This window comes from Curtobacterium sp. MCLR17_007 (genome assembly GCF_003234655.2).
GTDB lineage: Bacteria > Actinomycetota > Actinomycetes > Actinomycetales > Microbacteriaceae > Curtobacterium.
The window spans coordinates 1-55,915 of record NZ_CP126271.1; the positions used below are offsets into that span (position 1 = coordinate 1).

Annotated in this window: 50 protein-coding genes and 3 tRNA genes (1 of these 53 cut by a window edge); 31 read left to right on the top strand and 22 right to left on the bottom strand. The window is 70.4% G+C overall.

Features of this window, described 5'->3' with window-relative positions; translation table 11 throughout:
- The 10 genes from dnaA (at nucleotide 1) to DEJ13_RS00050 (ending at nucleotide 11,378) form a co-directional block, all read left to right on the top strand.
- Nucleotides 1-1,455, top strand: coding sequence for a chromosomal replication initiator protein DnaA (gene dnaA, locus DEJ13_RS00005; protein ID WP_111106121.1), 1,455 nt, complete (start codon nucleotides 1-3; stop codon nucleotides 1,453-1,455).
- Nucleotides 1,456-1,927: 472 nt separating this feature from the next.
- On the top strand, nucleotides 1,928-3,085 hold the full coding sequence (gene dnaN / locus DEJ13_RS00010; RefSeq protein WP_111106122.1) for a DNA polymerase III subunit beta: 1,158 nt from the start codon (nucleotides 1,928-1,930) through the stop codon (nucleotides 3,083-3,085).
- A gap of 70 nt (nucleotides 3,086-3,155) precedes the next feature.
- Nucleotides 3,156-4,040: a phosphogluconate dehydrogenase (NAD(+)-dependent, decarboxylating) gene (gnd, locus tag DEJ13_RS00015; RefSeq protein ID WP_111106123.1), complete on the top strand. Its 885-nt coding sequence runs from the start codon at nucleotides 3,156-3,158 to the stop codon at nucleotides 4,038-4,040.
- Between the two features lie 27 nt (nucleotides 4,041-4,067).
- Nucleotides 4,068-5,309 carry a DNA replication/repair protein RecF gene (recF, locus tag DEJ13_RS00020; protein ID WP_111106124.1) on the top strand — a complete coding sequence of 414 codons (1,242 nt, stop codon included), beginning with the start codon at nucleotides 4,068-4,070 and terminating at the stop codon, nucleotides 5,307-5,309.
- The gene (locus tag DEJ13_RS00025; RefSeq protein WP_056120990.1) at nucleotides 5,309-5,809 is read left to right on the top strand and encodes a DciA family protein; all 501 of its coding nucleotides are present in this window, start codon (nucleotides 5,309-5,311) and stop codon (nucleotides 5,807-5,809) included. Before recF ends, DEJ13_RS00025 begins: the two co-directional genes overlap by 1 nt.
- A 133-nt stretch (nucleotides 5,810-5,942) precedes the next feature.
- Entirely contained in the window at nucleotides 5,943-7,925 is a 1,983-nt protein-coding gene (gyrB, locus tag DEJ13_RS00030; protein ID WP_056120989.1) for a DNA topoisomerase (ATP-hydrolyzing) subunit B, read from the top strand.
- A 116-nt stretch (nucleotides 7,926-8,041) separates the two neighbouring features.
- Nucleotides 8,042-10,711: a DNA gyrase subunit A gene (gene gyrA / locus DEJ13_RS00035; protein WP_111106125.1), complete on the top strand. Its 2,670-nt coding sequence runs from the start codon at nucleotides 8,042-8,044 to the stop codon at nucleotides 10,709-10,711.
- Nucleotides 10,704-11,111 carry a DUF3566 domain-containing protein gene (locus tag DEJ13_RS00040; RefSeq protein ID WP_056120986.1) on the top strand — a complete coding sequence of 136 codons (408 nt, stop codon included), beginning with the start codon at nucleotides 10,704-10,706 and terminating at the stop codon, nucleotides 11,109-11,111. The genes gyrA and DEJ13_RS00040 overlap by 8 nt, the downstream gene beginning before the upstream one ends.
- A gap of 76 nt (nucleotides 11,112-11,187) precedes the next feature.
- Nucleotides 11,188-11,264: transfer RNA gene (locus DEJ13_RS00045), tRNA-Ile, on the top strand.
- Between the two features lie 41 nt (nucleotides 11,265-11,305).
- Nucleotides 11,306-11,378, top strand: a tRNA-Ala gene (locus tag DEJ13_RS00050).
- A gap of 445 nt (nucleotides 11,379-11,823) precedes the next feature.
- On the opposite strand, the gene DEJ13_RS00055 is transcribed toward DEJ13_RS00050, so the two are convergent.
- Nucleotides 11,824-12,402 carry a hypothetical protein gene (locus DEJ13_RS00055; RefSeq protein WP_056120984.1) on the bottom strand — a complete coding sequence of 193 codons (579 nt, stop codon included), beginning with the start codon at nucleotides 12,400-12,402 and terminating at the stop codon, nucleotides 11,824-11,826.
- Nucleotides 12,403-12,518: 116 nt separating this feature from the next.
- Between DEJ13_RS00055 and DEJ13_RS00060 the strand changes: the two genes are divergently transcribed.
- Entirely contained in the window at nucleotides 12,519-13,058 is a 540-nt protein-coding gene (locus DEJ13_RS00060; protein WP_056120982.1) for a peptidylprolyl isomerase, read from the top strand.
- Nucleotides 13,059-13,207: 149 nt separating this feature from the next.
- On the top strand, nucleotides 13,208-13,918 hold the full coding sequence (locus tag DEJ13_RS00065) for a rhomboid family intramembrane serine protease (RefSeq protein WP_258374030.1): 711 nt from the start codon (nucleotides 13,208-13,210) through the stop codon (nucleotides 13,916-13,918).
- Nucleotides 13,919-14,189: 271 nt separating this feature from the next.
- Here DEJ13_RS00065 and DEJ13_RS00070 read toward each other — a convergent pair whose 3' ends face one another.
- Complete coding sequence (locus DEJ13_RS00070) at nucleotides 14,190-14,444, bottom strand: cell division protein CrgA (protein WP_056120978.1); 255 nt, start codon at nucleotides 14,442-14,444, stop codon at nucleotides 14,190-14,192.
- An 82-nt stretch (nucleotides 14,445-14,526) separates the two neighbouring features.
- Here DEJ13_RS00070 and DEJ13_RS00075 point away from each other — a divergent pair, with 82 nt between their 5' ends.
- Nucleotides 14,527-15,171: an anthranilate synthase component II gene (locus DEJ13_RS00075; RefSeq protein ID WP_056120976.1), complete on the top strand. Its 645-nt coding sequence runs from the start codon at nucleotides 14,527-14,529 to the stop codon at nucleotides 15,169-15,171.
- 119 nt (nucleotides 15,172-15,290) lie between these two features.
- Here DEJ13_RS00075 and pknB read toward each other — a convergent pair whose 3' ends face one another.
- From pknB to DEJ13_RS00110, 7 genes are all read right to left on the bottom strand, one after another.
- Nucleotides 15,291-17,102, bottom strand: a complete 1,812-nt coding sequence (pknB, locus tag DEJ13_RS00080) for a Stk1 family PASTA domain-containing Ser/Thr kinase (RefSeq protein WP_258374031.1) — start codon at nucleotides 17,100-17,102, stop codon at nucleotides 15,291-15,293.
- 117 nt (nucleotides 17,103-17,219) lie between these two features.
- Complete coding sequence (locus DEJ13_RS00085) at nucleotides 17,220-18,953, bottom strand: serine/threonine-protein kinase (RefSeq protein WP_056120975.1); 1,734 nt, start codon at nucleotides 18,951-18,953, stop codon at nucleotides 17,220-17,222.
- Nucleotides 18,950-20,404 carry a peptidoglycan D,D-transpeptidase FtsI family protein gene (locus tag DEJ13_RS00090; RefSeq protein WP_111106128.1) on the bottom strand — a complete coding sequence of 485 codons (1,455 nt, stop codon included), beginning with the start codon at nucleotides 20,402-20,404 and terminating at the stop codon, nucleotides 18,950-18,952. Before DEJ13_RS00090 ends, DEJ13_RS00085 begins: the two co-directional genes overlap by 4 nt.
- Entirely contained in the window at nucleotides 20,401-21,849 is a 1,449-nt protein-coding gene (locus DEJ13_RS00095; protein WP_111106129.1) for an FtsW/RodA/SpoVE family cell cycle protein, read from the bottom strand. The genes DEJ13_RS00090 and DEJ13_RS00095 overlap by 4 nt, the downstream gene beginning before the upstream one ends.
- Nucleotides 21,846-23,210 (bottom strand): Stp1/IreP family PP2C-type Ser/Thr phosphatase, encoded by a 1,365-nt coding sequence (locus DEJ13_RS00100; RefSeq protein WP_111106130.1) that lies wholly within the window; start codon nucleotides 23,208-23,210, stop codon nucleotides 21,846-21,848. The genes DEJ13_RS00095 and DEJ13_RS00100 overlap by 4 nt, the downstream gene beginning before the upstream one ends.
- A gap of 6 nt (nucleotides 23,211-23,216) precedes the next feature.
- Complete coding sequence (locus DEJ13_RS00105) at nucleotides 23,217-23,774, bottom strand: FHA domain-containing protein FhaB/FipA (protein ID WP_111106131.1); 558 nt, start codon at nucleotides 23,772-23,774, stop codon at nucleotides 23,217-23,219.
- Nucleotides 23,771-24,451, bottom strand: a complete 681-nt coding sequence (locus tag DEJ13_RS00110) for an FHA domain-containing protein (protein ID WP_111106132.1) — start codon at nucleotides 24,449-24,451, stop codon at nucleotides 23,771-23,773. Before DEJ13_RS00110 ends, DEJ13_RS00105 begins: the two co-directional genes overlap by 4 nt.
- A gap of 87 nt (nucleotides 24,452-24,538) precedes the next feature.
- Here DEJ13_RS00110 and DEJ13_RS00115 point away from each other — a divergent pair.
- From DEJ13_RS00115 to DEJ13_RS00130, 4 genes are all read left to right on the top strand, one after another.
- A tRNA-Leu gene (locus DEJ13_RS00115) sits at nucleotides 24,539-24,625 on the top strand.
- A 260-nt stretch (nucleotides 24,626-24,885) separates the two neighbouring features.
- Nucleotides 24,886-25,869, top strand: a complete 984-nt coding sequence (locus DEJ13_RS00120; protein WP_111106133.1) for an NAD-dependent epimerase/dehydratase family protein — start codon at nucleotides 24,886-24,888, stop codon at nucleotides 25,867-25,869.
- Between the two features lie 19 nt (nucleotides 25,870-25,888).
- The gene (locus DEJ13_RS00125) at nucleotides 25,889-26,128 is read left to right on the top strand and encodes a hypothetical protein (RefSeq protein WP_056120960.1); all 240 of its coding nucleotides are present in this window, start codon (nucleotides 25,889-25,891) and stop codon (nucleotides 26,126-26,128) included.
- On the top strand, nucleotides 26,125-26,469 hold the full coding sequence (locus DEJ13_RS00130) for a type II toxin-antitoxin system PemK/MazF family toxin (RefSeq protein WP_056120957.1): 345 nt from the start codon (nucleotides 26,125-26,127) through the stop codon (nucleotides 26,467-26,469). The genes DEJ13_RS00125 and DEJ13_RS00130 overlap by 4 nt, the downstream gene beginning before the upstream one ends.
- A gap of 254 nt (nucleotides 26,470-26,723) precedes the next feature.
- Here the strand turns inward: DEJ13_RS00130 and DEJ13_RS00135 are convergent, their stop codons facing one another.
- A complete protein-coding gene (locus DEJ13_RS00135; protein ID WP_111106134.1) occupies nucleotides 26,724-28,268 on the bottom strand; it encodes a PucR family transcriptional regulator in 1,545 nt (514 codons plus the stop codon).
- Between the two features lie 92 nt (nucleotides 28,269-28,360).
- On the opposite strand from DEJ13_RS00135, the gene gabT reads away from it, so the two are divergent.
- The 3 genes from gabT to DEJ13_RS00150 are packed head-to-tail and all read left to right on the top strand — an operon-like array spanning nucleotide 28,361 to nucleotide 32,597.
- Complete coding sequence (gene gabT / locus DEJ13_RS00140) at nucleotides 28,361-29,716, top strand: 4-aminobutyrate--2-oxoglutarate transaminase (RefSeq protein WP_111106135.1); 1,356 nt, start codon at nucleotides 28,361-28,363, stop codon at nucleotides 29,714-29,716.
- The gene (locus DEJ13_RS00145) at nucleotides 29,713-31,230 is read left to right on the top strand and encodes an NAD-dependent succinate-semialdehyde dehydrogenase (RefSeq protein ID WP_111106136.1); all 1,518 of its coding nucleotides are present in this window, start codon (nucleotides 29,713-29,715) and stop codon (nucleotides 31,228-31,230) included. Before gabT ends, DEJ13_RS00145 begins: the two co-directional genes overlap by 4 nt.
- On the top strand, nucleotides 31,227-32,597 hold the full coding sequence (locus DEJ13_RS00150) for a flavin monoamine oxidase family protein (RefSeq protein ID WP_111106137.1): 1,371 nt from the start codon (nucleotides 31,227-31,229) through the stop codon (nucleotides 32,595-32,597). Before DEJ13_RS00145 ends, DEJ13_RS00150 begins: the two co-directional genes overlap by 4 nt.
- 63 nt (nucleotides 32,598-32,660) lie before the next feature.
- On the opposite strand, the gene DEJ13_RS00155 is transcribed toward DEJ13_RS00150, so the two are convergent.
- Complete coding sequence (locus tag DEJ13_RS00155; protein WP_111106138.1) at nucleotides 32,661-33,191, bottom strand: GNAT family N-acetyltransferase; 531 nt, start codon at nucleotides 33,189-33,191, stop codon at nucleotides 32,661-32,663.
- A gap of 90 nt (nucleotides 33,192-33,281) precedes the next feature.
- Here DEJ13_RS00155 and DEJ13_RS00160 point away from each other — a divergent pair, with 90 nt between their 5' ends.
- Nucleotides 33,282-34,772, top strand: a complete 1,491-nt coding sequence (locus DEJ13_RS00160; RefSeq protein WP_111106139.1) for a hypothetical protein — start codon at nucleotides 33,282-33,284, stop codon at nucleotides 34,770-34,772.
- A gap of 184 nt (nucleotides 34,773-34,956) precedes the next feature.
- Nucleotides 34,957-35,115 carry a hypothetical protein gene (locus DEJ13_RS00165; protein WP_181436944.1) on the top strand — a complete coding sequence of 53 codons (159 nt, stop codon included), beginning with the start codon at nucleotides 34,957-34,959 and terminating at the stop codon, nucleotides 35,113-35,115.
- Between the two features lie 69 nt (nucleotides 35,116-35,184).
- Here the strand turns inward: DEJ13_RS00165 and DEJ13_RS00170 are convergent, their stop codons facing one another.
- Nucleotides 35,185-36,555, bottom strand: coding sequence for an NAD-dependent succinate-semialdehyde dehydrogenase (locus tag DEJ13_RS00170; protein ID WP_111106183.1), 1,371 nt, complete (start codon nucleotides 36,553-36,555; stop codon nucleotides 35,185-35,187).
- Between the two features lie 243 nt (nucleotides 36,556-36,798).
- On the opposite strand from DEJ13_RS00170, the gene DEJ13_RS00175 reads away from it, so the two are divergent.
- Complete coding sequence (locus tag DEJ13_RS00175; RefSeq protein WP_111106140.1) at nucleotides 36,799-37,905, top strand: alpha/beta hydrolase; 1,107 nt, start codon at nucleotides 36,799-36,801, stop codon at nucleotides 37,903-37,905.
- Between the two features lie 58 nt (nucleotides 37,906-37,963).
- Here the strand turns inward: DEJ13_RS00175 and DEJ13_RS00180 are convergent, their stop codons facing one another.
- A complete protein-coding gene (locus tag DEJ13_RS00180; protein WP_111106141.1) occupies nucleotides 37,964-38,815 on the bottom strand; it encodes a phosphotransferase in 852 nt (283 codons plus the stop codon).
- Nucleotides 38,816-38,847: 32 nt separating this feature from the next.
- Here DEJ13_RS00180 and DEJ13_RS00185 point away from each other — a divergent pair, with 32 nt between their 5' ends.
- Complete coding sequence (locus DEJ13_RS00185) at nucleotides 38,848-39,288, top strand: VOC family protein (RefSeq protein ID WP_111106142.1); 441 nt, start codon at nucleotides 38,848-38,850, stop codon at nucleotides 39,286-39,288.
- On the opposite strand, the gene DEJ13_RS00190 is transcribed toward DEJ13_RS00185, so the two are convergent.
- Entirely contained in the window at nucleotides 39,257-39,811 is a 555-nt protein-coding gene (locus DEJ13_RS00190) for a hypothetical protein (RefSeq protein WP_111106143.1), read from the bottom strand. The two genes, DEJ13_RS00185 and DEJ13_RS00190, sit on opposite strands and share 32 nt — an antisense overlap.
- Complete coding sequence (locus tag DEJ13_RS00195) at nucleotides 39,804-40,289, bottom strand: tetratricopeptide repeat protein (RefSeq protein WP_056120937.1); 486 nt, start codon at nucleotides 40,287-40,289, stop codon at nucleotides 39,804-39,806. Before DEJ13_RS00195 ends, DEJ13_RS00190 begins: the two co-directional genes overlap by 8 nt.
- Before the next feature lie 125 nt (nucleotides 40,290-40,414).
- Here DEJ13_RS00195 and DEJ13_RS00200 point away from each other — a divergent pair, with 125 nt between their 5' ends.
- On the top strand, nucleotides 40,415-41,233 hold the full coding sequence (locus DEJ13_RS00200) for an SDR family oxidoreductase (RefSeq protein ID WP_056120935.1): 819 nt from the start codon (nucleotides 40,415-40,417) through the stop codon (nucleotides 41,231-41,233).
- 76 nt (nucleotides 41,234-41,309) lie between these two features.
- Here DEJ13_RS00200 and DEJ13_RS00205 read toward each other — a convergent pair whose 3' ends face one another.
- The 5 genes from DEJ13_RS00205 to DEJ13_RS00225 form a co-directional block, all read right to left on the bottom strand.
- A complete protein-coding gene (locus tag DEJ13_RS00205) occupies nucleotides 41,310-41,816 on the bottom strand; it encodes a hypothetical protein (protein WP_111106144.1) in 507 nt (168 codons plus the stop codon).
- Between the two features lie 105 nt (nucleotides 41,817-41,921).
- A complete protein-coding gene (locus DEJ13_RS00210; RefSeq protein ID WP_111106145.1) occupies nucleotides 41,922-43,253 on the bottom strand; it encodes a flavin monoamine oxidase family protein in 1,332 nt (443 codons plus the stop codon).
- Nucleotides 43,253-44,617, bottom strand: coding sequence for an NAD(P)/FAD-dependent oxidoreductase (locus DEJ13_RS00215; RefSeq protein ID WP_111106146.1), 1,365 nt, complete (start codon nucleotides 44,615-44,617; stop codon nucleotides 43,253-43,255). Before DEJ13_RS00215 ends, DEJ13_RS00210 begins: the two co-directional genes overlap by 1 nt.
- A 2-nt stretch (nucleotides 44,618-44,619) precedes the next feature.
- Nucleotides 44,620-46,050 carry an aspartate aminotransferase family protein gene (locus DEJ13_RS00220; RefSeq protein WP_111106147.1) on the bottom strand — a complete coding sequence of 477 codons (1,431 nt, stop codon included), beginning with the start codon at nucleotides 46,048-46,050 and terminating at the stop codon, nucleotides 44,620-44,622.
- The gene (locus DEJ13_RS00225) at nucleotides 46,047-46,529 is read right to left on the bottom strand and encodes an Lrp/AsnC family transcriptional regulator (RefSeq protein ID WP_056120925.1); all 483 of its coding nucleotides are present in this window, start codon (nucleotides 46,527-46,529) and stop codon (nucleotides 46,047-46,049) included. Before DEJ13_RS00225 ends, DEJ13_RS00220 begins: the two co-directional genes overlap by 4 nt.
- Before the next feature lie 113 nt (nucleotides 46,530-46,642).
- On the opposite strand from DEJ13_RS00225, the gene DEJ13_RS00230 reads away from it, so the two are divergent.
- The 5 genes from DEJ13_RS00230 to DEJ13_RS00250 are packed head-to-tail and all read left to right on the top strand — an operon-like array spanning nucleotide 46,643 to nucleotide 52,302.
- Nucleotides 46,643-48,091, top strand: a complete 1,449-nt coding sequence (locus tag DEJ13_RS00230) for a gamma-aminobutyraldehyde dehydrogenase (protein ID WP_111106148.1) — start codon at nucleotides 46,643-46,645, stop codon at nucleotides 48,089-48,091.
- A gap of 29 nt (nucleotides 48,092-48,120) precedes the next feature.
- The gene (locus tag DEJ13_RS00235) at nucleotides 48,121-49,311 is read left to right on the top strand and encodes an ABC transporter ATP-binding protein (RefSeq protein WP_111106149.1); all 1,191 of its coding nucleotides are present in this window, start codon (nucleotides 48,121-48,123) and stop codon (nucleotides 49,309-49,311) included.
- A complete protein-coding gene (locus DEJ13_RS00240; protein WP_056120921.1) occupies nucleotides 49,308-50,516 on the top strand; it encodes a polyamine ABC transporter substrate-binding protein in 1,209 nt (402 codons plus the stop codon). Before DEJ13_RS00235 ends, DEJ13_RS00240 begins: the two co-directional genes overlap by 4 nt.
- A complete protein-coding gene (locus DEJ13_RS00245) occupies nucleotides 50,513-51,436 on the top strand; it encodes an ABC transporter permease (RefSeq protein ID WP_111106150.1) in 924 nt (307 codons plus the stop codon). The genes DEJ13_RS00240 and DEJ13_RS00245 overlap by 4 nt, the downstream gene beginning before the upstream one ends.
- A complete protein-coding gene (locus DEJ13_RS00250; RefSeq protein WP_082517817.1) occupies nucleotides 51,433-52,302 on the top strand; it encodes an ABC transporter permease in 870 nt (289 codons plus the stop codon). Before DEJ13_RS00245 ends, DEJ13_RS00250 begins: the two co-directional genes overlap by 4 nt.
- 234 nt (nucleotides 52,303-52,536) lie before the next feature.
- Here the strand turns inward: DEJ13_RS00250 and DEJ13_RS00255 are convergent, their stop codons facing one another.
- Both DEJ13_RS00255 and DEJ13_RS00260 read right to left on the bottom strand, forming a co-directional pair.
- The gene (locus DEJ13_RS00255) at nucleotides 52,537-54,126 is read right to left on the bottom strand and encodes a GMC family oxidoreductase (protein ID WP_111106185.1); all 1,590 of its coding nucleotides are present in this window, start codon (nucleotides 54,124-54,126) and stop codon (nucleotides 52,537-52,539) included.
- Entirely contained in the window at nucleotides 54,123-55,469 is a 1,347-nt protein-coding gene (locus tag DEJ13_RS00260) for an alpha/beta fold hydrolase (protein ID WP_111106151.1), read from the bottom strand. Before DEJ13_RS00260 ends, DEJ13_RS00255 begins: the two co-directional genes overlap by 4 nt.
- A gap of 87 nt (nucleotides 55,470-55,556) precedes the next feature.
- Here DEJ13_RS00260 and DEJ13_RS00265 point away from each other — a divergent pair, with 87 nt between their 5' ends.
- A protein-coding gene (locus DEJ13_RS00265; protein ID WP_111106152.1) for a carboxylate--amine ligase/circularly permuted type 2 ATP-grasp protein crosses the window boundary here: on the top strand, nucleotides 55,557-55,915 show its start. It continues 2,191 nt past the right edge of the window; the window shows 359 of its 2,550 coding nt (coding positions 1-359); the start codon lies at nucleotides 55,557-55,559; its stop codon lies beyond the right edge, outside the window.

The following is a 55,915-nucleotide window of genomic DNA, read 5'->3' on the forward strand; positions in this document are numbered from 1 at the left end:
ATGACGATGCCGGCCGACCCTGTCGAGGACCTCTGGTCGTCGGTCCTCGGACTCCTCGCCCAGGACGACCGGATCACGCCGCAGCTGCACGGCTTCCTCAACCTCGTCGAACCGAAGGGCGTCCTCGCCGGCACGCTCTACCTCGAGGTGCCGAACGACCTGACCCGCGGCATGCTCGAGCAGCGCATCCGCGTCCCCATCACCGAGGCCGTCTCCCGCATCGGCGACGACTCCGTGGCGAACTTCGCGATCACCGTCAACCCGGACATGGCCTCCGAGCCCCGGGTCGACCCCTCGGTGCCGGCCTACGCCGAGCCGACGCAGATCCCGGTCGAGCAGAGCGTGGCCCCCCGCCAGTACATCGAGGCCCCGTTCGTCCCGAGCCAGATCGACGCGCCGGGGACCAGCGGCCGACCCGAGTCCCGGCTCAACCCGAAGTACAACTTCGACAACTTCGTCATCGGCGCCTCGAACCGCTTCGCCCACGCCGCAGCGGTCGCCGTCGCGGAAGCCCCGGCCAAGGCCTACAACCCGCTGTTCATCTACGGCGACTCGGGGCTCGGCAAGACCCACCTGCTCCACGCGATCGGCCACTACGCCGAGAGCCTGTACCCGGGCATCCGCGTGCGCTACGTGTCGAGTGAGGAGTTCACGAACGACTTCATCAACTCGATCGCGAACAACCGGGCGAACCAGTTCCAGCAGCGGTACCGCGACATCGACATCCTGCTCATCGACGACATCCAGTTCCTGCAGGGCAAGGACTCCACGCAAGAGGCCTTCTTCCACACGTTCAACACGCTCCACGACCACAACAAGCAGGTCGTCATCACGTCCGACGTGGCACCGAAGCACCTGACGGGCTTCGAGGACCGCATGCGCAGTCGGTTCGAGTGGGGTCTGATCACGGACGTCCAGGCTCCCGACCTCGAGACCCGCATCGCGATCCTCCGCAAGAAGGCGCAGTCGGACCACCTGCAGGTCCCCGACGACATCCTCGAGTTCATGGCGTCGAAGGTCTCGAGCAACATCCGCGAACTCGAGGGCACGCTCATCCGGGTCACCGCCTTCGCGAGCCTGAACCGGACCGCGGTCGACATGGCGCTCGTGCAGACGGTCCTCAAGGACCTGATCACGCTCGACGAGGACAACGTCATCGCGCCGACCGACATCATCAACCACACCGCGGAGTACTTCAAGCTCTCCGTCGACGACCTCTACGGGTCCTCGCGGTCGCAGGCGATCGCGACCGCACGCCAGATCGCGATGTACCTGTGCCGCGAGCTCACGAGTCTCTCCCTGCCCAAGATCGGGCAGCTGTTCGGCAACCGCGATCACACCACGGTGATGTACGCGAACAAGAAGATCGCGGAGCTCATGAAGGAGCGCCGCTCGATCTACAACCAGGTGACGGAACTCACCAGCCGCATCAAGCAGGACCGCCGCTACCGCTGAGCGAGCCGCTCGGGGACCGCCTGAACATCGGTTCTCAGGGCCGGGAGGCTCGCAGCACGCCGACGAGATCGGCTCGCCCTGGCGCGCGTCCACCATCTGAGACGGTTCCATCAGCCAGACTTCTCACAGTGTGGAAAGCCTGTGGATAACTGTGGAGGACACGCCGCCGGGTTGTTCACAGCGCAGGGGCCACCTGTGGAATCTGGGGATGGAAGTGGATAGATGAGATTCATTCATCCCGATGAGTCCCACAGGCCGCCCACAAGTCACACGCTTGTAGTTCCCTGTCGGTGACCGGCATCCCCAGAGTTGTCCACAGTGTGCACAGGCGTTAATGGTCTTGTCTCTCTTCATCTCTCTGGATCACTGGGCCAACCTTGTGGACGGCGGGATGACAAGAAATCCGGGCTCCGCTCCGCTGTGCCACAATGGGGCGGCCGGACAGTCCGACGACACGACAGGGGTCCCAGCTGTGAAGTTCGAGGTCAACCGGGACGTCTTCTCCGAAGCCGTCTCGTTCGCGGTGAAGCTCCTCCCACAGCGCACGACCCTCCCGATCCTGTCGGGTGTGCTCATCCATGCCGAGGGTGATCGTCTGACGCTCTCGTCGTTCGACTACGAGGTCTCGGCGCAGACCTCGATCGCGGCCCAGATCGACGAGTCCGGCACGGTCCTGGTCTCCGGCCGCCTGTTGAACGACATCGCGAGCCGCCTGCCGAACGCCCCCGTGTCGTTCTCCACGGAAGAGTCACGCATCACCGTGACCTGCGGCTCGGCGCACTTCACGCTGCTGAGCATGCCGGTCGAGGAGTACCCGACCCTGCCGGAGATCGGCGAGCAGACCGGTGTGATCCCCGGTGACGCGTTCTCCGAGGCCGTGTCCCAGGTCGCCGTCGCCGCCAGCCGTGACGACGTCACCCCGGTCATCACCGGTGTCCAGCTCGAGGTCAGCGACCACGACCTGTCGCTCATCGCGACCGACCGCTACCGTGTCGCAGTCCGGACGATCCAGTGGGACTCCGGCCGCGCCGCCGACGACACCGGGTCCACGACGCTGCACGCGCTCGTCCCCGCACGCACCCTGCAGGAAGTCGGCCGCACGTTCGGTTCGGCCAGCACGGTGTCGGTGTCGATCAGCGGTTCGTCCGAGCGCGAGCTCATCGCCTTCCAGGCCGCCGACAAGACGGTCACGTCCCTGCTCATCAAGGGCAACTACCCGCCGGTCCGCCGGCTCTTCCCCGAGACCGTGCAGGACCACGCCGTGATCAACACGGCCGAACTGGTCGAAGCGGTCCGCCGGGTCTCCCTCGTCCTGGAGCGCGAAGCGGCGCTCCGGTTCTCCTTCTCGGTCGACGGGCTCACGCTCGAGGCGATCGGATCCGAACAAGCGCAGGCGTCAGAGTCGATCGATGCGTTGCTGACCGGTGAGGAAACGGTGGTCTCGCTGAAGCCCGCCTTCCTCCTGGACGGGTTGAACGCGGTGCACTCCGAGTTCGTCCGCATCTCCTTCACCAAGACGGAGAACCCCAACAAGCCGGGCCCGGTGCTCATCACCGGCCAGTCCTCGCGCGAGGAACCGGCCACGGACGGATACCGGTACCTGCTGCAGCCCAATCTCCTGCTGCGATAGCGCAACAGACGGACACTGCGCTGACGCGCCACGGGCAGCGACAGCGCGACGACGAACAGAAGAGGAAATCATGCAGATCGGTCTTGTCGGCCTCGGGAAGATGGGCAACAACATGCGTGCGCGTCTGCGCAACGCAGGGATCGACGTCGTCGGTTACGACGCGAACCCGGCCGTCTCGGACGTCGCCGACCTCGGGGAGCTCGCGAAGGCCCTCACCGGCCCGCGCCTGGTCTGGGTCATGGTCCCCCACGGGAAGATCACCGACGACGTCATCAACGACCTGGCCGAGGTCCTCGAGCCGGGTGACCTGGTGATCGACGGTGGCAACTCGAAGTGGCTCGACGACGAGAAGCACGCCAAGCAGCTCGACGCCAAGGGCATCCGCTACATGGACGTCGGCGTCTCCGGCGGCGTGTGGGGCAAGGACAACGGCTACGGCATGATGGCGGGCGGCGACGTCAAGGACCTCGAGTTCGCGATGCCCGTGTTCGACGCGCTCCGTCCCGAGGGTCCTCGCAGCGAGGGCTTCTCGCACGCCGGCGGCGTCGGTGCCGGTCACTACGCCAAGATGGTGCACAACGGCATCGAGTACGCGATCATGCAGGCCTACGGCGAGGGCTACGAGCTCCTCGAGGCCAAGGACATCGTCCACGACGTCCCCGCGGTCTTCGCCGGGTGGCAGCGCGGCACGGTCGTGCGCTCGTGGCTGCTCGACCTGCTCGTCCTGGCGATCAACGAGGACCCGAAGCTCGACGAGCTCGAGGGCTACGTGGACGACTCCGGCGAAGGTCGTTGGACCCTCGAAGAGGCGATCGAGCTCGCGGTCCCGATGCCCGCGCTCTCCGCGGCCATGTTCGCGCGCTTCGTCTCGCGTCAGGGAAGCCAGTCCCCGACGATGAAGGCCGTCGCCGCACTGCGCAACCAGTTCGGCGGCCACGCCGTCAAGAAGGCCTAGTCCCTCCGGGACTCCGCTCCGGCCCGCGTGCACGTCGACCACCTCCAGCTCACCGACTTCCGGAACTACCGGCAGGCGGAGGTCGACCTCGCACGCGGGCCGAACCTGTTCGTCGGGCGGAACGGCCAGGGCAAGACCAACCTGGTCGAGTCCATCGCCTACCTCTCCACCCTCGGGTCCCACCGTGTCCCGACCGACGCCGCACTGGTCCGCCAGGGCTGCGACGCCGCGATCGTCCGCGCACGACTCGCGCACGAGGACCGCAGCATCCTGGCCGAGGTGCAGATCAACCGCACGGGGTCGAACCGCGCACAGATCAACCGGGCGCCGATCAAGGCGCGCGAACTGCCGCGGTACTGCACGAGCGTGCTGTTCGCACCGGAGGACCTCGCGCTGGTCCGGGGTGAACCGTCGGGCCGGCGCCGGATGCTCGACGAACTCCTCGTGCAGATCGCCCCGCGCATGCAGGGCGTCATCGCCGACTACGACCGGACGCTGCGGCAGCGCAACACGCTGCTCAAGTCGGCTCGGGCGACCGGAGCCAAGTCGGGATCGCTCGCCACGCTCGACGTCTGGGACGAGCGGCTCGTCGCGTTCGGCTCCGAGATCATCGCCGCGCGCGACCACCTCACCCGGCGGCTCGCGCCGTTCGTCGCCGAGGCCTACGCGACCGTCGCGGGCGAGCGACACCAGGCCGCGATCACGGGCGTGCTCTCCGTCCGGGGCGGCGACCCCGAGGACGCGGCGGCCACCGACCCCGTGCTCGGCACCCCGGACGAACCGGTGTCCGTGCCCGCGGCCGCCGAGGCCTTCCGCGGGGCGCTGGAGCGTCGTCGCCGCGACGAACTCGACCGCGGACTGACCCTCGCTGGACCCCACCGTGACGACGTCCTCTTCACTCTGAACGGGTTACCTGCCCGTGGGTACGCCAGCCACGGGGAATCCTGGTCCTTCGCACTCGCGATCCAGCTCGCCAGCGCCTCGATCCTCCGCGCCGAGTCGACGCTCGGCGACCCGATCATCATCCTCGACGACGTCTTCGCGGAACTCGACGAGTCGCGCCGTGAACGACTCGGCAACGCGGTGGCGGACTACGAGCAGGTGCTCATCACGGCCGCGGTGTTCGGCGACGTGCCCGCCCAGCTGGCGGCGCACACCGTACGGATCGAGGCCGGTGCGATCGTGACCGACGAGACGGACGCGGCCACGGCCTCCAGTCCGGCGACGTCGGGAGCCGCGGCCCCGGCGACCCCGGAAGCGGACGCCTGATGCCCCGCCCGTGGCGGCCCACCGAGCCGGCGCGTGTCTACGGCCACCTCAAGGCCGTGTTCGGCGACCCCTCCAAGCGCGGGGTCGACGCACGGCGGCGTCGTGCCAAGGAGTTCGACGCCGACACCGTGCCCTACGGCCGCGGCCGCGAGCCGAAGGGGCTGGGTGACATCGTCGGGTCGCTCGCCGCCGAGCTCGGCTGGACCGAGCCGCTGGCACGCTCCGAGCTCTTCACCGACTGGCCGAGCGTCGTCGGCGACGAGCTCGCGAGGCACTCCACCCCGGTGACCATCGAAGACGGCGCGTTGGTCATCCGGTGCGACTCGACGGCGTGGGCGACGCAGCTCCGACTGATGCGGGCGACGGTCACGACGACCATCGCGGAACGGCACCCGGAGGCGGGCGTCGAGTCGATCCGAGTTTCGGGCCCAGACGCCCCCACCTGGAAACGCGGCCTCAGGAGCGTTCAGGGGCGCGGTCCTCGCGACACCTACGGTTGAGCAGACCAAATCATCCTCTGGTCGCGAAATCGGCCGTCCACGGGCCGTTTTCACCCTCGAGGACGAAGCGCCTGCGATAGACTGGGCGGTGCAGTGCGCGGGCGTTCCGTGCGCAGGCAGGAGCTCTCGCGACATGGCATCAGGATCTGAAGACGACCAGAACACGTCAGGCGAACAGTCGTACGGCGCAGACCAGATCCAGGTGCTCGAGGGGCTCGAAGCCGTCCGCAAGCGCCCGGGCATGTACATCGGCTCCACCGGACCCCGCGGTCTCCACCACCTGGTGCAGGAGATCGTCGACAACTCGGTGGACGAAGCCCTCGCGGGCTACTGCGACACCATCGACGTGACCATCCGCGAAGACGGCGGCGTCCGCGTGGTCGACAACGGCCGCGGCATCCCGGTCGACGTCCACGCGGCCGAGGGCGTCTCCACGCTGCAGGTCGTCCTGACGGTGCTGCACGCCGGCGGCAAGTTCGGTGGTGGCGGGTACGCGGTCTCCGGCGGTCTGCACGGTGTCGGGTCGTCGGTCGTCAACGCGCTCAGCTCGGAACTCGACGTCGAGGTCCGTCGCCAGGGGCACGTCTACCGGCAGAGCTACACCGACGGCGTCCCGGTGGCACCCGTGTCCGAGGACGAAGCCACCGACGAGACCGGCACGACGATCACGTTCTGGCCGAACGCCGAGATCTTCGAGACCGTCGTCTTCGACTACGAGACCCTGCGCGGTCGCTTCCAGCAGATGGCGTTCCTCAACAAGGGCCTCCGCATCAACCTGCGTGACGAGCGCACCCCCGACGAGGGCGAGGAGTCGCGCCACGACTCCTTCCGGTACGAGCGCGGCCTCGCCGACTACGTCGAGTACCTCGGCCGGCAGAAGAAGGCCGACCTGGTGCACCCCGACGTGATCGGCTTCGAGGCCGAGGACACCGAGCGCAAGATCGCGCTCGAGGTCGCGATGCAGTGGAACACCTCGTACCAGGAGAGCGTCCACACCTTCGCGAACACGATCAACACGCACGAGGGCGGCACCCACGAAGAGGGCTTCCGCGCGGCGCTGACGACCCTGGTGAACCGGTACGCCCGCGAAGCCAAGATCATCAAGGAGAAAGACGACAACCTGACGGGTGACGACATCCGCGAAGGGCTGACCGCCGTCATCTCCGTGAAGCTCGCCGAGCCGCAGTTCGAGGGGCAGACGAAGACCAAGCTCGGCAACACCGAGGCCAAGTCCTTCGTCCAGCGCGTCGTCGGCACCGAGCTCACCCACTGGTTCGAGAGCAACCCGACGCAGGCCCGCGACGTCGTCCGCAAGGCGATCCAGGCCTCACAAGCCCGGCTCGCCGCCCGCAAGGCCCGCGAGACCACCCGCCGCAAGGGGCTGCTCGAGTCCGGTGGCATGCCCGGCAAGCTCAAGGACTGCCAGTCGAAGGACCCGACCCTGTCGGAGATCTTCATGGTCGAGGGCGACTCCGCCGGCGGTTCCGCCGTGCAGGGGCGCAACCCGATGACCCAGGCGATCCTGCCGCTCCGGGGGAAGATCCTGAACGTCGAGAAGGCGCGCCTCGACCGTGCCCTGGCGAACCAGGAGATCCAGTCGATGATCACGGCGTTCGGCGCCGGCATCGGCGAGGACTTCGACCCGGACAAGGCCCGGTACCACAAGATCGTGCTGATGGCCGATGCCGACGTCGACGGCCAGCACATCACCACGCTGCTGCTGACGCTCCTGTTCCGCTACATGCGCCCGCTCATCGAGCGCGGCTACGTGTACCTGGCGCAGCCGCCGCTGTATCGGCTCAAGTGGTCGAACTCGGCGCACGAGTACGTGTTCAGCGACCGTGAGCGCGACGCACTGCTGCAGGCCGGCATCGCCTCCGGCAAGCGCATCCCGAAGGACAACGGGATCCAGCGCTACAAGGGCCTCGGCGAGATGGACTACAAGGAACTCTGGGACACCACGATGAACCCGGACACCCGCACCCTGCTGCAGGTGACGCTCGAGGACGCCGCGGCGGTCGACAGCGTGTTCGCGACGCTGATGGGCGAGGACGTCGACGCGCGTCGGTCCTTCATCCAGCAGAACGCGAAGGACGTCCGGTTCCTCGACATCTAGACCCGCCCAGGAGGCGCGGTGTCCGCCGCGCGCCCTGGTCCCGACCACCTGTGGTCGCGCCCACCGCGATGAACGTCACCACGGCCTCCCGGCCGTCAGAAAGGTAGCCGAGCCGCATGGCTGACGAGAACGACACCAACGACGACCAGCCCGAGATCGTGCACGGCGAGGTCGGGGACATCGTCGTCTCCGGCGACCGCATCTCCCAGGTCGACCTGCAGCTCGAGATGCAGCGCTCGTACCTCGACTACGCGATGAGCGTCATCGTCGGTCGCGCGCTGCCCGAGGTGCGCGACGGGCTCAAGCCCGTGCACCGCCGCGTGATCTACGCGATGTACGACGGCGGCTACCGCCCCGACCGCGCCTTCTCGAAGTGCTCGCGCGTCGTCGGCGACGTGATGGGCCAGTTCCACCCGCACGGCGACAGCGCGATCTACGACGCGCTCGTCCGCCTGGTGCAGCCGTGGTCGCTCCGCTACCCGCTCGCGCTCGGTCAGGGCAACTTCGGCTCCCCTGGCAACGACGGCGCTGCGGCACCGCGGTACACCGAGACCAAGATGGCACCGCTCGCCATGGAGATGGTCCGGGACATCGACGAAGAGACTGTCGACTTCCAGGACAACTACGACGGTCGCACGCAAGAGCCCGCGATCCTGCCGGCCCGGTTCCCGAACCTGCTCGTCAACGGCTCGGTCGGCATCGCGGTCGGCATGGCGACCAACATCCCGCCGCACAACCTGCGCGAGGTCGCCGCCGGCGCGAAGTGGGCGCTCGAGCACCCGGACGCCTCGCGCGAAGAGCTGCTCGGCGCGCTCATGCAGCGGATCAAGGGCCCGGACTTCCCGACCGGCGCGCAGATCCTCGGCGTCAAGGGCATCCAGGACGCCTACCGCACGGGTCGTGGCTCGATCACGATGCGTGCCGTCGTCTCGGTGGAGGAGATCCAGGGCCGCACCTGCCTGGTCGTCACCGAGCTGCCGTACCAGGTCAACCCGGACAACCTCGCGATCAAGATCGCCGAGCTGGTCAAGGACGGCCGTCTCGCCGGCGTCGCGGACATCCGTGACGAGACCTCCGGTCGCACCGGGCAGCGTCTGGTCATCGTGCTCAAGCGCGACGCCGTCGCCAAGGTCGTGCTGAACAACCTGTACAAGCACACGCAGCTGCAGGAGAACTTCGGCGCGAACATGCTCGCGATCGTCGACGGCGTCCCGCGCACGCTGGCCCTCGACGGGTTCATCTCCGCCTGGGTCGACCACCAGGTCGAGGTCATCGTCCGCCGCACCCAGTACCGCCTGCGCGAAGCCGAGAAGCGGGCGCACATCCTGCGCGGCTACCTGGCTGCACTCGATGCGCTCGACGAGGTCATCGCGCTCATCCGCCGTTCCCCCGACGTCGAAGAAGCGCGCAGCGGCCTGATGGACCTGCTGTCCGTCGACGAGATCCAGGCCCGCGCGATCCTCGAACTCCAGCTCCGCCGCCTGGCAGCGCTCGAGCGACAGAAGATCCACGAAGAGGCCGAGGCCCTCGAGCTCAAGATCGCCGACTTCGAGGACATCCTCGCCCGGCCCGAGCGTCAGCGCTCGATCATCGGCGAGGAGCTCGACGAGATCGTCGAGCGCTTCGGCGACGACCGTCGCAGCGAGATCATGCTCGGGTACGACGGCGACATGTCCATCGAGGACCTCATCCCCGAAGAAGAGGTGGTCGTCACGATCACCCGCGGCGGGTACGTCAAGCGCACGCGCAGCGACCAGTACCGGTCGCAGCACCGAGGCGGTCGCGGAGTCCGCGGCGCCCAGCTCCGCGCGGACGACGTCGTCGAGCACTTCTTCGTCACGACGACCCACCACTGGCTGCTGTTCCTCACCGACCAGGGCCGGGTCTACCGGGCCAAGGCATACGAGCTGCAGGAAGCCGGGCGCGACGCCAAGGGCCAGCACTCGGCGAACCTGCTCGCGATGCAGCCGGACGAGCAGATCCAGCAGGTCCTCGACATCCGCGACTACGAGGCGGCGCAGTACCTCGTGCTCGCCACCGAGCAGGGCCTCGTGAAGAAGACCTCCCTGACCGAGTACGACACGAACCGCACGGGCGGCATCATCGCGATCAACCTGCGCGAGGGCGACAAGCTCCGCTCGGCGCTGCTCGTCGACGAGACCGATGACCTGCTGCTCGTGTCGCGGCATGGCATGTCGCTCCGCTTCACCGCGACGAACGACACGCTCCGACCGATGGGCCGTTCGACCTCCGGTGTGAAGGGCATGTCCTTCCGCGGCGACGACTCGCTGCTCGCCGCACGGGTCGTCTCGGACGACGGGTTCGTCTGGGTGATGACCGAGGGCGGCTACGCCAAGCGCACCGGCGTCGACCAGTACCGCATCCAGGGCCGTGGCGGACTCGGCATCAAGGTGGCCAAGTTGGCGGCCGACCGGGGCGATCTTGTGGGTGCTCTCATCGTCGGCGAGGACGACGAGGTGCTCGTCGTGCTGCAATCGGGCAAGGTGGTAAGGTCTGCCGTGGCCGAGGTCCCCGCCAAGGGACGCGACACGATGGGCGTCGTCTTCGCTCGGTTCGCCGAGAACGACCGGATCATCGCGGTGGCCCGGAACAGCGAGCGGAACCTGGACGACCAGGACGACGCCGAGATCGAGACCGCGGGCCCGGTCGAGACCGTCAGCCCTGACGAAGCGGCGCCGGAACCCACCGATGCCGCCGACAACGCGCCCACGAACCCCGCGCCCGTCGACGACGAGGCCGGAGAGGACCAGCCAAGCAATGAGTAGTGTCGCCGAGAAGCTCCAGAAGAAGGCGAAACGACCCGTCGGCACTCGTCAAGTGCGACTGCGGCTGGTCTACCTCGACTTCTGGTCGATGGTGAAGCTGTCCTTCCTCGTCGCCCTGGCCGGCAGCATCGTGATCGTGGTCGCGACCGCGCTGGTGTGGGTCATCCTCAACCAGACCGGCGTGTTCACCCAGATCGACGCCCTGCTCAAGGACGTCACCGGGCAGAACAACTACTCGATCATGGACCAGTTCTCGCTGGGCCAGGTGCTCGGGTTCTCCATCGTCGTGGGCATCCTCAACGTGGTGGTCGGCACCGTGCTCGGCGCCATCGTGAGCGTGCTGTACAACCTCAGTGTGCGGATCACGGGCGGCCTGCTCGTGGGCTTCACGAACAACTGACACACCCGGTCCGGATGACGTCACCCGCTCGATTTCGCTCCCGCGACTTCGTGCGCTAGGCTTTCATCCGGTCTGAGGGGCTATAGCTCAGGCGGTTAGAGCGCTTCGCTGATAACGAAGAGGTCCAAGGTTCAAGTCCTTGTAGCCCCACCACGTACAACTTCATCCGGTCGCCGACATCGTCGGCGGCGCCCGGGGCCTTAGCTCAGTTGGTAGAGCGCCTGCTTTGCAAGCAGGATGTCGGGAGTTCGATTCTCCCAGGCTCCACTCCCTCAGATCGAACGCCGCTGCGTTCGTGCCTCCCTCCGCCAGGTTCGGTCGTCGGGCCAGTTCGCGCCGCCGCCCCTGCCGCGCGATGTCGCTGCGTGCGCGCGAGCGGCCAGGACGCACCGCTCGGGTTCGCGTGCGCGGTGCGTCGTGACCAGTCACCGCGTGGGCGCGCCCGCAGTCGGACGGGAGGACCGGTGCCAGGCCGTCACGGGCCTCCCGTCCGCCGCGGTGTGCGTCAGCGGTCCCGGCGCCCACACGGCGGATCCAGGTGACAAGACTCGCCGCGAGTGGATCGCTGCGGTGCGAGGACTGAGCCGTCACGGCGGTCGAGGTTCCGTGATTCTGGAACCTCGCGGGGTGGAGCGGCCGTCGAGTGTTCGCTGCCACCGGGGACGACGAAGGGCCCCGGCGGATGCCGGGGCCCTTCGAACGAACCGGGAGGTCAGGCGGCGGACTTGCCCGCCGAGTCGGCGTCGTCGGCGACCCAGAGGTCGTCGTCGGCGCGGAGCGTCTGGTACGCGGCGTAGGCGGCACCGGCGACGGCGACCACCCCGACCACGATCAGCGCGACGCCACCGAAGCCGAGGCCCTGCTTCTTGTGACCGGACGGCACGTACTTCGCCGCGGTCTTGCGGGCCTTCTTGCTCTTCTTCTGCGCGTTCTTCACGAGCTTCTTGACGCGGGGGTCCTTGGCGAGGTCACCCACGCTCATGACCGAGCCCGCGGTCGAGACCAGGCCGGGGATGACCTCGGTCTGGAACCGGTGTGACGCAGACTGCGCGGCCGAGGTGGCGGCATGCACACCCGTGGCGACAGCCGGGCGGACCCCGTTGTCGATCGCGTGCTGGACGCGGGGGGCGATGTCCTTGCGTGCGGCGTCGGCGGCGTGCGACCGGGCGTCGGCGAGGATCTCGTTCGCGTGCTCGAGCACCTTGCGCTGCTCGCCGAGGAGCGAGGCGGTCTTGCCCTTGAGCTTCTTGATCTGCTTCCGGCGCTTGCGCGACAGTTCGATCGTCGTCATCTGGTACCTCCATCGGAACGGCGTGGACCCATCCTGCCACCAGGTCGCCTGACAGGTCACAGGGCCGTGCCTGTGCGTCTCGTCTGTACGCAGGTCGCACATGCGAGAATCGGAACATGTCTCTGCACACCGCTGTCGCAACGATCCACACGAACAAGGGCGACATCCGCGTCAACCTGTTCGGCAACCACGCCCCCAAGACCGTCAAGAACTTCGTCGACCTCGCGACGGGGCAGCAGGAATGGACCCACCCGGGCACGGGCAAGGTCTCGACCGACAAGCTGTACGACGGCGTGGTCTTCCACCGCATCATCAAGGACTTCATGATCCAGGGCGGCGACCCGCTCGGTCAGGGTGTCGGCGGCCCGGGCTACCGGTTCGACGACGAGATCTCCCCGGAGCTCACCTTCCAGAACCCGTACATCTTCGCCATGGCCAACGCCGGCATCCAGGGTGGCCGCGGCACGAACGGCTCGCAGTTCTTCATCACCACGGTGGCGACCCCCTGGCTGCAGGGCAAGCACACCATCTTCGGCGAGGTCGCGGACGACGAGTCGCGCGCCGTCGTCGACGCGATCGAGGGCGTCCCGACCGACGGCCGTGACAAGCCGATCGAGGACGTCGTGATCAACAGCATCGACGTCGAGTCCGTCTGACACCTGTGACCGATCAGGCGTACAACCCGGCCAACTACTGCTACCGGCACCCGGACCGACAGAGCTTCATCCTGTGCCAGCGGTGCGGGCGGACGATCTGCACCGAATGCCAGACACCGGCGGCGGTCGGGGTGCACTGCCCTGAGTGCGTGCGTGAGCAGCGCATGCAGTTCGCCGCGAACCGTCGCGCGTCCGGAGCCCCGAGCGGCATCACGGTCGCGCGACGTCGGTTCGCGATGCTCGATCAGAAAGCGACGGTCGTGATCGTCGCCGTCTCCGTGCTGATCTGGTTGCTCGACCAGGTCACGCGCGGGTTCTTCACCCAGCTGTTCTTCTTCAACGCCGCCTACCTGCCCACCCAGCCGTGGCGCATGGTGACGTCGCTGTTCGTGCACTCCGGCTTCCTGCACATCGCCTTCAACATGTGGGCGGTGTTCATCTTCGGCCGGATGCTCGAGAACATGCTCGGGACGTGGCGGTTCCTGGCGCTGTACTTCCTGGCCGGTCTCGGCGGGTCCATGGCGGTCACGCTGATCGCCCCGGGTTCGTCGGTCGTCGGTGCTTCCGGTGCGATCTTCGGGCTGTTCGCCGCCTTCTTCATGCTGCAGCGCAGCCTGGGCGGCAACGCGGTGTCCCTGCTGGTCATCATCGGACTCAACCTGCTCATCGGGTTCCTGCCCGGGACGAACATCTCGTGGCAGGCACACGTGGGTGGTATCGCCGTGGGCTTCCTGACCGGGTACGTCTTCGCCAAGACCCGGAACATCCGCCAGCGGCGTCTGCAGATCACGCTGTTGTCACTCGAGGCTGTCGTGATCATCGCCCTGACCTACGTCGGGTACGCGATCGCTGTCGGCTGACCTCGATCCCCGAACGCCCCGTCACGCTCCGGTGTGACGGGGCGTTCGCCGTCTGTGGAGAACTCCCTGAGTTACACGGGTGTGATTATCCCCATTGTGGAAACAGCTGTGGACAACTCCGGACCCGGGGTGTGGACAAGAGTGTGGAGAACGGTCTCGGCTGTGGAGAACCCGCGGTAGCCGAGTGCGAGCTGGTCGTTCCTGCCCACGAACGACGACGCCCGCTGCACCGAGGGGGGCAGCGGGCGTCGTTCGACGGTGCGGGCGGGGATCAGCGCCAGCGCGTGGTCATCAGGAAGCCGACGAACATGATCCCGAAGCCGATCAGGATGTTCCACGAGTTGAGCGTGGGCACCGGCAGCGTGCCCTGGGAGATGTAGAACACGATGACCCAGGCGAGCCCGATCAGCATGAAGCCGAACATGACCGGCTTGAACCACACGGGGTTGGGCTGGTCGCCCGCCGTGTCGACCGAGTCGGCTCGGGTCCTCCGGGCGGGCTTGGTGCGGTCCTTGTCCTTGGCCATGGCCGGTATCCTACCGTGAACACGTGTGTGGACGGGCCCCACAGAGCCTCCGCACGACCCCCACGAGTACGGTGAACCGACCATGACCAGGATCCTCGTCGTCGACAACTACGACAGCTTCGTGTACACCCTCAACGGCTACGTCCAGCAGCTCGGCGCCGAGACGGACGTCGTCCGCAACGACGCCTTCCCCGCGTCGGAGATCGCCGACCGGATCGCCGAGTACGACGGGGTGCTGCTGTCGCCCGGCCCCGGAACCCCCGCTGACGCCGGAGTGTCGATCGCGACCGTGCGCGCGGCCATCGACGTCGACAAGCCACTGCTGGGCGTGTGCCTCGGCCACCAGGCCATCGCCGAGGCCCTCGGCGCGACCGTCACGCATGCCGAAGAGCTCATGCACGGGAAGACCTCGCAGGTCGACCACGACGACAGTGCGCTGTTCACGGGTGTCCCGCACCCCTTCACCGCGACGCGGTACCACTCGCTGGCGATCGTCGACGGCACGGTGCCGGACGAGCTCACGGTGACGGCCCGGACCGAGGGCGGCGTCATCATGGGTGTCCAGCACCAGGACGCCCCCGTCTACGGCGTGCAGTTCCACCCCGAGTCGGTCCTGACCGAAGGCGGCTACCGGATGGTGGGCAACTGGCTCGAGACAGCCGGACTGTCCGGTGCCGCCGAGCGCGCGGCGGGCCTCGGCCCGCTCATCGCCACGCGCCGCGACTGACGGACCGAACCGGCGCTGGCGGTGACGTGACCGGCCGTCGGACAGGAGGCCCGTGGCGGTCGGCCGCGGGCCTCCTGGTCGGCGGATGCCGAGGCCACGGCGTCGCACCGATCGGTGGGTCAGTTGCCGTCGTCGCCGCCGTCGCCACCGGTGCCGCCACTGTCGCCGCCGCCCTGGGCGGGCGCCTGCGTCGGGGGTGAGGTGGGTCGGGCTGACGCGGCGCAGTAGGTCAGCACGACGGTGCTGCCCTGGGCGATGTCACCGGCTGGCTGGTCCTGCTGGACCACGAGACCACCGATGCAGGTGTACGACGCCTGCTGGCGGACCGTGAGCCCCAGGTTGGCGAGTGTCTGGTTCGCCGTCGCGATCGGCTGCTGCGAGACGTCCGGCAGCTGGACCATGCCGTTCGACACGCGCAGGTTCACGACCGTGCCCTTGGTCAGCGAGGTGTTGGCAGCCGGGTCAGTGCTGAGGACCGTGCCCTCGGGCACGGACGGCGAGTAGTCGGTGTTGATCGCCCCGACCTCGAAGCCGGCGGCCTTGAGCGCGTTCTGGGCGGCGTCCTGGGCCTGGTTGGCCACGTCGGGCACGTTCACCTGCTCCGGCCCCAGCGAGACGACCACGCGGACGTTCTGTTTGCGGGCGACGTTCGTGCCGGACCCGGGTTCGGTGCGGATCACCGTGCCCTTGTCGACGTCGTCGGAGTTCTCGTCGACGCGGACCGGCACCAGGTCCTTCTGGTCGAACACCTTCTCTGCGGAGGACCAGGCGGCTCCCACGACGTTCGGCACACTGACCGAGGACGACACCGGGGCCTGTCCGGGCTGCAGGTTCGCGACCCAGAAGACCACACCCGCGATCACGGCGATCGTCAGCAGGATGCCGACCCAGATCCACGCGACCGGGGGGCGGTTCTGCGTGCGCTGGGGGCGGTGCTCCTGGGTGTCGTCGAGTTCTCGGAAGGCGACTTCCGGGTTGGAGGTCGTCCGGGGGTTCACGCCGAAGAGCATCGTCGAGGCGTCGTTCGCGCGCTGCTGCTGCAGCTTCCGGGTGGAGGCGGGGACCTGTCCGGCTCCGGCTTGTTCGAGGTCGCGTCGGAACTCGGCTGCGTTCTGGAAGCGACGGGTCCGGTCCTTGACCAGGGCGTGCAGCGTGACCGCGTCGATCGCCGGCGACACCGACGGCGTGATCGTCGAGGGTGGGACGGGCTGCTCACTGACGTGCTGGTACGCGACCGCAACGGGCGAGTCGCCGAGGAACGGCGGGCGACCGGTGAGCAGCTCGAACAGGACGATGCCTGTCGAGTAGAGGTCGGTGCGCGCGTCGACGGTCTCGCCGCGGGCCTGCTCCGGCGAGAAGTACGACGCGGTACCGAGGATCGACGTGGTCTGCGCGACCGTGGCGGAGGTGTCGGTGATGGCCCGGGCGATGCCGAAGTCCATCACCTTGACCTGGCCGGTCTGCGTGACCATGACGTTGGCGGGCTTGATGTCGCGGTGCACGACACCCGCGCGGTGCGAGTACTCGAGCGCGGTCAGGATGCCGCTGGTGATGCGGACGGCTTCGTCGGACTCGACCGGGCCGTCGCCGATGACGTCGCTGAGGGGGCGGCCCTCGACGAACTCCATCACGATGTACGGGACCTGGACCTCGGCACCGGAGGTCTCGGTCACGGTCTCTTCGCCGGCGTCGTAGACGCGGACGATGGTCGGGTGCGCCATGCGGGCCGCTGCCTGGGCTTCCTGACGGAAGCGGGTGCGGAACGCGGGGTCGTTGGCCAGGCTCGGCTTGAGGAGCTTGACGGCGACGCGGCGGCCGAGGCGCGTGTCCTGCCCGACGTGCACAGTAGCCATCCCGCCACGACCGATGACGTCACCGATCTCGTACCGGTTGGCGAGGAGCGTGATCCCCGCGGTCACACCTTCTGGCACGTACTCCTCCGAATGTCCGTCGGGGGCAAGTGTACGACAGGGCTCCCTGGTGAGACGCTGGCGGCGAGGCCGTCCACCCCAACCGTTACCGGAACGGTGTGGACGGCCCCGCGGTGCTCAGTTGCCGTCCTGCGGGCCGCCCGTCTGGGTCGGGTTGCTCGTCGGGTCGTCGGAGGGCTGCTGCACGGTCCACGTCGCCGTGGCTGCGTCGGACGCCTCGGACGCCGCCAGGGACCCGCACGTGACGGTGTACGTGAACGACACCTCGGAACCCGCGGCGTCGGCCTGGATGTTCACGGCGGTGGACGTCGTGTCGCCCGACGTGGCGCCCGAGCTGTCCTTGCCGCCGGTGACGGTCCACGAGTACTTGCTGACCGTGTACCCGGTCGGGCAGGTCGCGGCCGACCAGCTGAAGGTCACCGCGCCGCTCGACGAGACCGTGCCCGCACTCGGGGTGTTCGGCTTGTTGACCGTCGGCGGTGCCGTGTACTCGCGGATCGTGATGACGGTCCCCGGGGCGACGCTCCCGGTCGGGGTGAGCGACTGCACGGTGTTCGCCGCGTCGGCGGACGGTGCGGTGTCGCCGTCCTCCACCGTCGACTCGAGGCCGAGGGCACGCAGGGCGGCCTGGACTTCGGAGGTGTTGCGTCCGAGGTAGTCGCTCTGGTTCAGCACGACGCGCTCGGGTGTGGGTGTCTGGCTCGGCGTCTTGCTCGGCGGTGGCGGCGTCGAGCTCGTCGAGGCGCTCGGAGCCGGGTCTGCGTCGCCGTTCGCGAAGGCGAAGGCGGCGATGACGGCACCGGCGACCACGAGGACCCCGGCGGCGACCACCCACCAGATCCAGGCGCGCTTCTTCTTCGGTTCGTCGTCCTCGGCGGTGGCCGCGGAGGTCGGCGTGCGGGGTCCGCCGCCGACGGCACTGCCCGCCTGGGTGCCGAGCAGGGCCGTGGCCGCGTCGTTGCCCTGGGGCGGGTTGAACGCGACGGTGCCGGCCCCGCCGAGGGCGGGGACCGCGACCGTGGCCGCTGCGACGTCGCCTCGACGGAGCGCCTGCGCCGCGCGGGCCAGGTTCGCCGCGGTGGCGGGTCGGTCGGCGGGCTTCTTCGCGATGCAGGACATCACCAGGGCCGCGACCGGCTCGGGGATGTCGCCCGGCAGCGCCGGGGGCTGCTCGTTGATGTGCGCCATCGCGATCGCGACCTGCGACTCGCCCGTGAAGGGACGGCGTCCGGCCAGGCACTCGTACGCGACGATGCCGAGCGAGTAGACGTCGGTCGACGGGGACGCCGGGTGACCGCTCGCCTGCTCCGGCGAGAGGTACTGCACGGTGCCCATGACCTGGCCGGTCGCGGTGAGCGGGACCTGGTCGGCGATGCGTGCGATGCCGAAGTCGGTGATCTTGACGCGACCGTCCGGCGTGATCAGCAGGTTGCCCGGCTTGATGTCACGGTGGACCAGGCCGACGGCGTGGGCGGCCTGCAGCGCGTTCGCGGTCTGCGCGACGATGTCGAGGACCTTGTCGACGGGCAGCGTGTGCTCGCGCTCGATCATGGTCGAGAGCGCCTCGCCGGGGACGAGCTCCATCACGAGGTAGGCGCTGCCGTCCTCTTCGCCGTAGTCGAAGACGTTGGCGATGCCCTCGTGGTTGACGAGCGCGGCGTGCCGGGCCTCGGCGCGGAAGCGCTCGAGGAACCCGGGGTCGCCGAGGTACTCGTCCTTGAGGATCTTGAGTGCGACGGTCCGGCCGATGACCAGGTCGGTCGCCTGCCAGACCTCGCCCATGCCGCCGATGGCGACGCGGGACGAGAGTTGGTACCGCCCACCGAAGGTGAGTCCGCTGGTGGGTCTCATTTGTTCAGCACCGCCTCCATGACGTTCTTCGCGATCGGGGCCGCGACCGAGTTGCCGACGCCGGACTGTCCGAGTCCGCCACCGTTGCCCACGACGACCGCCACAGCGACCTCCGGGTCCTTCGCGGGCGCGAACCCGGTGAACCACAGCGTGTAGGGGTCGCCCGTGCCGCCCTCGGCGGTCCCGGTCTTGCCGGCGACGTCGACCCCGTCGATCTTCGCATTGGTTCCGGTCCCCGCGCTCACGACGCTCTGCATCGCCTCGGTCAGGTCGGATGACTCGGACGAGGACAGGGGGTCGCTGTACTGCTTCGGGGTGAAGGACTCGACGGTCTTCAGGTCGCTCGTGGTGATCGAGTCGATGAGCGACGGCTGCATGACCGACCCACCGTTCGCGATGCCGGCCGAGACCATCGCCATCTGCAGCGGCGAGACACGGACGCTCGCCTGGCCGAACGAGCTCAGCATCAGCTGGGCGGTCGAGTCGACGTTCGGGTACTGGCTGGCCGTGGCCTTCATCGGGACGTCGATGGCGTCGCCGAACCCGTACTTGTCCGCCATCGCCTTGATCGTGCTGTACCCGAGCTTCTGCCCGAGCTCGGCGAACGGGATGTTGCACGAGTACTGGATGGCGGTGCGCAGCTTGACGGTGTCCCCGCCGCCGCACGAGCCGCCCTCGGCGTTGTTGATGTACGTGCTCGTACCGGGCAGCTGCAGGCGCGAGGGGTTCGGGAACTCGGAGTCGAGGTCGTACTTGCCGCCCTCGAGTGCCGCGGACGCCACGATCAGCTTGAAGACCGATCCCGGCGTGTAGAGGTCTCCGCCGATGGCGCGGTTCTGCAGCGGGGTCGGCGTCTGGTTCAGCAGGGCGTCGTACTGCGCCTTGACGTTCCCGGTGTCGTGCGACGTCAGGGAGTTCGGGTCGTAGTCCGGCTTGGACACCATCGCCAGGATCTTGCCCGTCTTGGGCTGGATCGCGACGACGGCACCCGTGTTCGACCCGAGGGCGTCGTACGCGGCCTGTTGCACGTCCGGGTCGATGGTCAGGTTGACGTTGTCGCCCTGCACGTCCTGTCCGGTGAGGATCGAGTTGAGGTTCTGGAAGAACGAGTCGTCGGAGTTGCCGGACAGCACGGTGTTCTCGGCGCTCTCGATCCCCGTGTTGCCCTGGCCGATCGTGAAGTACCCCGTCACCGCCGAGTACAGGGCGCCGTTGGCGTACTTGCGCTGGTACTTGTACTGGTCGTCGACGGCGGTGGACTCGGCGATCGGCGTGCCGTTCACCAGGATGGCGCCGCGCTTGTTCGAGTAGCTGTCGAGGATCGTGCGCGAGTTGCGCGAGTCGGCGCGCAGGGAGTCGGCCGCGAAGAACTGGATCGAGGTCGTCGACACGAAGAGTGCGACGAACATGAGCACGACGACGGTGGAGACGCCGCGGAGCTGCCGTTTCATCGACGCTCCTTCCTGGTCCGCCCGCGCGCGGCCTTCCGGTCGGCGGCGCTCGGGCCACCGCGCTCGGACAGGACACGCTGTTCTGCGGGGATGGAGTCGGTCAGCCGCAGCAGCATCGCCGCGATGATCCAGTTCGCCACCAGGGACGAACCACCGGCGGCCATGAACGGTGTCGTCAGACCGGTGACCGGGATGATCCGGGTGATGCCGCCGACGACGACGAAGACCTGCAGCGCGATCGTGAAGCCGAAGCCGATGCCGAGCAGCTTGCCGAAGTCGTCCTGCGCCATGAAGCCCACGCGGATGCCGCGGGAGACCAGCACGATGAACAGCGCGAGGATGGCGAAGACCCCGATGAGCCCGAGTTCCTCACCGAGGGACGCGATGATGTAGTCCGCGTTGGCGACCGGGGTGATGTAGGGCCGACCCTGGCCGAGGCCGGTGCCCGTGATGCCGCCGTTCGCGAACCCGAACAGACCGTTCACCAGCTGGTAGCTGGCCTGGGTGTCGGCGTAGTACACCGAGTTGGCGAAGGGGTTGAGCCACTGCTCGAACCGCCCCTGGACGTACTCGAGCACGCTCGCCGCCGCGAGGGCACCGCCGACGAACAGCGCCAGACCGATGAGCACCCAGCTGAGGCGACCGGTCGCGACGTAGATCATGACGAGGAACAGCCCGAAGTACAGCAGCGCCGTGCCGAGGTCGCGCTGGAACACCAGCACGCTCATCGCGACGCCCCACACGATCAGGATCGGGCCGAGATCGCGCGCACGCGGGAACGTCATGCCGAGGAACTTCCGGCCGACGATCGACAGGCTGTCGCGCGCCGTCACCAGGTAGCCGGCGAAGAACAGCGCCATCGTGATCTTCGCGAGTTCGCCGGGTTGGAACGAGAACGGTCCGAGCTTGATCCAGACGCGGGCACCACCGACGTTCAGCCCGATGCCGGGCAGCATCGGCAGGAGCAGCAGCACGATCGTCAGGAACATGAAGATGTACCGGTACCGCTGCAGGAACCGGTGGTTCTTCACGAGGACGACCGTCAGGATGGCGAACACCATCGCCAGCAGGGTCCAGACGATCTGCTTCACGCCGATCGCGTCCCAGCCGGTCAGTGACTTGTGTACGTCGATGCGGTAGATCTCGGCGATCCCGATGCCGTTGAGCACGAGTGCGACGGGGAGGATGAACGGGTCGGCGTTCTTCGCGACCACGCGCAGCACGATGTGCATGACGAGCGCCAGGCCGAGGATCGTCGACCCGGCCCAGAGCACCGACGTGTCGAACAGACGCCCCTTGGTGCCGAGCTCGACGAGGACCATCGCGCCGGCGCAGATGCCGCACGCGATGACGAGCAGCACGAGTTCGAGGTTCCGCGCCCGTGCGGGTTCGCGGAGCTTGATCGTGATCGCCTGGGTCAGCGACGGCGAGGTCGTCGCGGTCACGGGGCTGCCCCGGACGAGGCGGACGGCGAGGGCGACGACGACCGCGACGGGCTCGGCGACGGCGAGGACGACGACCCGCCGGATCCACCCGTGCCGCTCTGGTCCTGTCCGGTCCGCGCCGCGGTGCGGAGCCGGCCGACGATGTCGCGCGCGTCGTCGAGCGACTGCGCGTTGATGGTGGAGCGCACGTTCTCCCTGGTGTACTCGGGCAGGTCGGCGACCTCGATGCCGGAGTCCTCGTACACGTCGGACAGGGCGACCGGGCCGATCTGCTGCTGCACGCCCTTGTAGATCGCGACCTGGCCGCGGTCGGAGCCGACGTAGTAGTGGTCCTGCACGATCCTCCAGCCGAGGAACACGGCACCGACCAGTGCGGCGACGGCGAGCACGAGCGCGACGGTCCACGTGATGCGCCGGCGCACCCGGCGGCGGCGGTCCTCGGCGATGAGCTCGGCGAAGTACTGGTCGCTCTCGGGCTCGAAGTGCGAGTCCTCCGGAGCGGTCGTGACCTTGAGCGGGTGCAGCAGGATCGTGGGCAGGCGGATCGGCTTGCGGCCGGTCGACGCCTCGAAGGTCAGCGGTGCCGCGGCCGAGCCGACCGTGGTGGCCGCGTCGTCGTCGTCCTCGGTCGGAACGGCGTCGGTGACGTCCATCGCCACGACGGTGACGTTGTCCGGAGCCCCGTGGTCGAGGGTCTCCTTGACGAGCCGCTGCGTGACCTGGTTGGCGTCCATCGTCGACGCCAGGGCGTGCCGGATCCGCTCCTCGGCCAGGTACGACGACAGCCCGTCGGAGCAGAGCAGCCACCGGTCGCCCGGGCGGATGTCCATGATCGCGGTGTCGACCTCGGGGGCCGCGTCGACGTCGCCGAGCACGCGCATCAGGACCGACCGACGCGGGTGCACCGCGGCTTCTTCCGGCGTGATGCGGCCGCTGTCGACCAGGCGCTGCACGAACGTGTGGTCGGACGTGATCTGCTGGAGCTCGCCGTCACGGAAGCGGTAGATGCGCGAGTCGCCGATGTGCGCGATCGCGATCTGGTCGCCGACGCGGATCATCGCGCTGACGGTGGTGCCCATCCCCGTGAGTTCCTGGTGCTCGAACACCGTCTCGGTGATCAGCTGGTTCGCGGCGATGAGCGCGGACTGCAGCGCGAACTCGGCGTCGTGGGCGGAGGGGAACTCGCGGTCGACCTCGCGGATGCGCCGGATCGCGATGGCCGACGCGACGTCGCCGCCGGCGTGCCCGCCCATGCCGTCCGCCACCGCGAAGAGGTGGGCCCCCGCGTAGCCGGAGTCCTGGTTGTTCGCGCGGATGCGCCCCACGTGGGACACAGCGGCGCTCAGCGTGCGAGCGGTCATCCGGGCCTACCGCCGCAGCTCGAACGTCGTCGTCCCGATCGTGATCGGCGTCCGCTCCGCGACGGTCACGGGGGCCGTCACCTTCTGCCCGTCGACGAACGTGCCGTTCGTCGACTCGAGGTCGATGACCACCCACCCGGACGGCTGCAGTTCGAGTCGTGCGTGGTTCGTGGACGTGTAGTCGTCGCGGATCACGACGTTGCTCTCGCTGGAGCGCCCGACCGTGATGGGGCCGCGACCGAGCGGCATCTCCATGCCCTCACGCGCACCCTCGGTGATGACGAGTCGCGTGGCGACGTCGGTTGCGGTCAGCTGCGAACCGGACGAGCGCCCCTGGTCGATGAGTTCGGTGAACGCCCCGGCACCGCCACCCGGCGCGGCACCGCCGGCGGGGATGGTCGGGGTCGTCGGGCCGGACGGCGCGCCCTTGGGATCGGTGGGGATCGTGCGCACCCGCTGCCCGAAGAGGTCGCTGCGCAGGGCGAAGACGATCACGAAGACGAACAGCCAGAGCACCGCGAGGAACGCGAAGCGCAGGACGAGCAGTGTCAGCCCTGTGGTCATCGCGCACCTCCGTCGTTCTCCGGGATCACCCGGAACACCATACGGGTACGACCGATCTCGATGGTTGAGTCCGGCTCGACGATCGTCTGGTCGAACCACTCGCCGTTCAGCTTCGAGCCGTTCGTGGAGCCGAGGTCGTTGGCCTGGGCGTGCTTGCCGTCCCACAGGACCTCGACGTGCTCGCGGCTCGTGCCGGTGTCGGCGACGGTGATGTCGGCGTCGGTGCCGCGGCCGATCACGGTGCGCCCGCGCTGCAGACGGTGCCGCTGGGACCCGATGTCGAGCACGGCGACCCACGCGACGTCGCGCTGCACCGTGGTGGAGTCGATCTGCAGGATCCCCGTCGACAGCGTGCCGTCCTGTTGCAGGCGGATCGTGACCGGGCCGGAGAAGGAGTAGTTCTGCGCCACCGCGTGCTGCTGGACCATCTGCGTGAGCTCGTCGATCAGCGGCCGGCCGACGTCGTTCATCCGCGAGCAGTCCGGCGGCGCCAGGCGCACGGTGAACTCGTTCGGCACCAGGATGCGGTCGCGCGAGACCACCGCTGCCTTGGTGTCGAGCTCACGCCGCAGCGCGCTCGAGATCTCCACCGGCTGCACGCCGGAGCGGAAGGTCTTGGCGAACGTGCCGTTGACGGCGCGCTCCAGCCCCCGCTCGAAGCTGTCCAGCAGTCCCATGGGTCTCCCACGTTCTCGGGTCGATGACCTCTGCATGGTAGTCGGTGGCAGCTGGCGCATTCTGTGCGTGGTAGTGTTCTCGGGCTGGCGCGAGTGGCGGAATTGGTAGACGCGCACGGTTCAGGTCCGTGTGCTGGAAACGGCGTGGGGGTTCAAGTCCCCCCTCGCGCACCAGGCAGAACAGAAGAAGTCGAAGGCCCCTGATCGAGAGATCAGGGGCCTTCGTCGTTCCACCGCGGCACCGTCGCGTCGCCGCGGCGGCTCGCCGGGCCGCGATCGCGGCACCGTCCCGTCGCCGAGCCGGACCGCCGGGCCGCGATCGCGGCACCGTCCCGTCGCCGAGCCGGACCGCCGGGCCCCTGGCAGGCCGGCACCGAGCCTCCCGTCCGTCCGGGGTGGCCCCGGCACATGCACACGCGCCTACGCTCGCCCGCATGAGCAGCAGCAAGCGCATCGTCGTCATCGGCGGCAGCGGACACATCGGCACGTTCCTGGTCCCTCGGCTCGTCCGCGCCGGTCACCACGTCGTGAACATCAGCCGCGGACAGCGCCGCGCGTACGCGGAGTCCCCGGAGTGGGACCAGGTCGAGCAGGTCGTCGCCGACCGCGAGCAGGAGGACCGCGACGGCACCTTCCCGGACCGCGTCGTCGGACTCCGCCCCGACGTGGTCGTCGACCTGGTGTGCTTCACGCTCGAGTCGGCCACCGCCCTGGTCGAACGGCTGCGCGGATCCGACGTGCACCTGCTGCACTGCGGTTCGATCTGGCGTGCCGGGCCGAGCCAGGTGCTCCCGGTCACCGAGGAGAACGCCACGCCCCCGGTCGGGACCTACGGCGTTGAGAAGGACCGGATCGCCCGGATGCTCAAGAAGGAAACTACCGATGGTGGTGTCGTCACGACCTCGATCCACCCCGGGCACATCAGCGGCCCCGGATGGGCGCCGATCGGCCCGGTCGGCAACCTCGACCCGTCGGTGTGGCGCACCCTGGCGACTGGCGAGACCCTGGTGATCCCGGGCATCGGCACCGAGACCATGGCCCACGTGCACGCCGACGACGTCGCCCAGGCGTTCGAACGCGCGATCGAGCACCGCGATGCCGCATCCGGCGAGGACTTCACGGTGGTCGCGTCCGATGCCCTGAACGTGCGCGGGTACGCGGCGCTCGCCGCGTCGTGGTTCGGCCAGGAGGCCCGGCTCGAGTCCGTCCCGTGGGACCGGTTCCGCGAGACCACCGACCAGGACGCGGCCGGCGCGAGCTGGGACCACCTGTCCCGCAGTCAGGTGTTCAGCATCGACAAGGCGCGACGTCTGCTCGGGTACCAGCCGCGGTACACGGCCGGCGAGACGGTGGAGTCGGCGGTCCGCTGGCTCGTCGAGCACGGCGAGCTCGAGATCCCGGCCTCACTAGGGCGGTGATACCGGTTATACTCACCCCATGAAGAAGGCCATCTCGGTTCCGGACGCCGACTTCGAACGATTCGAACGCGTGGCGCGTGCCCACGGCATGAACCGTTCGGAGTTCTACCGCACCGCGGCCACTCGGTTCGCAGACCAGCTCGAGGGGACGTCCGAGCTCACGGCACTCGCCGACGCTGCGCTCACGAAGGCCGGAGGTGACGACGACCTGTTCGTGCGGGAGAACGAGCGGCTCCGGTCCGGAGGGACGACCTGGTGATCGAACGAGGCGACGTGGTGTGGGCCGACTTCGGTTCCCCTCGCGGCTCCGAGCCCGCGAAGGTGCGTCCGTGCGTGGTCCTGCAGGCCGACTGGCTGACGGCGTCATCGATCCAGACAGTCCTCACGGTTCCGCTCACCTCGAACACCGCGCTCGAGCAGTTCCCCGGCAACGTGCTGGTGCCCCCGGGCTCGTCCGGTTTGGACCGTGACTCGGTGGCGAACGTCACACAGGTCGGACCCGTGAGTCGGGAGTTCCTCGACCCGCACCCGGTCGGCATGCTCCCCGCCTACCTGCTCGGACAGGTCGAGGCGGGGGTGCGACTCGTCCTCGGCGTCTGACGGCGGACGGGAGGCCCGTGGCGGCGGTGATCCGCGCCTCCGGTCCGTCTGCTGGTCACGCATCCGACGCGAGTCGCTCCATCCGCAGACCGACGGCTCCGGCGACCGTGCGGACGACGAGGTCGTCGCGCTCCGCGCGCGACCGGGTGGCCGACCAGGACGGAGCCGTTCGCGGCGGCGTCGATCTGCGCGGGACGTTCCCCGGGAGACAGGCGACGGCGGGGTGCACAGGGGAACAGCCGAGGCAGGGGCTCTCAGTCGGCGGACAGGGCGACGAAGGCGGCCCAGACGTCGGCGCGGGTGGCGAACAGGCCGAGGTCACGGTCGAGCAGCCGACCCGCGTGCGCGACCCGTGCCCGGGCGGTGTGCCGGTGCACGCCGAGGACCTGCGCTGCGCGGTCGTACTCGCAGTCCTGCTCGAGCCAGGTGCGGACGGTCCGGGTCAGGTCGGAGCCGGCAGCGGCGTCGTGGTCGGTCAGCGGGGCGAGGAACGCGCGGGCGATGTCGGACGCGTCGGTGTGGGCGAGGTGCGCCAGGACGCCGTCGCGCGCCAGGTCCCCGAACTCCACGATGCCGGGGCGACCCTCGAGCGAGCGGTCGAGGGCGCGGACGGCCTCGGCGCGGGCTCGCGCGAAGGACCCGTAGGCGGCCCCGTCGGACAGCCCGACGTGCAGGTCGTACCGCTCGGTCAGTCGACGGACGGTGTCCACGCCGTCGTCGTCCGCGCCGATGCACAGGAACAGGGCGTCGTCGACCGCGAAGAAGAGCTGCCCGGGGCGGTCCTGCACCCAGAGTTCGAGGAGGTCGACCACGGCGTCGCGGTCCTCGTCGTCCACGTGGACGGCGGCGACGCGGACCGGTGCGGCGGGGAGCGGCCCCCAGAGCTCGCGCGAGGTGGTCTCGACCACGTCGTGGTTGCCGGACGACAGCATCGTCAGGAGCCCGGTGCGCAGCAGTCCACGCGCACGTCCGAGCTCGCGGTTCTGTTGCAGCGCCAGACCCGCGAGCGCGATGACGGCGGTGACGACCTCGCGTCCGGCGTGGTCGAGCGTGCCGGTCGCGATGGCGAGGACGCCGTCCAGGTGTCCGCCCGACCCGAGCGTCTGCAGTGTGAAACCCCCTGTGGCGGTGCTCACCGGGAGGCTCGCGCGCTGTCCGCCGCGCAGGAGCCTGGCGCCCTCCTCCTGCAGCTGGGTGCGCTCGACCGCGGCGATGCCGTCGGGCGGGAAGGCACGGTCGATGCGCCCGGAGACGTCGAGCAGCCCGACCCAGCAATCGAGCTGTCGCGAGAGCTCGGCCAGCGTCGCGCCGAGGCCGTCCGGCCGCATGGCGGCGAACGAGATCGCGCGCTGCGCGGCGAGGGCCCACGCGTCGCGGGCGTTCGCGTCCTTCGCCACGGACTCGGCGTTCGCCTGCGCGACCTGGATGAACGAGGTCGCGTACGGCACCTCGAACAGCGGGAGCCCGTGGGTCCGGCAGGCATCGACGAGGGCATCCGGCGTCCCGGCGCGGACGACCTCGGTGCCGAAGCCGAGTGCCACGACGCCGTGGGCCGTCAGCCGGCGGACGTAGTCGTCGGCGATGCCGGGCGGCACCTCGGCGTCCGGGCCGAACTGCGTCCCCGTCGTCAGGAGCGCCTGGCCCGCGGCGAGGAAGGGCGTGGGGTCGGGCAGGTCGGAGCTGTGCAGCCAGGCGATCGGCACGTCCGACGACCGGGCGGCGGTGGTGTCCCGGACGTCGGTCAGCAGCCGGAGGCCGAGGTCTCGGCGGGCGAGCAGGGATCGCAGCGTCGCGGGCATGGCGCAACTGTATCCACCACGGCGAAACCCACGGCGGTGGGTGGCCACGGTGGACGGTGGGGTGTGCCCTCTCCGGCTCGTAGCATCGCCGGATGTCGACCACAGCCGTCCACCCCACCACCACCGGCGGACCGGGCCTGGCGCAGGAGCGCCGCCTCGTGACCACGGTCCCCGGACCGCGGTCCACGGAACTGCTCGCACGCAAGGCCGCCGCCGTGCCCACGGGGGTCGGTGTCGCGGTACCGATCGCCGTGGTGGCCGCGGGCGGCGGGGTCGTCGTCGACGCCGACGGCAACTCGCTCATCGACCTGGGCTCGGGCATCGCCGTCACCACGGTCGGGAACGCCCACCCCGGCGTCGTCGCTGCCGTCACCGCGCAGGCGGCGGCGTTCACCCACACCTGCTTCACGATCGCCGCCTACGACGGGTACGTCGAGGTGGCCGAGGCGCTCAACCGGCTGACCCCGGGCGACCACGACAAGCGCACGGCGCTGTTCAACTCCGGCGCCGAGGCCGTCGAGAACGCGGTGAAGATCGCCAGGAGCCACACCGGGCGGCAGGCCGTCGTGGTGTTCGACCACGCGTACCACGGCCGGACGAACCTGACGTTGGCACTCACGGCGAAGAACCAGCCGTACAAGAGCGGCTTCGGCCCGTTCGCACCCGAGGTCTACCGCGTGCCGATGTCCTACCCGTACCGTGACGGCCTGTCCGGCACCGAAGCGGCGAAGCGCGCGATCACCCAGATCGAGAAGCAGGTCGGGGCCGAGAACACCGCCGCGGTGCTGATCGAGCCCATCCAGGGCGAGGGCGGCTTCGTCGTCCCGGCCGAGGGGTTCCTGCCGGCCATCGCCGCGTGGGCCGGAGCGAACGACGTGGTCTTCATCGCCGACGAGATCCAGACCGGCTTCGCACGGACGGGGGCCATGTTCGCCAGCGACCACGAGGGCGTCGTGCCGGACGTCGTCACCACCGCCAAGGGCATCGCCGGCGGACTGCCGCTGTCCGCCGTCACCGGTCGCGCCGAGATCATGGACTCCCCGCAGGTCGGCGGCATCGGCGGGACCTACGGCGGCAACCCGATCGCGTGCGCGGCAGCCCTCGCCGCGATCGACGCGTTCGAACACGACGACCTGGTCGAGCGCGCACGCCGGATCGAGCGGATCCTCCTCGACACGCTCCGTGCGGCGCAGGCGGACGACCCGCGGATCGGCGACGTGCGTGGCCGGGGGGCGATGATCGCGATGGAGCTGGTGGACCCCGTCACCGGTGACCCGGACCCCGGGCTGACCGGGCGGGTGGTGCGGTACGCCTTCGAGCACGGCGTCATCGCGCTGACCGCCGGCACCTACGGCAACGTCCTGCGCTTCCTGCCGCCGCTCGCGATCGACGACGCCCTGCTGACCGAGGGCCTCGGTGTCGTGCTCGAAGGGCTGGCACAGGCATGAGCGCCAGCACCGAACAGGACCTGCTGTCCCGCGTGCCCACCGGGCTGTTCATCGACGGCTCGTGGCAGCCGTCGTCGGACGGAGCCACCTTCGCCGTCCACGACCCGTCGACCGGAGCGGTGCTGGCCGACGTGGCGAGCGCGACGGCCGACGACGGGCTCCGTGCGCTCGCCGCAGCCGACCGCGCCCGAGCCGACTGGGCCGCCACGCCACCCCGGAAGCGCGGGGAACTGCTGCGCGCCGCCTTCGACCTGCTGCAGGAGCGCCGTGCGGACTTCGCGCTCCTGATGACCCTGGAGATGGGCAAGCCCCTGGCCGAGGCGGACGGCGAGGTCACCTACGGCGGCGAGTTCCTGCGCTGGTTCTCGGAAGAGGCGGTCCGGATCGGCGGTTCGTACGGCACCAACCCCGAGGGCACCGGCCGGGCGACCGTCTCGCACAAGCCCGTCGGGCCCGCGTACCTGATCACCCCGTGGAACTTCCCCCTCGCGATGGCGACGCGCAAGATCGCGCCCGCGCTGGCCGCCGGCTGCACGGTGGTCGTCAAGCCCGCCGAACTCACGCCGCTCACCACCCTGCTGTTCGTGGACCTGCTGCGCGAAGTCGGTGTGCCGGACGGTGTCGTGAACGTCGTGCCGACGAGTGACGCGCGTGCGGTGTCCGAGCCGGTGATCGCCGACCCGCGACTCCGGAAGCTGTCGTTCACGGGGTCGACCCCCGTCGGTCGGACGCTCATGGCGCAGGCCTCCGCGAACGTCCTGCGTACGAGCATGGAACTCGGCGGCAACGCACCGTTCCTGGTCTTCGCCGACGCCGACCTGGACGAGGCCGTGACCGGTGCCCTCGCGGCGAAGTTCCGGAACACCGGGCAGGCCTGCACCGCGGCGAACCGGTTCATCGTGCACGAGGACGTCGCCGAGGAGTTCGCCCGCCGGGTCACCGAGCGCGTGCAGGCGATGCGCGTCGGCCGCGGCACCGAGGACGGCGTCGCGATCGGTCCGCTGATCGACACCCGCGCGGTCGCCAAGGCCGAGCGGCTCGTCACCGACGCCGTGGCCCGTGGCGCCGTCGTCCGCACCGGTGGAACGGCGCTCGACGGACCCGGCACGTTCTTCGCGCCGACCGTGCTGACGGACGTGCAGCCGGGCAGCGAGATCCTGCGCGACGAGATCTTCGGCCCGGTCCTGGCGATCAGCACCTTCGTCACCGAGGACCAGGCCGTCCGCGCGGCCAACGACACCGAGTACGGTCTCGTGGCGTACGCCTTCACCGAGGACCCGGCCCGTGGGCAACGGCTGATGGAGCGGCTCGAGACCGGCATGCTCGGCCTGAACACCGGGGTCGTGTCGAACGCCTCGGCACCCTTCGGCGGCGTGAAGCAGTCCGGCACCGGTCGCGAGGGCGGCGCCGAGGGCATCCACGAGTACCTCGAGACGATGTACACCCTGACGCCGGACCCGTTCCGGCAGCGCACCGCCCAGGGCACCACGACCGGACAGGGAGCACAGCGATGACCGAGAGCGACGTCGTCGTCATCGGGGCCGGCGTGACCGGCCTGATCGCCGCCACCCGCCTGCGTGCCGAGGGCCGCACGGTCACGGTGCTCGAGGCCCGCGACCGCGTCGGCGGCCGCACGTGGACGGACGACATCGAGGGCGTCACGCTCGAGATCGGCGGCCAGTGGGTCTCGCCCGACCAGACCGCGCTGCTCGAGACCCTCGAGGAGCTCGGCCTCGACACGGTCGACCGGTACCGCGAGGGGTCGAGCGTGTACGTCGACGCCGACGGCAACCGGACGGAGTACACCGGCGACGTCTTCCCGCTGCCCGAGGCCACCGCGAACGAGGTCGAGCGGCTCGTGGCGGTCGTCGACGAGTTCGTCGCCACCGTCGACCCGGCCGAGCCCTGGGCAGCGCCGGACGCCGAGCGACTCGACGAGGTCTCCTTCCGCGACTGGCTGCACGGTCTGAGCGACGACCGCGTCGCGACGGAGAACGTCGCGCTGTTCATCGCCGGCGCGATGCTGACCAAGCCCGCGCACGCGTTCTCCGCATTGCAGGCGCTGCTGATGGCCGCGTCTGCCGGCAGCTTCTCGAACCTGGTCGACGCCGACTTCATCCTCGACAAGCGTGTCGTCGGCGGCATGCAGCAGGTCTCCGAACGGCTGGCCGCGCAGCTCGGCGACGCCGTACACCTGAACGCGCCCGTCCGGACGCTCCGCTGGACCGATGACGGTGTCGTCGCGCTCGCCGACGGCGGCGTCGAGGTGCACGCGCAGCAGGCCCTGTTGGCGGTCCCGCCGCCGCTCTACACCCGGATCACCTTCGAGCCGCCGCTGCCCCGCCGCCAGCACCAGCTCCACCAGCACCTGTCGATGGGCTTCGTCATCAAGGTGCAGGCGGTGTACGACCGGCCGTTCTGGCGCGAGGCCGGCCTGTCCGGCACGGCGTTCAGCCCCTACGAGCTCGTGCACGAGGCGTACGACAACACGACGCACGGTTCGGCGCAGGGCACCATCGTGGGCTTCGTGTCCGACGTGCATGCCGACGCCGTCCTCGCGCTGCCCGCGGAGGAGCGCAAGGCACGGATCCTCGCCTCGCTCGTCGACTACTACGGACCGCGGGCGGCCGACCCCGTCGTCTACCACGAGAGCGACTGGGGCACCGAGGAGTGGACCCGCGGCGCGTACGCGGCGAGCTTCGACCTCGGCGGTCTGGTCCGCTACGGTGCCGACCAGCGCGCGGCCGTGGGGCCGATCCGCTTCGCGTCGAGCGACCTGGCCGGCGCCGGCTACCAGCACGTCGACGGTGCGGTCCGGATGGGCCGCCAGGCGGCGGCCGAGATCGTGGCCGTCCTGCCGCAGCCGGCCACCGTCCGGTAGTCACCCCGTGGCGGACGGGAGGCCCGGTGCCAACTGGCACCGGGCCTCCCGTCCGTCAGGCGGTCAGGACCGCCGCATGTCGAGCGTCGGTCCGAGGGTCCCGGGGAACTCGTCGCCGACGACCGTGAAGCCGGCCTTCTCGTAGCCGCGGATCGCTCGCGCGTTGCGGGCATGGACGGTGAGTCGCACCGGCGCGGCCGCCCATGCGCCGATCGCGTCGACGAGGGCACCGACGACCCCGTGTCCGCGGTGCTCCGGCGCGACGTAGACGCCGACGACGGCACAGCCGTCGACGTGGACGGGACGACCTTCGAAGTCGTCGTCGCCCGCACGCTCGCGGAGTCCCGTGGCGGTGCCGATCCATGTGCCAGACCCGTCCTCGGTGATGAACTGCCGAGCCGTTGCCGCATCGCCGGCATCGTCCGAGCCGCCGGCGGCGCGGTCCCGCCAGAACATGTCCGGCAGGGCTGTCGTGTGCTCGACGGAGTCGACGAACGCCATCGCGGCGACCGGGTCCTGCACGGCGCGGAGGCGGAGTTCGCGGACGCGCTCCCACTCGTCGGCGTGGATCGGGCGGACGGTGATCGGAGCCATCCCGGCAGTCTGCCAGTCCGCTCCCGGACAGCGTCGACCGAACACGACATGATCGACATGAGGGCTACTCGGGCCCCACCAGGAGGACCAATGCCGCAGTCGGCACGCACACCGTTCATCGCTGTCGGCCTCGTGTTGGGTGTGCTCGGCTCGACGCTCGCCGCGCAACCCGCGGTCGCAGCCGACGACCACCCGCCGATCATCGGGATGATCGCGAACACGACTGCGCCGGACCGGTTCCAGCAGCCCCAGCTCTACGGAGACGGGGACATCGACCTCGTCACCGCGAACCGGAAGCGCATCGAGCTCCGCTTCCGTGACCCGGCGAACGCGGACTGGTCGAGGGAGATCGCCTTCGAGCGCACCGACAGCGCCGACCTCTCCGTCGGCACGGTCACCGTCGAACACGCCAGCCGCTGGGAGGTCCGCGACGTCGCGTTCGACGCGTCCGGCACCCTCACGCGCTTCGACATCACGTTCCTCTCCGCGGGCTACAGCCCCGCGAACGCGTCGTTCGGGCAGGTCAGGATGGGCGAGCCGGAGCAGGCCGTCCGCTTCTCGAGCACGGACCTCACCTGGCCGCAGACCGCCGTCGGCAGCACCCGCATCTGGGCGACCCAGGCCCTCCACAACGCGTCGGGGACACCGCAGCGCCTCGGTCGCGCCGTCCTCGGTGGGATGCACGCAGGTGACTTCGCGCTCACGGACGACACCTGCAGCGGGACGACCCTCGTCGCCGGTGCGACCTGCACCGTGCGTGTCGGGTTCTCGCCGCGGGTCGGCGGTCCCCGTGTCGCCAGCCTCGGGATCCCCGTCGGGGGGACGACGGTGAGCGCCTCGCTCGCCGGGACGTCGCCGGTCGGGACGAGCAGGCTCACGGTGAGTGGCGACAACTGGATCGCCCTGAACCGCACGCGTGTGGACGCCGACGGGCCGCTCGCGATGTTCCAGGGGTCGAACGGTCCCGGCACCGCGGTGTTCTCGTCACAGCAGGTCTACTCGACGACGACGGCCTTCAGCAGACTCGAACTCGCGCCGTTGGACTCGTCGGTGCTCCACGACGGGACCTTCCGCGTGGGCGACCATGAGGACGGGGCGCCGCTCTTGCTCGACATCAGCCGAGCCAGTCGGGACTGCAACGGCACCCAGGGGACCGCCACGATCTCCGACCTCGCCCTCGCTCCCAACGGGTCGGTCGACCGTGCTCGCGTGCGGTTCTCCGTCGCCTGCGGCAACGACACCCGCCCCGGTCCGGTGTCCGGTGAGCTGCTCTGGCGGTCCCGGACCGACGTCACCGCGCCGCGCGGTGCCAGCCCGGTGAGCGTCTCGACCACGGGGACGCCGAAGGTCACCTGGGGGAAGTCGTCTTCGGGGGACGCCGCGACGACGATCGTGCGACTCGTGCCCGGTGACGGGACTGGTGCGACGCCGACCTCGGGCTCGGCGGTGGCGGCGAGCAGCGCCGCTGGTTCCGCGACGATCGCCGGACTGCCGGCAGGCCGTCAGTACTCGGTGATGGTGTGGGTCGTGGACCGCACCGGCAACGTGAGCGGCGTCCTGCGACGGTCGCTGACCACCTGACCACCTGACCACCTGACCCACGACCTGGCCCCTCCCGTCATCGCGGCGGAGAGGTCGTGCACGGCGGCCAGTCGGAGCGCGTGCATCCGCGCCCTCGCTGGCTCGGACGGTGTCCTCTGGTGTCACCGCAGTCCCGCATCGGCCCTGGGCGGACGAGGCAGGGCGCGCGCGTACCGTGCGCGACATGAGCGACACGACACCTGACGGATCCAGCCAGCCCACCGACGACGAGCAGCAGTACACCGACGACCTGCCGGACGGGTCCTCGACGGGGAACGCCACCGAGGACCCGGCGCAGGACAGCGACCCGGACTCCGGCGGGGAGCCCGCGGACCCGGCGTGACGAAGTGACGGACGGGAGGCCCGGTGCCAGCTGGCACCGGGCCTCCTGTCCGTCATGTGCTGCGGTCCGTCAGCCGATCCGGATCAGCTTCTTGTTGACGAACTCGTCGGCCCCCAGGGCGCCGAGCTCACGGCCGAAGCCGCTGCCCTTGACCCCGCCGAAGGGCAGTTCGGGGCTGTCCGCGCCGACGATGTTGACGTAGACCATGCCGGCCTCGATGCGGTCGGCGACCCGGAGGGCCTGATCGGCGTCGGTGGTGAAGAGGTAGGAGCCCAGGCCGTACGGGGTGTCGTTGGCGAGTCGGACGGCGTCGTCCTCGTCCGCGACGCGGTACACGGCTGCCACGGGTCCGAAGAACTCCTCGCGGTACGCGTCGTTGTCGGCCGTGACACCGGTCAGGACGGTCGGGGTGAACGCGTTGCCGATGCGCTCGCCGCCGGTCTCGACGGTCGCTCCCTGGGCGGTCGCGGCTTCGAGCTGCTCCTGGAGTCGGTCGGCCGCGGTCGGCGACGACAGGGGGCCGAGCTCGGACCCCGGCGTGGACGGGTCGGTCGGGGTGACGGCAGCCATGGCGGTGGTGAACTTCGCCAGGAAGTCGTCGTACAGGTGGTCGGAAACCAGGAAGCGCTTGGCGGCGTTGCAGACCTGCCCGTTGCCCTCGAGCCGCGTGGCGACGGCGGACGCGACGACGGCGTCCAGGTCGTCGGTCGAGAGCAGGATGAACGGGTCGGACCCGCCGAGCTCGAGCACGACCTTCGTCAGGTTGCGGCCGGCGATCTCTGCGACGGCGGCACCGGCGCGGGCGGATCCGGTGAGGGAGACGCCCTGCACGCGCGGATCGGCGATGACGTCCGCGACCTGGTCGTTCGAGGCGAACACGTTCGTGTAGGCGCCCGCGGGGAACCCGGCGTCGTGGAAGATGCGTTCCACCGCCAGGGCCGACTCGGGACACTGCGGCGCGTGCTTCAGCAGGACCGTGTTGCCGATGAGCAGGTTCGGGCCGGCGAACCGGGCGATCTGGTAGGCGGGGAAGTTCCACGGCATGATCCCGAGCAGCACGCCGACCGAGTCCTTCCGGATGAACGCGCTGCCGACCGACCCGGATGCCAGGGTGATGGGCTGGTCGGCGAGGAACTCTTCGGCGTGGTCGGCGTGGTGGTCGTAGATGTCCGCGCAGAAGTCGACCTCGCCCAGGGCCTGGTCGATCGGCTTCGCCATCTCGCGCACGATCGTCGCCGCCAGGTCCGCACGCCGTTCGCGGTAGAGCTCGGCGACACGGTGCAGCAGCGCCGCGCGGTCGGCCACCGTGCTGGTGTCCTCGGCGTGCGCGCGGTCAGCGGTGCTGATCGCGTCCGACAGCTCGGCGTCGGTGATCGTCGGGAAGGTGCGGAGCACCTCGCCGCTGGTGGGGTCGGTGACGGCGTAGATCGTGTCGCTCATGGTTCCCTCGTGTCGGACGTGGTCGTCGGTCAGGTGCTCGGTGACGCCGGTCGGGGAACTGTACCGGCGGGGCACGCGCGACCGGACCAGCCATGACGTCCACGAAGCACGAGGGCGCTGTACTCCAGGGCGATCGCTCGCCGGCTGCTCGACACCAGCTGGGACCCGGCGAGGAGGACCTTCAGCCCGGCGCACCGCTCCGGAGGTCTGCTCCCGGCGCTGCTCCCTACGCTCGGCATTCCCATGCAGCACACAACTCGCTCCAAGGCCGTCGTCGCCGTCGTCGTGGCCATGACGGTCCTGACGGCGGTGAACGTCGGCGTCGCGGCCACCTGGTGGGGCCGGTCCTCGTCGGCGGCGGCACCCGTGGATGCCGGGGCGACGGCCACGGCGACGCCGCTGCCGACGTCGAGCCCGCGCAACCCGCCCTCGACGCCGGCCGTCTCCGATGCCGGCATCCCGGCCGCGGAGGCGCCGGGCACGACCACCGCTCCGGCGACCGCCGACCTGGCGTCCACCTGGACGCCACCGGCGGGCATGCCGACCGCCGGTCGTCTGCTGCACGTGACGATCCCGGCGACCCGCTCCCACTTCACCGCGCGCGACGCCCTGCTCTACCTGCCGCCGGCCGCGCTCACCGCCGCCCCGCCCCACCTGCCGGTCGTCGTGCTGCTGTCCGGGCAGTCCCGCGGCGCCGGACCCGAGGACCTGCAGACCGGTGGGCACATCGAGGAGACGATGGACGCGCTCGCCGCCCTGCACCGTGGACTCGCGCCGATCGTGGTCGTACCGGATCAGCTCGGTCCGGAGTCCGCCAACCCGATGTGCGTCGACGGTCCGCTCGGCAACAGCCGGACCTACCTGCTGCACGACGTCCCGGCCTGGGTCACGACGCACCTGCGCGTGCAGTCCGGTGCCGGCGCGTGGACGATCGGCGGGTTCTCGCAGGGCGGTACGTGCGCGATCCAGCTCGGCGCGGGTGACCCGGCGCGGTTCGGGAACCTCATCGACGTCTCCGGCGAGGCCGGTCCGACCCTCGGATCGGTGGCGACCACGATCGCCGAGGGCTTCTCGGGGGACGCGGCCGCGTACCGGGCGGCGCAGCCGGCGGCACTGCTCGCCGCGCACGGACCGTACCGGGCGTCGAACGCGTTCTTCGCCGCGGGCGCTGACGACCACGTCTACGGGCAGTTCACCCCGGTGCAGGCGCAGCGGGCACGGGCCGCCGGCATGCACGTGACGACGTGGATCCTGCCGGGCGCCCGGCACAACTGGGCGAACGCGGGCCCCGCGCTCGCCGCCGGGCTGAGCTGGCTGATGCCGCTGGTGGGCCTGGTCCCCGGGCGCTGAGTCCGCAGGCCCGGAGGTCGCCGGTGTCGACCAGCCGATCACCGACGGCAGCGGGCGGTCAGTCGAAGGCGCTGAGGGCGTCCGCGAGCATGCTGTGGCCCTGTCGCTCGAAGCGCTCGTCGCCGACCGTGAAGGCCCAGACCGCCGTGCCCACCGCTTCGCGCAGCTGCAGCCAGCGCCAGGCGTCGGGCTCGCGGGGGTCGTCCCCGTAGCCGTCGAGGAACGCCCGCTCGAGCTCGGGCTCGTGCTGCCAGTGCAGGACGGCCAGTCGTGTCAGGTCGGCGGCCGGGGGACGCAGCGCGAACCGGCCGAAGTCGATCGCGCGCAGCCGTCCCTGGTCGACGATCCAGTTCCGGGGGTGCCAGTCCCCGTGGGTCGGGACGACCGTCGCGGGCCCGGGTTCGGAGCGCTCGAGCAGGCGCCGAGCACGGTCGGCGGCCGCGGCGGGGATCCGGTGCGGCGACGACAGCGCGGCGGTGGCCTTCGCTGTCTCGGCGCGCAGGAAGCCGTCGTCTCGGACCGCGTGCTGGTCGTGGAAACGGCGGAGCAGCGTCCCAGCCTGCCGGTGGACGTCGGGGGAGTGCTCGTCGTCGGTGCCGAGTGCCAGGTGGCCCGGGACCCGGTCGAGCACCAGGACATGCAGGTCCTCGTCCGCGGTGCGCAGCGCACCGGTGTCCCCGGAGGCGACGAGCCCCGCGGTCCACCGGCGGTGTGCGAGCAGCTCCCGCGGGAAGTGCGTGTTGGTCGGCCCGGACGCCTTGACCGTCACGTCGTGCTCGACGCCCTCGACGTGCAGCACGACCGTGTCGAGCAGCCCCCAGGACTCGATCGCGGTGACGGTCGCGCCGGGGACCGTCCGGCGGACGAAGTCGACCTGTGCGCCGTCGAGTCCGGTGCTGCCCCACTGCATGCGCTCACCGTACCGAGGACGATGATGTCGGGATGACCGACCCCATCGTCACGCCGCTCGGCTTCGCCCACGTGCGACTGACCGTGACCGACATCCGCCGCAGCAAGGCCTTCTACGAGCAGCTGTTCGGGATGGCGCCCGGCAGCGACTTCAGTGACCAGATCGACGACCCGACCGTCCACGACGATCCCTGGCGCACCTACGGCGGGTGCTCGTTCACGTTCGGCGGTCAGACGCTCGGGCTCCGCCCGGTGGCACCCGTCGGCGACCGGTTCGACCCGGACCGCGTCGGGCTGGACCACGTCTCCTTCCGCGTGGGCTCCGTGGACGACCTGCACGCGACCGTCGAGCGCCTGGACGCGGCCGGCATCGCGCACGGCGAGGTCACCGACCTGCCGCCGTTCGGGCTCGTCATCCTGTCCGTGCAGGACCCCGACGACGTCAACCTGGAGTTCGCAGCGCCCCGGGGATGACGTGGTCGAGGACCCGCCGCGCCACCTCGGCGGCCGTCAGGTCGTCGGTGGCGACCACCAGTTCGTCCAGGTCCGCACGGGCCTGCCGTTCCTGCAGTTCGACGCACCGTTCCAGGTGCCACCAGAGTTCCGCGGCACGCGAGCTGTCGTACCGGAGTCGCAGACGGGCCTCCAGGGTCTGCGCGCTGGCGACCAGCCGGACCGAGCGGATGCGCATCCCCGTCGCGTCTGCGTACCGACGCATGTCCTGCGGGTCGGCGATGACGCCGCTCAGCACGAGCTGCCGTGGACCTGTGCGACGGTAGTTCGCCCAGACCGCCGCGATGTTCTGGGCCTCGACGGCCGTGTTGGTCGGGTCGTCCGCCGCGACGGGCCACGACCGGTGGAACCAGTCCACGTCCATCAGGCTGAACGGCCGACCCGCGGCGGCCAGGAGGTTCCCGACGTGGTCGAGGACCGAGGTCTTCCCGACCCCGTACGAGCCGTTGAGGAAGAGCGCTGCTGACGAACCGTCGTCAGTCATCGGTGAGCGCTGCGGCGTATGCGCGGACGGACCGGTGGTAGCGCGGCAGGGTGGGTTCGACGGCTTCGATCGCGACACGGAGTGCCTCGTCGTGACGACCCGCGCTGTGCAGGGCGAGCGCCAGGAAGACCCTCGGGGCAGCCCCCGTCGCCGGGTGGGTCGGAGCGTGCTCGAGCATGGCGATCGCCTCGTCGAGACGACCGAGGTTCCGCAGGGTCGATGCGTGCTGCACGACCATCTGCGCGGCGCGTGTCGGGTCCACGGCGTCCAGACCCGCTGCCGTGGCGGCCGTGTAGTGGGTGTCGGCCTCGGCCTCGTGTCCACCCGAGTCACACGCGCCGCCGAGCTCGAACGCACCGAGCGCGAGGTGCGGGGCGGCGTCGGCGAGCACCCGCATCCGGTCGATCCGCTGCTCGTCGTCGACGGTCTCGTCTGCCCACAGCGCCGCGACGGCGCGTTCCCAGTCGTCGGTGTCCATCGCCCCAGGCTACGAGGTCGTCGTCAACCGGGGGGTGGGCCGGAAGGCGCGCGGTGTCACCCGGACGTCCAGGTCCGTCCAGCCGAGCTGGCGTTGCCTGGCGGTGTCAGACCACAGGAGGACACATGAGCAAGACCTGGTTCATCACCGGCGCATCCAAGGGCTTCGGCCGCGAGTGGGCGGAAGCCGCACTCGAGCGCGGCGACTCGGTCGCCGGCACGGCCCGCAACACCGACGACGTGCAGCCGCTCGTCGACCAGTATCCGGACACGTTCCTCGCCATCCAGCTCGACGTCACCGACCGCTCGGCCGACTTCGCCGCGGTCGAGCAGGCGGCGGACCACTTCGGCTCGCTCGACGTCGTCATCAACAACGCCGGCTTCGGCCACTTCGGCATGGTCGAGGAGCTCACCGAGGACGAGGTCCGCAGCCAGCTCGAGACCAACCTGTTCGGTGCGCTCTGGGTCACCCAGGCGGCCCTGCCGATCATGCGCGAGCAGGGCTCCGGCCACGTCATCCAGGTGTCGAGCATCGGCGGCATCAGCGCCTTCCCGACCGTCGGCGCGTACCACGCGTCGAAGTGGGCGCTCGAGGGCCTGTCGCAGTCGCTCTCGCAGGAGGTCGCGGGCTTCGGCATCAACGTCACGCTGATCGAGCCCGGCGGGTTCTCGACCGACTGGTCGGGCCCGTCGTCGAAGCACAGCGACGAGAACCCGGCGTACGCGGACGTGCGCGAGGCGGCCTCGAAGCGTCCGTCGGCCGCCGACCCGGGCAAGCCCGAGGCGACCCGGTCGGCGATCCTCAAGGTCGTCGACGCCGAGCAGCCCCCGCTGCGCGTCTTCTTCGGCAAGGCGCCGCTCGGCATCGCCGAGAAGGACTACGAGTCGCGTCTGGCCACCTGGCGCGAGTGGCAGCCCGTCGCGGAAGAGGCCCACGGCGCCTGACCGACCGCGTCCGGGGACGACGCTGGACGCGGCGTCCCCGGACGAGGCAGGGTCGTGGCAGAAGCCGGGTCGCGTCTCAGCTCACCCACACGTTCTGCGCGATCGGGTGCAGCACCCCGTCGCCCTCGCCGGCGAAGCCGTCCGTCACGAGCGCCGTCCGGCGTCCCTCGTCGCCGGTCATGTTCACGATGACCGACTCCGGGTGCACGACACCGCCGCACGTGGTCCAGTTGTCCACGCTGGCCGGATCCGGGTCGTACGCGATCAGGCAGGCGCCGCCGCCCGCATCGGCCGCGATCCAGTAGGTCGTCCCGTCCCGGGTCACCGCCAGCCGCTGGCTGTTGGCGACCATCGTGTCAGGAGGATCGATCGCGTCGTCCGGCAGGGTGTCGTCGGGTGAGAACGGCCGGTCCAGGATCGCGAGGTACCGACCCGGGTCGGGCGTGGCCGCGACGCCGGACGGTGCCACGGTGCCGGCGGCCGACCGGGACGGGGCGGGCTCGTCCGCCGCGGTGCACCCGGCCGCCAGCATCGCCAGCGACCCCGCGATGCCCGCGGTGATCGCGATCCGAGACGTCTGCATGGTTCCCCCCACCGTTGCTGCACGCTAGCAGCAGGCGAACAGGCAGCGCACGACGCGCAGCACCGCACCGCGCGACCCCGACGACCCGACAACTCCGACGCCACGTCAGGCCGCCGGCACGGCCCCGGCCAACTCCGCCGCCGACACCGGCCGCCCGAGTACCCGCCCGGCAGCCCGTAACCCGGACAGCAGCGCCCCGTGCACCGTCGCGGGGTCGTCGCCCCACGTGGCCTCGCCCGCCAGCTGCACGCGGCCGACCGCTGTCCCGAGCAGGTCGTGGTCGTCGGTCGACGCCCCGACGTGCAGATACGAGTACGACCCCCGCGCGAACGGGTCCGCCGCCCACCGGGTGATCCGCACTGCCTGGGGTGCAGGCACCGCTCCGCCGAACATGTGCCGGAGTGCTGCAAGCCCCTCCGTGACGATCTCGTCGTCGGTCAGCCGCTCGAGCCGACGGGCACCAGCACCACCGACCAGCGCGGCGAGCACGGGCTCCCCGGTCACGCGGGACATGTCGTACCAGGAGTGCCAGTCCACGCCGGCGGGCCCCTGCTGCCGGATCACCCAGTCCGAGCCCCAGAACCGCGTCGGGAAGCGCAGGAACACCTTGTCGTAGACGCCGAACCCGAGCCGGCCCATCGCACCGGCGACGGGGTCGGGCAGCGGCGGGTCGAAGACGACGTCGCCCGCCTGCAGCACGCCGAGCGGCACCGTCACCACGGCCGACGCGGCGCTGAACACGGCACCGTCGGCGGTCGTCACCCGGACGCGCTCGTCGTTCTGCGCGACCTCGGTCACGACGGCACCGGTCCGCACGTCCAGCCCGTCGGCCAGCGCCGCCGCGTACTGCCCGTACCCGCGGGGGAACACGACCTCGTCACCGGGCACGTGCTCCTCCTCGAGCCCGTGGGCGTCGAGGTCGGTGACGGGTGCGCCGCACAGGTCCTCGGAGCGGTGCGCCAGGTACTCGGACACTCGCAGTGCTCGATCGCCCGACCACCCGAGCGACGACAGCACCGCGGCGACCACCTCGGCGTACGAGACGCCCGGGGCAGCCGCTGCGACCGCGCCGTCGAGCAGCCGGTCGACGGTGTGCAGGTCGTCGACGAACGACGACACGGCAGGGTCCGGCAGGGCCGCGCCAGCCGAGTCGTGCCACGCGATCGGTCGCCGGTCGAACTGGAAGCTGCCGACGGTGAACTCGACGGTGTCGATGCCGAACGCGGTCGCCAGCTCCCACAGCGGGTTGCCGTCGACGCCGTGGATCCACGACGCACCGAGGTCGACGGGCACGCCGAGCGCGGTGTCGGTCCAGGTGCGCCCGCCGATGCGGTCGCGGGCCTCGAGCACGACGACGTCCTGCCCGGCCAGCACCAGGGCACGCGCGGCGGCGAGCCCGGCCACACCGGCCCCGACGACGATCACGTCCACGCCCATCAGTGCCCTCCCGTCAGCGGTGCCATCAGCCGCGCGGCGATGCTCGCCCGCCCGGTCAGTGCTTCCTCGCGGTCGGCCAGGTCCGTCGCGACCAGCCCGGCGTTCGCCCCGAGGAACCGCAGCGGCTCGCGCTCCCAGTCGGGGGAGTGGTGCCCGACCCACGGAAGCGCAGTCAGGTCCGAGCGGACCCCGCGCACCAGGTCGGCGAGGGTGCGCCCCGCCAGGTTGGTCGTCGACAGCCCGTCCCCGACGTAGCCGCCGGCGGTGCCCACGGCGCCGTCCCACGTCACCGAGGCGCACCAGTCGCGCGGCACCCCGAGCGGCCCGCCCCAGGTGTGGGTGACGGGTGCGTCGGCCACCGCCGGGAACAGGTCGACCAGGGCGGATCGCAGGTGCGAGAACACCCGCGGGACCCGGTCGTACCCGGGGCGGATCGCCGACCCCCAGTGGTACCGGGCGCCCCGGCCGCCGAACGCCAGGCGGTCGTCGGCGGTGCGCTGCCCGTAGACCAGCAGGTGCCGGTAGTCCGAGAACGTCTGCCCGTGCTCGAGCCCGATCCGGTCCCACACGGCGGCGGGCAGCGGTGCGGTCGCGATCATGAGCGAGTACAGGGGCATGATCCGGCGTCGGGTCTGCGGCAGTTGTGCTCCGTAGCCCTCGACCGCGACGACGACCGCGCCGGCCGACACGGTCCCGCGGGCGGTGACCACCCGCCCTGCGGCCCAGGACGTGGCGGGCGTGTGCTCCGCGATCACGACACCACGGGCCTCCAGGGCGGCGGCCAGTCCGCGCACCAACGCGGCGGGCTGCACCCGCGCGCAGTCCGGGGTCCACGCCACGCCGACGGTGCCGGCGGCGTCACCGTCCGCTGCCGGCCGGTGCACCATGTCGTCACCGAAGGCGCCGGCGGACACGACCTCGTCGCGGGCCGCGCGGTCCTGCACCGCGGACCGCGCGTACAGCACGGTGCCGCCCTTGACGTAGTCGCAGTCGATGCCGGCCTCGGCCGCTGCGCGCCCGACCTCGTCGACGGTCTCGCGCATCGCCCGACGCATCGCGAGTGCGGCCCGCAGGCCGTCGTGCTCGGCGATGGACGCGGCCGACCGCGGGAAGAGCGCCGAGCACCAGCCCCCGTTCCGTCCGGACGCCCCGAAGCCCGCGATCTCGCGTTCCACGACGACGATCTGGAGGCCCGGATCACCCTGCAGCAGGTACCACGCGGTCCAGAGACCGGTGAGTCCACCGCCGACGATGCAGACGTCCGCCGTGCGGTCGCCGTCGAGGGGTGGCCGGGGCGTCAGGTCGTCGCGGCCGGTGACCACGAGCTGGTCCAGCCAGAACGAGACGCCCCGGTAGCCCGTCACGGTCAGATCTTCGACGCGGCCTCGGACAGCACGCTCCGCAGGATCGAGGTGATCTCGCGGAACTCCGGCTGCCCGATGGTGAGCGGGGGTGCGAGCTGCACGACGGGGTCGCCCCGGTCGTCGGCGCGGCAGTACAGCCCGGCGTCGAACAGCGCCTTCGACAGGAACCCGCGCAGCAGCCGCTCGGACTCGTCGGTGTCGAAGGTCGTCTTGGTGGCCTTGTCCTTGACGAGCTCGATGCCGTAGAAGTACCCCGCACCGCGCACGTCACCGACGATCGGCAGGTCGCGCAGCGTGTCGAGTTCGGCCTTGAACAGCGGGGCGTTCTGCTGGACGTTGGCGAGCAGGCCCTCTTCCTCGAAGATGTCGAGGTTCTCCATCGCGACCGCGGCCGACACCGGGTGCCCGCCGAACGTGTAGCCGTGGTAGAAGGTCGTGTCGCCCGTGGAGAACGGCTCGAACAGCTTGTCGCTGATGATCGTCGCGCCGATCGGGGAGTACCCCGAGGTCATCGCCTTGGCGCACGTGATCATGTCCGGCACGAAGCCGTACGTGTCACAGGCGAACATCGTGCCGATGCGGCCGAACGCGCAGATGACCTCGTCGGAGACCAGCAGCACGTCGTACTCGTCGCAGATCTCGCGCACGCGCTGGAAGTACCCGGGCGGCGGGGTGAAGCAGCCGCCGGAGTTCTGCACCGGTTCGAGGAACACGGCGGCGACGGTGTCGGGGCCCTCGAACTCGATCATCTCGCGGATGCGCTCGGCGGCCCAGACGCCGAACTCCTCTTCCGACTGGCCCGCGAAACCCATCTCGTCGGCGCGGTAGTAGTTCGTGTTCGGCACGCGCAGCCCGCCGGGGGTCAGCGGCTCGAACATCTGCTTCATCGCGGGGATGCCCGTGATCGCGAGGGCTCCCTGCGGGGTGCCGTGGTACGCGACCGCGCGGGAGACCACCTTGTGCTTCATCGGCTTGCCGCGGAGCTTCCAGTAGTGCTTCGCGAGCTTGAACGCGGTCTCGACGGCCTCACCGCCGCCGGTCGAGAAGAACACCTTGTTGAGGTCGCCCGGCGCCAGGTCGGCCAGGCGGTCGGCGAGCTCGATCGCGGCGGGGTGCGCGTACGACCAGATCGGGAAGAACGACAGCGTCTCGGCCTGCTTCGCCGCCATCTCGGCCAGGCGCTTGCGGCCGTGGCCGGCGGCGACGACGAACAGGCCGGACAGGCCGTCGATGTAGCCCTTGCCGTGGCTGTCGTACACGTGGTGTCCCTCGCCGCGCACCATGATCGGCACGTCGGCGCCGGCCTGGTTGGCCCCGTGGCGGGCGAAGTGCATCCACAGGTGGTCACGGGACTTCTGCTGCAGGGCGGCGTCGTCGACAGGCGCGAACGGGTCGTACGAGCCCAGGCGGGTCGGTCGGTCGGTGATGGTCATCGCGTTCCCCAGTCGTAGAGCTGTTTGCGGAGTTGCAGGTAGACGAAGGTCTCGGTACCGGTCACGCCCGGGATGGCCCGGATCGTGCCGTTGAGCAGTTCGATCAGGTCGTCGTCGTCCTCGCAGACGACCTCGACCATCAGGTCGAAGCTGCCCGCGGTCATCACGAGGTAGTCGACGGCCGCCAGCTGTTCGAGTGCGTCGGCGACCTTGCGGGTGTCACCGTTGACGCGGATGCCGATCATCGCCTGCCGGTGGAAGCCGAGCTGCATCGGGTCGGTGACCGCCACGATCTGCATGACGCCGGTCTCGGTCAGCTTCTGCACGCGCTGCCGGACCGCCGCCTCGCTGAGACCGACCGCCTTGCCGATCTCCCCGTACGGACGGCGGCCGTCGGCCTGGAGCTGCTCGATGATGCGCTTGGAGATGTCGTCGATCGGACCCGGACGTCGTGGTGCTGCCGCCATGCCCGACAGCATGGCAGCGCATTCCTCGTCAATGCAAGGGATTCCGTTGTGAACAACGTGTTTCGCAACGATTTCCGTTGTTACAGGTCTTCCGAACCGCCGTTTTCCGTGTCAGTATCACGGCCATGCCGGACACCACGAGCACCGTCACCCACCCTGTGCGGAACTTCGTCGGGGGCGCGTTCGTCGAGCCCCGTGGGGACGCCGTCATGGACCTGGTCGACCCCACCGACGAGCAGGTCTACGGCGTCTCCCCGGTGTCCACCGCTGCCGACGTGGACGACGCGTTCACGTCGGCGGCGGCTGCGTCCGCACAGTGGCGCCGGACGACCCCGGGCGAACGGCAGCTCGCGCTGTTCCGGATCGCCGACGCGATGGAGGAGCGGGCCGAGGAGTTCGCCGACCTGGAGTCCCTGGACACCGGCAAGCCCCGCGCCACCCTGGTGCAGGACGAGATCCTGCTGTCGGTCGACCAGCTCCGGTTCTTCGCCGGTGCCGCCCGCAACCTCGAGGGCCGGAGCGCCGGCGAGTACCTGGCCGACCACACGTCCTTCGTCCGTCGCGAACCGATCGGCGTCGTCGCGCAGGTCACGCCGTGGAACTACCCGCTCAACATGGCGGTGTGGAAGATCGCGCCCGCCATCGCCGCGGGCAACACCACCGTGCTGAAGCCGAGCGACACGACACCCCTGTCGACGCTGCTGCTCGCCGAGGTCGCGGCGGAGTTCCTGCCGCCGGGCGTGCTCAACGTCGTCGTCGGGGACCGCACCACGGGCGCCGCGATGATCGACCACCCGACCCCGCAGCTCGTCTCGATCACCGGGTCCGTCCGCGCGGGCATGGAGGTCGCCCGCGCCGCCGCGAACGACCTCAAGCGCACCCACCTCGAGCTCGGCGGCAAGGCGCCCGTGATCGTCTTCGACGACGCCGACATCCCGGCCGCGGTCGCCGGCATCGTCGCGGCCGGGTTCTTCAACGCCGGGCAGGACTGCACCGCGGCGACCCGGCTGCTCGTGCAGGAGGGCATCCACGACGAGTTCGTCGCCGCCCTGGTCGCCGAGGCCCGGGGCAACGCGCAGTGCGGCCCCGACGTCGACGCCCCGTACTTCGGCCCGGTCAACAACGCCGGGCAGCTCGCCCAGGTGCGCTCGTTCATCGACACACTCCCCGACCACGCGACGATCGAGCTCGGCGGGCACCGGATCGGCGACCGTGGCTTCCACCACCAGGCGACGATCGTGTCCGGCCTGCACCAGGACGACCGGATCGTGCAGCAGGAGGTGTTCGGGCCGGTGCAGACCGTGCAGCGCTTCCGCACCGAGGAGGACGCCCTGCGTGCCGCGAACGGTGTGGAGTACGGCCTGGCGAGCTCCGTCTGGACGACCGACCACGCCCGGGCCATGCGCTTCGCCCGCGACCTGGACTTCGGCTGCGTCTGGATCAACACGCACATCCCGATCGTCGCCGAGATGCCGCACGGGGGCTTCGGCCACTCCGGCTACGGCAAGGACCTGTCCCAGTACGGGTTCGACGACTACACCCGCATCAAGCACGTCATGTCCCACATCGGCTGAGCCCGATCCACCCTGCAGCAGGAGGCACCATGGCAGTGACCGGCACGTTCGCCGAATCGGGAGCCGATCTCCGGCTCGAGCAGATCACCAAGTCGTTCCCCGGGCACACCGCGGTCGACGCCCTGGACCTGACGGTCCCGGCGGGGTCGTTCTTCGCCCTGCTCGGTCCGTCGGGCTGCGGCAAGACCACCACGCTCCGACTGGTCGCCGGGCTCGAGGAACCCACGAGCGGCAGCATCCTGCTGGGTGGCGAGGACGTCACCGAGACCAAGCCGTACCAGCGGCCGGTCAACACCGTGTTCCAGAACTACGCGCTCTTCCCGCACATGAGCGTGCTCGACAACGTCGCGTTCGGCCTGAAGCGCCGCCGCATCCCGGACCCGATGACGAAGGCACGGGAGGCGCTGCGGCTGGTCGAGCTCGAGGCGTCGGCGTCGAAGCGGCCCGCGCAGCTGTCCGGCGGCATGCAGCAGCGCGTCGCCCTGGCCCGCGCCATCGTCAACCGGCCGGCGCTGCTGCTGCTCGACGAACCGCTCGGCGCCCTCGACCTGAAGCTCCGGCACCAGATGCAGCTCGAGCTCAAGACCATCCAGGCCGAGGTCGGGTTGACGTTCCTGCACGTCACCCACGACCAGGAGGAGGCGATGACGATGGCCGACACCGTCGCCGTGATGAACGGTGGCCGGATCGAGCAGATGGGCAGCCCCGAGGACCTCTACGAACTCCCGCGCACCGCGTTCGTCGCCAACTTCCTGGGGCAGTCGAACCTGCTCGAGGGCGACGTGCAGGGCACCGACGGCCCGCTGCTGGTCGTCCGGACCGCGGCCGGCACGTTGGCCGTGCCCACCGACCGCGCGGTCACCACCACGGGCCGCGTGGTCGTCGGGGTCCGCCCCGAGAAGCTCAAGATCCGCACCGCCGAACCCGCGCGCGAATCCGGCCGCAACATCCTCGGCCCCGGACGCGTCGTCGACGTCTCGTTCTCCGGCGTCAGCACGCAGTACCTGGTCGACGTCCCCGGAGCCGGCCGGGTGTCGGTGTTCGCCCAGAACTCGAAGGGCGGCCCGCGGGTCGCGACCGGCACCGAGGTGTGGCTCACCTGGGGCGTCGACCACGGTTTCGGTCTGGAGGCTCCGCACACGTCCGACGCGACGGTCACCACCCAGCCCGCACCGGGCCTCCCGTCCGGCCAGCCCGCCACCGCAGGTGCGGTCGCATGAGCGCCGGACCCGACCTGCTGCGCGGCCTGACCTCCGCCCGTGTCAGCCGCCGGGGGCTGCTCGCCGGTGGCGGTGCCGCGGCGCTCGCCGCCCTGCTGACCGGGTGCAGCATCAAGGGCTCGGCCGGGTCGCAGGGCGACCCCGTCGACTGGACGGCCTTCTGGCGGGACGCGAAGGAGACCAAGGACCTGAACTTCGCGAACTGGCCGCTGTACATCGACTCCGACCACGGCAAGTCCGAGTCCCTGCGGCTGTTCGAGCAGGAGACGGGCATCGCCGTGGACTACCAGGCGGTGATCCAGGACAACGCGACGTTCTACGCCACCGTCTCCCCGATCCTCCGGGCGAAGGGGTCGACCGGCTACGACCTGGTCGTCATGACGAACGGGTACGAGCTCACCGAGATGATCAAGAACGGCTTCGTGTGCCAGCTCGACCGGTCGCGGATGCCGAACTTCGCCAAGTACGCGTCGGACTCGGTGCAGGACCCGAACTACGACCCGGGCAACAAGCACTCCGTGGTGTGGCAGACCGGGTTCACGGGCCTGGCGTACAACCCGAAGTACACCGGGCGGAAGATCACCTCGTTCCAGGACCTGCTCGACCCCGCGTTCCGTGGCCGCATCGGGCTGATGAGCGACAACACCGAGCTCGGTTCGCTCGCGCTGCTGGCGCTCGGCATCGCTCCGGAGACCTCGACGCCGTCGGACTGGCGGAAGGCGCAGGACTGGCTGCGGAAGCTGCGGCCGAGTGTCGCCGGCTTCTACGACCAGAGCTACGTCAACCGGTTGGAGAACGGCGACACGTGGATCACCCAGGCGTGGTCGGGTGACGTGTTCCAGGCGCAGCAGTCCGGGTTCCCGGACCTGGAGTTCGTCACGCCGGACGAGGGCCAGATGATGTGGCACGACAACATGCTCATCCCGAAGCAGGCCGCCAACCCGCTGTCGGCGTTGACCTGGATGGACTACTACTACACGCCGCGGATCGCCGGGATCGTCGAGGACTACGTCAACTACGTGTGCCCGGTGCCCGGCGCCGAGGACTACGTGCGCGACGAGCTCAAGGACCCCACCGTGGCCGACAGTCCGCTCGTGTTCCCGGATGCGTCGGTGCTGGAGAAGTCGCACGAGTTCCGCGTGTTCGCCAACTACGACGAGTACTCGGAGTGGAACGGCATCTTCAACGCGGTGGTGCAGTCGTGAGCGCCGTCGGGGTGGCCCCGGGGTTCGGGCCCGCCGGCACCGCGTCGGTACGCCGGGGACGTCGTCGCAGCACGCCGTTCCTGCTCGCGCTGGTCGGCACCGCGTACCTCTGCGTGTTCTTCGTGATCCCGCTGGTGTCCGGGCTGATCGTCTCGCTGATGTCGGGCAACCCGGACGACGGGTACACGTTCACGTGGAACTTCGGGATCTACTCGTCACTGTTCGTCGACCCGCAGGTGCCGTACCTGACGTTCCTGCTGCGCTCGCTCTGGTACGGCCTGGCCGCCACCGTCGTGACGATCATCGTCGGGTACCCGGTGGCGTACTTCGTCGCGTTCCGGGTGTCGCCGCGGTGGAAGAACCCGCTGCTCATGCTCGTGTTCATCAGCTTCCTGGTGTCGTTCGTCATCCGCACCGACATGTGGGCGTTCGTGCTGGCGTCGCAGGGGCCCGTCGTCACCGTCCTGCAGGGGATCGGGCTGGCCGGCAAGGACTTCCACATCCTCGGCACCGGCGGGGCGGTCGTCTTCGGGGACGCGTACAACGACCTGGCGTTCATGGTGCTGCCGATCTACGCCGCGCTCGAGCGGATCGACCCGCGACTCGGCGAGGCGGCGAACGACCTGTACGCCGGCAAGGTCCGTGCGTTCTGGCACACCACGCTGCCGCTGTCCCGCTCCGGCATCTTCGCCGGGGTGCTGCTCGTGTTCATCGACTGCGTCGGCGACCCGGTCAACTCGGCGCTGCTCGGGGGCACGAACACGTACACGATCGGGCAGGCGATCCAGGACGCCTACTCCGGCAACCAGCAGTACAACGTCGCCGCGGCCCTGTCGACCGTGCTCATGGTCGTGCTCGGCATCATCCTGTTCATCTACGCCCGGGTCTCCGGCACCGACGACCTCGAGGACCTCGTATGACCGCCGTCGCCCCACCCCGTTCGTCCACAGGACCGGCATCGCCGGTCTCCGCGCCGGTCGTGCACCGCAACGGCGTGAACCGCCGCGGGCCGTGGCTGGCGATCGTGTACTGGGTCGTCATCGCGATCACCCTCGTGCCGATCGTCTACATGGTCGTGTACTCGTTCAACGACGCCCCCACGAACCGCCTGTCGTTCGCGTGGAACGGCTTCACGACCTACTGGTACGCCAACCTGGTGAACGTGTCCGGACTCGGGCAGGCCTTCGTGACGTCCGTGGTCGTCGCGTTCCTGGCCGCGATCGTGTCCGTCGCGATCGGGCTGCCGCTCGCGCTGGCCCTCGAGCGGTACCGGTTCCCGGGCCGCGGCGTCGTGAACAGCGTCGTGTTCGCCGACATCGCGGCGCCGTCGATCGTCGTCGGGTCCGCGTCGCTGTCGTTCTTCCTGTCGATCGGGCTCGGGACCGGGTTCCTGACGGTGCTGCTGACACACGTGGCGTTCGACGTGGCGTACGTCGTCGTGGTGCTGCGGGCGCGGATCGCGGGGACCTCCCGGGCACTCGAAGAGGCGGCCGGTGACCTCGGGGCGACACCGTTCCAGGCCTTCCGGCTCGTGACGCTCCCGCTGCTGGCGCCGGGCATGCTCGCCGCGGGGCTGTTGGCGCTCGCGATGTCGATCGACGACTACGTGATCACGTCGTTCGTCGCCGGACCCGCGGTGACCTTCCCCCTGTTCGTGTACGGCGCCGCGAAGGCCGGGATGCCGCCGCAGGTGCTCTGCTTCGGGACGCTGGTGTTCGCGGTGGGACTGCTGGTCGCGCTGCTGAACGGCGCGCTGAACCGTCGGTTGGCGCGCACGCGGGGGTGACGCCCCGGCGCTGTTGCGCCGCCGGGTGGTGCGCGGTTGTCCGGCTGGTGCGAGGTTGATGCCTCGCACCAGGCGGCCGACGTCGCACCGGGCGGCGAACTCGCACGGTGCGGGTGTCATCGCCGGCGGACACGAGGAGCGGGCCGGGACGCTGGGCCGGAACGTGCCAGGCAACCGACCGACGGGAGGCCCGGGGCCAGCTGGCACCGGGCCTCCCGTCCGCGATCGGTCGCGTCAGGCGGCGACGCGCGCGGCCTGGTCGCGGTCGGCCGCGACGTCGTCGCGCAGCATGCGGTCGGCGGTGCGGAGCGACAGCGCCATGATCGTCAGCGCCGGGTTGGCGATGAGCGAACTCGGGAAGACCGAGTTGTCGACGATCCACATGTTCGGCACGTCCCACGAGCGGCCGACCGCGTCGACGACCGAGCGCTCGGGATCGGTGCCCATCCGCGCGGTGCCCACGGTGTGCGCGGTGCGGTCGAGCACGCGCACGTCCTTGCCGCCGGCGGCCTCGACGATCGCGGTCATCGTCGCGATGGCGTGCTCCGCGACCGCGGCCTCGTTGTCACCGGGCGAGAACGTGACCCGGGCGACGGGCATGCCGTTCGCGTCGAGCTCGTCGGTCAGGACCAGCCGGTTGTCGTCGTACGGCAGGCACTCGGCGTTGATGCCGACGCCGGCCATCCGCGGGTAGTCGCGCATCGCCCGGACGAGGGCGGCGCCACGGAGGCCACCGCCGCGCACGAGCGAGGTCGCGAGGGTCAGCGGCTGCACGCCCAGGCTCTGGATCAGGTAGCCGCCAGCGAAGTCGACGCCCTCGGGACGGATGAAGTCCTCGGTGATGATCGACGACGGGTAGCCGCGGTACGAGCGCATCGACTCGTCGAACGTCGCCCACACCTGGGTCGCGCCGTGGGCCGTGAAGTTGCGGCCCACCTGACCGCTGCTGTTGGCGAGTCCGGTGTGCAGCAGCAGCCGGGGGGTCTCGATCCCGCCGGCGGCCAGCACGAGGGAGCGGGTGCGCTGGCGGTGGTCACGGCCACCCTGGCGGTAGACGACCGCCTCGACCTGCCCACGGGCGTCGAGCTCGATGCCGTGCACGAACGACTCGGCACGGATCTCCGCGCCGAACGCGACCGCGGCGGGCAGGTACGTGGTGTCCATGGACACCTTCGCGCCGTTCCGGCAGCCCTGGTGGCACGAGCCGCACGCCACGCACGCCTGGCGCAGGCCGTGGTGCTCCTGCATGCGGTCCTCGGTGGTGAGTCCCACGGGGGCATCAGTGGCCGTGATCCCGAGGGCCGCGGTGCCGCGCATCATCATGTCCGACGAGGCGTTCCGCGCCGCCGGGCCCATGCGGTAGCGACGAGCGGGGTCCCACGGGTAGTGCGCGGGTCCGGCGACGCCGACGTCGTGCTCGGCCTGCTCGATCCAGCGGACCAGCTCGGCGTGCTCGATCGGCCAGTCCTCGCCCTTGCCCGAGTCGGTGCGCAGCCGGATGTCGTGCTCGTTCGGGCGCGGGGTGAACGCACCCCAGTGCAGCGTCGACCCACCCACGCCGGTGCCGCTGTTGTTCGGGCCGAACGCGGTCGGGGCGCTGCCGCCGCTGATGCGCTCGTCCATCCAGTTGATGTCACCGGGGGCCTCGACCTCGTCGGGCGTGTGGTCCCCGGGCTCCGTGTTCGGACCGGCCTCGAGGGCGACGACCCGCAGGCCGCGTCGTGCCAGGGTCGCGAGCAGCGGTGCGCCACCCGCACCCGTGCCGACGACCACCACGTCGACGATCTCGTCCTCGGCATACCGGCGCTGGTCGTTCAGGTTCATCGTGCGGCTCCCGCCGGTTCCCATGCTTCTCGCTGTCCCGCTCCGAGGAGCAGGAAGCCCTGCTTGCGGACGCCGTCGCCACCGTTGGCGAAGCCGTCGTAGTCGATCTCGGCCATGGTCGCGGGGTGCGCGACCCACTGCTTTGCGAGGTCCACGCTGGCGTCCTCGGCCCAGGCGCGGAGCTGCTCCGCGTCGAAGGGACCGGCGGCCGGCGTGTGCTCGCCCTCGGACACCGCGTCGAGCACGGTCGCCAGGTGGTCGTCGCCCCGGTCGGCCTCGGGCGCGAGTGCGTCGAGTCCGGCGCGGTAGGCGTCCACGTCGACGGGCAGCCCGTCCGGACGCCAGCCGTCGCCGAGGCCGTCGGCGAGCTGCGCGTCGACGCGGAGCGCCAGGTCCACCGGACGGTCGTCCTGCGGCACGACGACCCGGGCGAATGCACGGAGGGTGGTCAGCTGGCGGTCGGTAAGGACCTGCGGGGATGCGCCGGGGTCGTCCGGCAGCGACCGGACCGCCAGGATGCCCCGGGTCCGCGCACTGACGCGCGGTGAGGCGATGACGCGCACGGTGGCGGCAGGCACGAGGGGTCCTGGAGCGACTCGGCGGTCCCAGAAGTCCCGGATGCGGTCGGCGACGTCGTCCGGGCGCTCCCACGGCAGCAGGTGGGCGGCGCCCTCGACGACGCCGAACTCGCCGTTCGGCCAGTGCGGCAGGTTCAGGGTGCGCTGCGCGTCGGGTCCGAGGTCGCCGTCGGCCGCGCCGGCCAGGACGAGCGCCGGCACCGGGTTCGGGGGGAAGCGGTCGGACCAGTCCTCGCGGCTGCCGCGGACGAGCCAGGCGGTCCAGGCCTCGGGGGCGGCGCGCTGCACGTCGTGCACGGCCATGGCGTGGGGCTCCGGCGGCAGCTGCTCGTCGGTGTTCGCGGACACGAAGGTGTCTGCCTCGTCCGGGCCGATCTCGCCGTCGGACGCCCAGCCGAGCATGGTCTGTCGCCGCTCGTCGTCCATCGGCTCGGGCGACAGCGGCGAGGCGGCGAGCAGCACCACGGCGCGCAGGCCGAACAGGCCGTTCGAGCCGTCGATCGTCCGTGACGCCACCACCGACGCGACCTTGCCGCCCATCGAGTGCCCGACGAGCACCCACTCGGTGGCGCCGCTCCGGCCGATGGCACGCTCGACGCGCTCGACCATCTCCTCGACCGTCGTGCCGGTCACGGCGGAGGACCGCCCGAAGCCGGGCAGGTCGACGCCGATCAGGTCGAGGGTCCCGGCGAGACGCGCACGGAGGGTCGCGAACTCCTCGGAACTCGACCCGAGGGCGTGCAGGCAGAATGCGGTCGCCGTCATCCTTCGTTTCTACGGACGAGCCACGGGGTTGTTCACAGCCTGCTGTACCCCCGTGCGCACGACACCCGTCGCCGGTAGGTTCTCCACATGAGTGCAGAGCTGACGCTCGGCGCCGAGGAAGAACTGCACCTCATCGACCTCGAGTCCGGCCGACTTTCCGCGAAGGCCCCCCGCCTTCTGCCCAAGCTGCCCGCCGACCGCTTCGGCGCCGAACTGCAGCGGACCACCATCGAGACGAACACCCCGGTCGTGACGACCCTCGACGACCTCCGGCGGGTGATCGTCGACCTGCGCCAAGAGCTCTCCGCGGCGATCGAGCCCGCGGGGGTGACGATCGCCGCGGCCGGCACGGCACCCCGGTCCGAGTACGCCGACTTCGAGCTGACGTCGGGCGGTCGCTTCGGCCGGATGCAGGAGCAGTACCGGATGCTCGTCGACGAACAGCT

What these genes read in the sequence shown, in the direction of transcription:
- DEJ13_RS00105 (WP_111106131.1), bottom strand. Translation starts at nt 23,774, where the DNA reads ATGACCACAGGGCTGACACTGCTCGTCCTGCGCTTCGCGTTCCTCGCG.
- DEJ13_RS00120 (WP_111106133.1), top strand. Translation starts at nt 24,886, where the DNA reads ATGAGCAGCAGCAAGCGCATCGTCGTCATCGGCGGCAGCGGACACATC.
- DEJ13_RS00240 (WP_056120921.1), top strand. Translation starts at nt 49,308, where the DNA reads ATGAGCGCCGGACCCGACCTGCTGCGCGGCCTGACCTCCGCCCGTGTC.
- DEJ13_RS00025 (WP_056120990.1), top strand. Translation starts at nt 5,309, where the DNA reads ATGCCCCGCCCGTGGCGGCCCACCGAGCCGGCGCGTGTCTACGGCCAC.
- DEJ13_RS00060 (WP_056120982.1), top strand. Translation starts at nt 12,519, where the DNA reads ATGTCTCTGCACACCGCTGTCGCAACGATCCACACGAACAAGGGCGAC.
- gyrA (WP_111106125.1), top strand. Translation starts at nt 8,042, where the DNA reads ATGGCTGACGAGAACGACACCAACGACGACCAGCCCGAGATCGTGCAC.
- DEJ13_RS00100 (WP_111106130.1), bottom strand. Translation starts at nt 23,210, where the DNA reads ATGACCGCTCGCACGCTGAGCGCCGCTGTGTCCCACGTGGGGCGCATC.
- DEJ13_RS00145 (WP_111106136.1), top strand. Translation starts at nt 29,713, where the DNA reads ATGAGCGCCAGCACCGAACAGGACCTGCTGTCCCGCGTGCCCACCGGG.
- DEJ13_RS00200 (WP_056120935.1), top strand. Translation starts at nt 40,415, where the DNA reads ATGAGCAAGACCTGGTTCATCACCGGCGCATCCAAGGGCTTCGGCCGC.
- DEJ13_RS00075 (WP_056120976.1), top strand. Translation starts at nt 14,527, where the DNA reads ATGACCAGGATCCTCGTCGTCGACAACTACGACAGCTTCGTGTACACC.
- DEJ13_RS00225 (WP_056120925.1), bottom strand. Translation starts at nt 46,529, where the DNA reads ATGCTGTCGGGCATGGCGGCAGCACCACGACGTCCGGGTCCGATCGAC.
- DEJ13_RS00260 (WP_111106151.1), bottom strand. Translation starts at nt 55,469, where the DNA reads ATGACGGCGACCGCATTCTGCCTGCACGCCCTCGGGTCGAGTTCCGAG.
- DEJ13_RS00110 (WP_111106132.1), bottom strand. Translation starts at nt 24,451, where the DNA reads ATGGGACTGCTGGACAGCTTCGAGCGGGGGCTGGAGCGCGCCGTCAAC.
- DEJ13_RS00210 (WP_111106145.1), bottom strand. Translation starts at nt 43,253, where the DNA reads ATGGGCGTGGACGTGATCGTCGTCGGGGCCGGTGTGGCCGGGCTCGCC.
- DEJ13_RS00160 (WP_111106139.1), top strand. Translation starts at nt 33,282, where the DNA reads ATGCCGCAGTCGGCACGCACACCGTTCATCGCTGTCGGCCTCGTGTTG.
- DEJ13_RS00185 (WP_111106142.1), top strand. Translation starts at nt 38,848, where the DNA reads ATGACCGACCCCATCGTCACGCCGCTCGGCTTCGCCCACGTGCGACTG.
- DEJ13_RS00220 (WP_111106147.1), bottom strand. Translation starts at nt 46,050, where the DNA reads ATGACCATCACCGACCGACCGACCCGCCTGGGCTCGTACGACCCGTTC.
- DEJ13_RS00250 (WP_082517817.1), top strand. Translation starts at nt 51,433, where the DNA reads ATGACCGCCGTCGCCCCACCCCGTTCGTCCACAGGACCGGCATCGCCG.
- DEJ13_RS00255 (WP_111106185.1), bottom strand. Translation starts at nt 54,126, where the DNA reads ATGAACCTGAACGACCAGCGCCGGTATGCCGAGGACGAGATCGTCGAC.
- DEJ13_RS00070 (WP_056120978.1), bottom strand. Translation starts at nt 14,444, where the DNA reads ATGGCCAAGGACAAGGACCGCACCAAGCCCGCCCGGAGGACCCGAGCC.
- DEJ13_RS00165 (WP_181436944.1), top strand. Translation starts at nt 34,957, where the DNA reads ATGAGCGACACGACACCTGACGGATCCAGCCAGCCCACCGACGACGAG.
- DEJ13_RS00205 (WP_111106144.1), bottom strand. Translation starts at nt 41,816, where the DNA reads ATGCAGACGTCTCGGATCGCGATCACCGCGGGCATCGCGGGGTCGCTG.
- DEJ13_RS00180 (WP_111106141.1), bottom strand. Translation starts at nt 38,815, where the DNA reads ATGCAGTGGGGCAGCACCGGACTCGACGGCGCACAGGTCGACTTCGTC.
- DEJ13_RS00040 (WP_056120986.1), top strand. Translation starts at nt 10,704, where the DNA reads ATGAGTAGTGTCGCCGAGAAGCTCCAGAAGAAGGCGAAACGACCCGTC.
- DEJ13_RS00230 (WP_111106148.1), top strand. Translation starts at nt 46,643, where the DNA reads ATGCCGGACACCACGAGCACCGTCACCCACCCTGTGCGGAACTTCGTC.
- DEJ13_RS00085 (WP_056120975.1), bottom strand. Translation starts at nt 18,953, where the DNA reads ATGAGACCCACCAGCGGACTCACCTTCGGTGGGCGGTACCAACTCTCG.
- DEJ13_RS00125 (WP_056120960.1), top strand. Translation starts at nt 25,889, where the DNA reads ATGAAGAAGGCCATCTCGGTTCCGGACGCCGACTTCGAACGATTCGAA.
- DEJ13_RS00150 (WP_111106137.1), top strand. Translation starts at nt 31,227, where the DNA reads ATGACCGAGAGCGACGTCGTCGTCATCGGGGCCGGCGTGACCGGCCTG.
- DEJ13_RS00170 (WP_111106183.1), bottom strand. Translation starts at nt 36,555, where the DNA reads ATGAGCGACACGATCTACGCCGTCACCGACCCCACCAGCGGCGAGGTG.
- DEJ13_RS00155 (WP_111106138.1), bottom strand. Translation starts at nt 33,191, where the DNA reads ATGGCTCCGATCACCGTCCGCCCGATCCACGCCGACGAGTGGGAGCGC.
- DEJ13_RS00090 (WP_111106128.1), bottom strand. Translation starts at nt 20,404, where the DNA reads ATGAAACGGCAGCTCCGCGGCGTCTCCACCGTCGTCGTGCTCATGTTC.
- dnaA (WP_111106121.1), top strand. Translation starts at nt 1, where the DNA reads ATGACGATGCCGGCCGACCCTGTCGAGGACCTCTGGTCGTCGGTCCTC.
- gnd (WP_111106123.1), top strand. Translation starts at nt 3,156, where the DNA reads ATGCAGATCGGTCTTGTCGGCCTCGGGAAGATGGGCAACAACATGCGT.
- gyrB (WP_056120989.1), top strand. Translation starts at nt 5,943, where the DNA reads ATGGCATCAGGATCTGAAGACGACCAGAACACGTCAGGCGAACAGTCG.
- gabT (WP_111106135.1), top strand. Translation starts at nt 28,361, where the DNA reads ATGTCGACCACAGCCGTCCACCCCACCACCACCGGCGGACCGGGCCTG.
- DEJ13_RS00135 (WP_111106134.1), bottom strand. Translation starts at nt 28,268, where the DNA reads ATGCCCGCGACGCTGCGATCCCTGCTCGCCCGCCGAGACCTCGGCCTC.
- DEJ13_RS00055 (WP_056120984.1), bottom strand. Translation starts at nt 12,402, where the DNA reads ATGACGACGATCGAACTGTCGCGCAAGCGCCGGAAGCAGATCAAGAAG.
- DEJ13_RS00190 (WP_111106143.1), bottom strand. Translation starts at nt 39,811, where the DNA reads ATGACTGACGACGGTTCGTCAGCAGCGCTCTTCCTCAACGGCTCGTAC.
- DEJ13_RS00195 (WP_056120937.1), bottom strand. Translation starts at nt 40,289, where the DNA reads ATGGACACCGACGACTGGGAACGCGCCGTCGCGGCGCTGTGGGCAGAC.
- DEJ13_RS00175 (WP_111106140.1), top strand. Translation starts at nt 36,799, where the DNA reads ATGCAGCACACAACTCGCTCCAAGGCCGTCGTCGCCGTCGTCGTGGCC.
- DEJ13_RS00235 (WP_111106149.1), top strand. Translation starts at nt 48,121, where the DNA reads ATGGCAGTGACCGGCACGTTCGCCGAATCGGGAGCCGATCTCCGGCTC.